The sequence below is a fragment of the Aeromonas sp. 25-248 genome, from assembly GCF_053005425.1.
In genome coordinates this window covers 164,091-221,761 of record NZ_JBRKTB010000006.1, presented here as the reverse complement: position 1 = coordinate 221,761, position 57,671 = coordinate 164,091, and the positions used below count along the sequence as shown (strand labels likewise).

Genomic DNA, 57,671 nt, shown 5'->3' with positions numbered 1-57,671 from the left:
CCTTTGATGTGAGTATTTTTAGATGGCAAAAGGTTTGTTTTCCTGGCTGGGTTTCGGCCGCAAGAAAGAAGAGGCTGAGGCCGTTCCATCGCAGGCGCCCGACGCTACCCCGGCGGTAGTCGAGTCGCAGGCCGCCGCTGTTCCCGCGCCTGTCGCCGATGTTGCCCCGGCTGATGCCCCCGCCGCCAAGCCCGAAGCGCCGCTGAGCGGCCCTGACGAAGGCCCCCTGGTTGTGGAAGAGCCGGAGGGCGAGCTTGAGCCCGTCATCGTCAATGAGGCCTTGATCGCCACCGAAGCTCAAGTCGCAGAAGAAGCCATTGTCGCCGCCGAAGCCCGCGCTTTGGAAGAGGCCCGTATAGCCGCCGAGGCTGGCGCTGCAGAAGAAGCCCGTATTGCCGCCGAGGCTCGCGCTGCAGAAGAGGCCCGTATTGCCGCCGAGGCTCGTGCTGCAGAAGAAGCCCGTGTGGCCGCCGAGGCTCGCGCTGCGGAAGAAGCCCGTGTGGCCGCCGAGGCTCGCGCTGCGGAAGAGGCCCGTATTGCCGCCGAGGCTCGCGCTGCGGAAGAAGCTCGTCTTGCCGCCGAAGCCCGCGCCGCAGAAGAAGCCCGTGTGGCCGCCGAAGCCCGCGCTGCGGAAGAGGATCGCATCGCTGCCGAAGCCCGTGCCGCAGAAGAAGCCCGTATTGCCGCCGAAGCCCGCGCCGCAGAAGAGGCCCGTGTGGCCGCCGAGGCTCGCGCTGTAGAAGAGGCTCGCATCGCTGCCGAAGCCCGTGCAGCAGAAGAAGCTCGTATTGCCGCCGAAGCTCAGGCTGCCGAGGAAGCTCGTGTCGCCAAAGAGGCCCAGCGAGCGGAAGATTTGCGTCTGGTCGCCGCGATGGAGGCTGAGGCCGCCGCTCTGGCCGCTCTGCCACTGGCCGCCAAGGTGGACGACGACACTCAGGAGAAGCCGCAGCGGGAGGGCTTCTTTGCCCGCCTCAAACGCAGCCTGGTGCGTACCAGGGAGAATATCGGTTCCGGTTTCTTCGGCCTGTTCAGCGGCAAGAAGATCGATGACGATCTGTTCGAAGAGCTGGAGACCCAGCTGCTGACCGCCGATCTTGGCGTCGACACCACCACCCGCATCATCGAGGGGCTGGTACAGCACGCGGACCGCAAGCAGCTCAAGGACGCCGAGGCGCTCTACGGTCTGCTCAAACAGGATATGGGCGAGATGCTGGCCAAGGTCGAGCAGCCCCTGGTGATCGACACCAGCAAGAAGCCTTACGTCATCCTGATGGTCGGCGTGAACGGCGTCGGCAAGACCACCACCATCGGCAAACTGGCCAAACAGTTCCAGGCCGAGGGCAAGAGCGTGATGCTGGCCGCTGGCGATACCTTCCGTGCTGCCGCCGTCGAGCAGCTGCAGGTGTGGGGTCAGCGCAACAACATTCCGGTGATTGCCCAGCACACCGGTGCCGACTCCGCCTCCGTCATCTATGACGCCATCGAGGCAGCCCGCTCCCGCGGGGCTGACGTGCTGATCGCCGATACCGCCGGCCGCCTGCAGAACAAGAGCAACCTGATGGAGGAGCTCAAGAAGGTGGTGCGGGTGATGAAGAAGCTGGACGATGCGGCGCCCCACGAGATCATGCTGACTCTGGACGCAGGCACCGGCCAGAACGCATTGAGCCAGGCCAAGCTGTTCAGCGAGGCGGTGGGCCTGACCGGCATCACCCTCACCAAGCTGGACGGTACCGCCAAGGGGGGTGTCATCTTCGCGGTGGCCGACAAGTTCCAGATCCCGATCCGCTACATCGGGGTGGGCGAGGGGATCGACGATCTGCGCCCGTTCGTCGCCAACGACTTCATCGAGGCGCTCTTCAGCCGCGAAGAATAAATCCGGCTGACATGAGTCGGCCCGGCCGTGACGAGCACGTGTTCCATACCCCGACTCCGGTCGGGGTATGTCACTATGAGGGCGCAGGCATGGCTCATCCGGGCAAGGATGACATGCAGCATGGTTGCGACCGGTGTTGTCATCCAGGTGTTGTGCCGGTACGGGGGAGTGAGCGCCCCATGCTTTATCCCGTTCGGGGTTTGTCAATCTCAGGGAACCGTTATGATTCGTTTTGACAAGGTCAGCAAGGTCTACAGTGGCGGTCATCAAGCGCTGCAAAAGGTCAGTTTTCACCTGCGCAAGGGGGAGATGGCCTTCCTGACCGGCCATTCGGGGGCGGGCAAGAGTACCCTCCTCAAGCTCATCAGCGTGATGGAACGACCGACCGACGGCCGCGTCTTCTTCCACGGCGATGACGTCAGCCACATCCAGCGCAGTCAGATCCCCTACGTGCGCCGCCAGATCGGCATGATCTTCCAGGATCACCGCCTGTTGATGGATCGTACCGTGTTCGACAACGTCGCCCTGCCCCTGGTGATCGATGGCTACAGCCATGGGGACATCAACAAGCGGGTGGCGGCGGCGCTGGACAAGGTCGGGCTGCTCGGCAAGGAGCGCTACCAGCCGCGCATGCTCTCCGGTGGTGAGCAGCAACGGGTCGGCATCGCCCGCGCCATCGTCAACAAACCCCCCCTGCTGCTGGCGGACGAGCCGACCGGCAACCTGGATCCCCAGCTTTCCATGGACATCATGCGCCTGTTCGAGGAGTTCAACCGCTTCGGCGTCTCCGTGCTGATTGCCACTCACGATCTGGGGCTGATCGCCCGGATGCGCTACCGCACCCTGACCCTCAAGGCGGGTCGCATGTATTCGTCCGGGGAGGATCGCTGATGGCTATTGTTCGTCATAAACAGCCGCCGTTGCGTCGCTTGATGATGTATGGCGTGGATCATGTGCGTCAGGCCTTTGCCAGCCTGGGTGAGCTGTGGCGCAACCCGCTCGCCTCCCTGATGACCTTGGCAGTGCTTGGCGTGAGTCTGGCGCTGCCTTCCTGTTTCCACGTATTGCTGAAGAATGCCGAAGTGGTAGAGGGGAGCTGGCAGACCAGCTCCCAGATCTCCCTCTATCTGCGCAAGGATCTGCCGGAGCAGAGCATCCTGGACATGAAGCAGCGGATCCTGCTCTATCCGGAAGTGGAGTCCGTCACTTATATGAACCGTGACGAGGCGCTCAGGGAATTTCGGGAGATCTCCGGTTTCGGTGATGCCCTGGATTATCTGGACAGCAACCCGCTGCCGCCGGTGCTGAGCGTGATCCCGGATCCGCGCTGGCAGAATCCCGAAGGGGCCGCCGAGCTGCTCGCCAAGCTGGAGAACGAGCCCGGTATCGAGCAGGGCAAGCTGGATCTGCAGTGGTTGACCCGGTTGCAGGGGATCATGAACCTGCTGCGCCACACCATTACAGGTATCGCGGTGTTGCTGCTCTCCGCTGTGTTGCTGATCGTGGGCAACACCCTGCGCCTGAACATCCTGAACCAGCGTTCCGAGATTGAAGTGCTCAAGCTGGTGGGCGCGACCGATGCCTTCATCCACCGTCCCTTCCTCTATACGGGCATCTGGTTCGGGGTCATCGGCGGCATGCTGGCCTGGTGGCTGACCGAGGTGATGGTGATCTGGAGCGAGGGGGTGGTGAAGGAGCTGGCGGGGCTCTACAACAGCAACTTCCGTCTGGTGGGGATGGGGGCGTTCGACGGCTTCAATCTCATACTGCTGGGCGCCCTGCTGGGGTTGATCGCCTCCTGGTTCTCGGTGCACAGGCACATTCGCGACATAGAACCGTCCTGATTAATTTGTCAGCATTTTAAAGCGCTGGATTTTGCGAACTGGATCAAGTAAAAGAGTGGCCCGTTTCTGGCACGGGCCACTTTCTCAGAGTAATCTGAATGGTGTCTGCGCCGAGGATCATATTTGGATCCTCTGAACCTTTTGATTTATCAATGGTCTATTGACTGCAGCAGAATGAATACGGGTATGGCCCCTATGCCTTGCTCGTCTGACTTGGCAAGCATGTGAAGGTTGCGAGCTCCGCAACAATGGACTTAGCATGCTACTTTTCAGGGGTCCTTTACTGTGACCCCTTTTTTTTGACTGTTCATTTATGATTCATGCCGTCAGCCTAAGATAGGCCGGGTTCATGCTGGGGTGATGTATGATGCAGCACGCAGAATGATACCTGGTCGGTAGACACGTCTTCTCAGGGTGTTAGACTGATTCGATTGAAAAGTAAGAGGTAGAACATGGGAACTTCATTGCAACGCACTATGGCTCTGATTCCGCAAGGTAGTCTGGAAGGCTATATCCAGGCCGTCAACTCGATCCCTGTGCTGAGCGCAGAGGAAGAGCGCGAACTGGCGATGCGTCTGCAGCAGGATGGTGATCTCGAAGCTGCACGCCAGCTCGTTATGTCGCACCTGCGTTTTGTCGTTCACGTGGCCAAGAGCTACTCCGGCTATGGCCTGCCTCAGGCCGATCTGGTGCAGGAAGGCAACATCGGCCTGATGAAAGCCGTCAAACGCTTCGACCCGAGCGTGGGTGTGCGTCTGGTCTCCTTCGCCGTGCACTGGATCAAGGCCGAAATCCACGAATATGTGTTGCGCAACTGGCGCATGGTCAAGGTGGCGACCACCAAGGCCCAGCGCAAGCTGTTCTTCAACCTGCGCAAGTCCAAGAAGCGTCTGGGCTGGCTGAACCACGAAGAGGTGCAGGCCGTGGCTGCCGACCTCGGGGTATCCGCTGCCGACGTCACCGAGATGGAAGCGCGCATGAGCAATTACGATCAGGCTTTCGATCTGGTCGGTGACGATGAAGACGAGGGTGGCTTCGCGCCGGTGCACTATCTGGAAGACAAATCTTCCGATCTCGCCGCGAACATCGAGAACGACAACTGGGACAGCCATGCCACCCGTCGTCTGAGTGCGGCCATGGCGACCCTGGACGAGCGCAGCCAGCACATCATCCGTGCCCGCTGGCTCGATGACGAGAGCAAGACCACCCTGCAGGAGCTGGCCGATACTTACGGCGTCTCCGCCGAGCGGGTGCGCCAGCTTGAGAAAAACGCGCTCAAAAAACTGAAAGATGCCATGGATGCCTGACGGCCTCCTCCGGTAAGAAGCAGGGCCTGATGGCCCTGTTTTTGTTTTGCGGGGATCTGGTCGGCCTTGCCTTGGTTACCCTTGTGTATGGTATGTTGCCGCCACTGCCACAGTAGGGAGAGCAGAAGTGAAACTGTTGAACGACTTGTTTACCAACAACCGCGAGTGGGCGGAACGGATCAAGGCCGAGGATCCCAATTTCTTCGCTACCCTGTCCGCCCAGCAGGCACCCGAGTACCTCTGGATCGGCTGTTCCGACAGCCGGGTTCCCGCCAACCAGCTGATGGGGCTCTTGCCGGGGGACGTCTTTGTCCACCGCAACGTCGCCAACCTGGTGGTGCACACCGACTTCAACTGCCTCTCGGTGCTGCAATACGCGGTGGAGGTGCTCAAGGTGAAGCACATCATCGTCTGCGGCCACTATGGCTGCGGTGGGGTCAAGGCTGCGATGCAGAACCAGGAGCTGGGTCTCATCGACAACTGGCTGCGCAACATCAAGGACGTCTACTTCAAATACGGCGAACAGCTCGAAGCCATCGAGGATGAGCACGAGCGCTTCGACTACCTGTGCGAGCTGAACGTGGCCGAGCAGGTCGCCAACGTCTGTCACACCACCATCATCCAGAATGCCTGGCGCAAGGGGCAGGAGCTGGCGGTGCACGGCTGGATCTACGGCATCAAGGATGGCCTGCTGCACGATCTCGATCTCTGCATCAGCGGCCCTGACCAGATCCCGGACGTCTATCGCGCCTGGCCGGACATGCGTCCGCCCCATCGTCGCCGCTGAGGACCAGCCGGTGGCTCCTGCGCTCTACCTTCAGATAAAGCAGCACATCCTGGACGGGATCCGCGAACGCCACTATCAGGCGGGCGACCGGATCCCGACCGAGGCCGCCCTGTGCGAGCAGTTTGCCGTGAGCCGCATGACGGTGAACAAGGCGCTGCGTGAACTGGTGGCCGAAGGCTGGCTGGTGCGCACCGCCGGATCCGGCAGTTTCGTGGCCGACAGGCGCACCGAGTCGCCGCTCCTGGCGATTCGCAATATTGCAGACGAGATCGCCGAGCGGGGCAGCGAGTACAGCGCGCGGGTGATCCGGCTGCAACGTCAGGCCGCCGACGAGAAAGTGGCGGTGCGTCTGGGCCTGCGGGTCGGGGCGCCCACCTTTCACAGCCTCATCGTCCATCAGGCCGATGGGGAGCCGCTGCAACTGGAGGAGCGCTTCGTCGATGCCGAGCGACTGCCCGGCTATGGCGAGCAGGATTTCACCCAGCAGACGCCAAACAGCTATCTGATGGAGATCTGCCCCCTCTCCGAGATGGAGCACGTGGTAGAAGCCGTGTTGCCGAGTGCTGGTGAAGCCGGACTGCTGCAAGTGAGGGTCGACACCCCCTGCCTGCTGCTGCACCGGCGAACCTGGTCAGACGGCTTTCTGGTCTCCTATGCCAGATTGTTGTCGCCGGGTTCCCGCTACAAGCTGAGCTCCAAGACGCGTCTCGCATAATTGTATATACATATTAAGCATTTAAAAGCCCACCTCTCGGTGGGCTTTTTTGTGCTTACACTCTAATAAAGCCGCTGTTATCAAGATGTGAACTTGATCCTTTCTTTCTTTTCAGAGATCGGCTATAAATTATTGTATATACATTTAGAGGTCGGTATGAACAAGGAACTGTTGAACTGCGAGCGGGTCTGGCTCAACGTGACACCCGCCACCCTGCGCCCCGATCTGGCGGACTACGGCCTGCTGGAGCCCCATGCCCTTGGCGTGCGGGATGGCAAGATCCACGCTCTGGTCCCCATGCAGGATCTCAAGGGCCCCTATGCCGCCTCCTGGCAGGACATGAAGGGGAAGCTGGTCACCCCCGGTCTTATCGATTGCCACACCCACCTCATCTTCGCCGGCAGCCGCGCCGAAGAGTTCGAGCTGCGCCAGAAGGGGGTCCCCTATGCGGAGATCGCCCGCAAGGGGGGCGGTATCATCAGCACGGTGCGCGCCACCCGGGCAGCCAGCGAGGAGCGGCTCTATGAGCTGGCGTTGCCGCGGATCAAGTCCCTGATCCGGGAAGGGGTCACCACAGTCGAAATCAAGTCCGGCTACGGCCTCACCCTGGAAGACGAGCTCAAGATGTTGCGGGTGGCCCGTCGTCTGGGAGAGACGCAGCCCATCCGGGTCAAGACCACGCTGCTGGCAGCCCATGCGGTGCCGCCGGAGTATCGCGACGATCCCGACTCCTGGGTCGAGACCATCTGCCAGGAGATCATCCCGGCGGCGGCCGAGGCAGGTCTCGCGGATGCGGTGGATGTCTTCTGCGAGCACATCGGCTTCTCCCTTGCCCAGACCGAGCAGGTCTATCTGGCGGCGGATCAGTACAACCTCGCGGTGAAAGGGCACATGGATCAGCTCTCCAACCTGGGGGGCAGCACGCTCGCCGCCCACTTCGGCGCCCTCTCGGTGGATCATCTGGAATATCTGGATCAGGACGGGATCCAGGCGCTGGCTCACCGTGGCGTGGTCGCCACCCTGCTGCCCACCGCTTTCTATTTCCTCAAGGAGACCAAGCTGCCCCCGATCGCTGCCTTGCGCAAGGCGGGGGTACCCATGGCTGTCTCTTCCGACATCAACCCGGGCACGGCTCCCATCGTTTCCCTGCGCATGGCCATGAACATGGCCTGCACCCTGTTTGGCCTGACCCCGGTGGAGGCCATGGCCGGGGTGACCCGCCACGCCGCCAGGGCGCTTGGCGAGCAGGAACGGTTGGGGCAGCTCAAGGTCGGCATGCTGGCGGATTTCCTTGTCTGGAACTGCGGCCATCCGGCCGAGCTCAGCTACCTCATCGGTGTCGATCAGCTGGTGAGCCGTGTGGTCAACGGGGAGGAGACCCTTCATGGATAAGTTCAACGGGATCGACATGTCGGTCTGGCAGGGGCGTCAGGATCCCGAAGACGGCGAGCTGGCCCTGCGCTGGCACGACAGGGTGCAACCCTGGCAGGAGAATCGCGAACCCGGCGTGGTGCTGCTCGGCTTTGCCTGTGACGAAGGGGTGCGCCGCAACAAGGGGCGGGTCGGTGCGGCCGGTGCACCGCTGGCGGTGCGCAAGCTGCTGGCCAACACGGCCTGGCATCTGGGCGCCCCCGTCTATGACGGCGGGGATCTGGCCTGTGAGGACGGCGATCTCGATGCCGCCCACGGGCGCTTGGCCGAGCGGGTCGCGAGTGCGCTGGATCAGGGGCACTTCCCCCTGGTGCTGGGAGGCGGCCACGAGGTGGCGTTTGGCAGCTGGAGCGGCCTGAACCGTCATCTTGGCGGCGAAGGGCGGGTCGGGATCATCAATTTCGACGCCCACTTCGATCTGCGCATGAAACAGGAGCAGGCGAGCTCGGGCACCCCCTTCTTCCAGATTGCCGAGCAGTGCGCTGCCCAGGGCACCCCCTTTCACTATGCCTGTCTCGGAGTGGCCGAAACCGCCAATACCGCGGCGCTCTTTGCCCGCGCCGAGGCGCTGGGAGTCTGGCACGTGCTGGACGAAGCGATGACGCCGACCGAACTGCCAGCCTTGCTAGGCGGGCTGGATGCCTTCATCGCCCGTTGCGACCACCTCTATCTCACCATCGATCTCGACGTGCTGCCGGCGGCGGTGATGCCGGGAGTCAGCGCTCCCGCCGCTCGCGGCGTAGAGCTGGCGGTCATCGAACCGCTTATCGCCCATATCCGGGCCAGCGGCAAGCTCAGGCTCGCCGATCTGGCCGAGTACAACCCGAACCTGGATCAGGACAACCGCAGTGCCCGCGTGGCCGCGCGCCTGGTTCACCAGTTGACCAAGTAGTGGCGCACCGCGCCGCCTGATTGCATCGCTAAACAAGGAGTGTCTATGTCTGTACAACACCAGGATCCCCGCCACGATCCGAGCCGCGTGATCCGTGCTCCCCACGGCACCCAGCTGACCGCCAAGAGCTGGCTCACCGAAGCGCCACTGCGGATGCTGATGAACAACCTGGATCCGGATGTTGCCGAGCATCCCCAGTCCCTGGTGGTGTACGGCGGCATCGGCCGCGCCGCCCGAAACTGGGCCTGCTATGACAAGATCGTCGAGGTACTGACCCGGCTCGAGGACGATCAGACCCTGCTGGTGCAATCCGGCAAGCCGGTCGGGGTGTTCCAGACCCACAAGGATGCGCCGCGGGTGCTCATCGCCAACTCCAACCTGGTGCCCCACTGGGCCAACTGGGAGCATTTCAACGAGCTCGATAAAAAGGGTTTGATGATGTACGGCCAGATGACCGCTGGCTCCTGGATCTACATCGGCACCCAGGGTATCGTGCAGGGCACCTACGAGACCTTCTTCGCGGTGGCCAACCAGCACTTCAATGGCGAGCCCAAAGGCCGCTGGATCCTGACCGGGGGCCTGGGTGGCATGGGCGGTGCCCAGCCCCTTGCCGCCACCATGGCCGGTTTCTCCATGATCGCCGTGGAGTGCGACGAGACCCGTATCGATTTCCGTCTGCGTACCCGCTACGTCGACAAGAAGGCCCACAGCCTGGATGAGGCGCTGGCCATGATCGAGGAGGCCAAACGCAGCGGCACCGCCGTCTCCGTCGGCCTGCTCGGCAACGCCGCCGACGTCTTCGCCGAGCTGGTGGCTCGCGGCATCACGCCGGACGTGGTGACCGACCAGACCTCCGCCCATGACCCGGTACACGGCTACCTGCCCCAGGGCTGGAGCGTGGCCCAATGGCGCGATCTGCAAAAGAGCGCACCGGACGAGGTCAACGTGGCGGCTCGCCGCTCCATGGCCCGTCAGGTCGAAGCCATGCTGACCCTGCAATCCCGCGGCGCCGCCACGCTCGATTACGGCAACAACATCCGCCAGATGGCGCTGGAAGAGGGGGTCAAGAATGCCTTCGACTTCCCGGGCTTCGTGCCGGCCTACATCCGCCCGCTGTTCTGCGAGGGCATTGGCCCGTTCCGCTGGGTGGCGCTCTCCGGCGACCCGGAAGACATCTACAAGACCGATCAGAAAGTGAAAGAGCTGATCCCGGACGATCCCCACCTGCACAACTGGCTCGACATGGCCCGCGAGCGCATCGCCTTCCAGGGCCTGCCGGCGCGGATCTGCTGGGTCGGTGTCAAGGATCGGGTGCGCCTGGGCCTGGCCTTCAACGAGATGGTGAAGAATGGCGAGCTGAAGGCTCCGGTCGTCATCGGCCGTGACCACCTGGACTCCGGCTCGGTGGCGAGCCCGAACCGCGAGACCGAATCCATGATGGATGGTTCCGACGCCGTTTCCGACTGGCCGCTGCTCAACGCCCTGCTCAACACCGCCGGCGGCGCGACCTGGGTCTCTCTGCACCACGGTGGCGGTGTGGGCATGGGCTTCTCCCAGCACTCCGGCGTGGTGATCGTCTGTGACGGCACCGACGATGCCGCCAAGCGGGTCGGCCGCGTGCTGCGCAACGACCCGGCCACCGGGGTGATGCGTCACGCCGACGCCGGCTACGAGATTGCCATCAACTGTGCCCATGAGGCGAAACTGGATCTGCCGATGATCGACGCCACCGGCAAAGGGGTGAAATAATATGTTCGAACTCAATCTGCAACCGGGCAAACTCTGCCTCGCCACCCTGCGCCGTGTCAGCCGCGAGCCGGTACACGTCAGTCTGGATCCGGCTGCCCTGGCGGGGATCCACGCCTCCGCCGCCGTGGTCACCAAGGTGATCGAGCAAAACCGGGTGGTGTACGGCATCAACACCGGCTTTGGCCTGCTGGCCAATACCCGGATCCCGGTGGAGCAGCTGGACGAGCTGCAACGCTCCATCGTGCTCTCTCATGCGGCAGGAATTGGCGAGTACATGGATGACGCCACCGTGCGGTTGATGATGGTGCTCAAGGTCAACTCGCTCGCCCGTGGCTTCTCTGGCATTCGGCTGACGGTGCTCGAGGCCCTGATGACCCTTATCAACGCCGAGGTCTACCCCGTGGTGCCGAAGAAGGGCTCCGTCGGCGCTTCCGGCGATCTGGCGCCCCTGGCCCACATGAGCTGCCTGCTGATCGGTGAAGGCAAGGCCCGTCACAAGGGTGAGCTGATCGACGCCGCCACTGCCCTGAAGATTGCAGGACTGGAGCCCATCGCCCTGGCGCCGAAAGAGGGGCTGGCCCTGCTCAACGGCACTCAGGCGAGCACCGCCTTCGCGCTGGAAGGGCTGTTCCATGCCGAGGATCTCTACGCCGGCGCCATCACCATCGGTGCCATGAGCGTTGAAGCGGCGCTGGGCAGCCGCCGGCCGTTCGATGCCCGCATCCACGAGGTGCGCGGTCAGCGCGGCCAGATTGATGCGGCCGCCTGCTACCGCCACCTGCTGGTGGACGGCAGCGAGATCGGCATGTCCCACCACAACTGCGAGAAGGTGCAGGATCCTTACTCCCTGCGCTGTCAGCCCCAGGTGATGGGTGCCTGCCTGACCCAGATCCGTCAGGCCGCCGAGGTGCTGGTGTGCGAGGCGAACGCGGTCTCCGACAACCCCCTGGTGTTTGCCGAGGATGAGGAGATCATCTCCGGTGGCAACTTCCACGCAGAACCCGTGGCCTTTGCCGCCGACAACCTGGCCCTGGCCATCGCCGAGATCGGGTCGCTGTCCGAGCGGCGCATGGCGCTGCTCATCGACTCGCGCATGTCCGGCCTGCCGGCCTTCCTGGTGAACAACGGCGGCGTGAACTCCGGCTTCATGATCGCCCAGGTCACCTCGGCGGCGCTCGCCTCAGAGAACAAGACCCTGGCCCACCCGGCCTCGGTGGACAGCCTGCCCACCTCGGCCAACCAGGAGGACCACGTCTCCATGGCCACCTTCGCCGGTCGCCGGCTGGCGGACATGGCCGAGAACACCCGCGGCATCCTGGCGGTGGAACTGCTGGCAGCGGCCCAGGGGCTCGACTTCCGCGCTCCCCTGCGCTCCACCGAGCTCATCGAGCTGGCCAAGGGCCGTCTGCGGGAAGAGGTCAGCTTCTATGACAAGGACAGGTACTTTGCACCGGACATCGAGGCGGCCGCCGCCCTGCTGGGCCGTGCCAGCTACAACGACCTGATCCCGGCCGGGACCCTGCCCAGCCTCTGAATTGGAGCTTGAGCAACCATAAAAAAGACCGCCCATGGGGCGGTCTTTTCATTTTCGTCTCCCGCGCTCCGCGTCGGGGCTATCGGAAGCGCGCTGCGCAGAGTGGCAGCAGGCAGGTGGTGGCTGCCTTATCCGTGTTCAAACATCCGGAACAGATAAACCACGAACAGCACTGGGGTGAGTGCTGGCAGCCTTATCCGTGTTCAAACATCAGGAACAGGTAAACGACAAACAGCACAAGATGGGTGGCGCCGTGCAGGGCGTGGGTGCGGCCGCTGCTGAAGGTCACTTTACAGACCATGAGGGTGGTGATGAGCAGCACCATGTCGGCAGGGGAGAGGCCCAGGCGCACTTCCTGCCCCATCAGGGAGCCGATGAAGAGCACGGAGGGTACCGTGAGGGCGATGGTGGCCAGCACGGAGCCGAAGTAGAGATTCATGGCCCGCTGCAACTGGTTGTTGAAGGCCGCCTTGATGGCGCCGACCGCTTCGGGAGCCAGCACGATACAGGCGACGATGAAACCACCCAGCGCCATCGGGGCTTCCATCACGTGTACCCCGTAGTTGATGGGGATGGCCAGGGTCTTGGCCAGCAGGATCACCACCACCAGGTAGGCGAGCAGCAAGAGGGTGTGATAGACGTTGCTCTGCAGCGGGCCGTGGTGATCCTCGAGATCCTCGTGATCGCTGTCGACGAAGAAGTGGCTGTGGCTGCGGGTCTGGATCAGCAGGAAGACACCATAGAGCAGGATGGAGATGATGATCAGCATCCATGACATGGCCTTGGAGAGGCTGCCCAGAGTGCCGCCCTGGGTGAAGTTCGGCAGGACCAGACAGAGCAGTGCCAGGGGAATGATGGCCACCAGATAGGATTTGACCCCGTCCAGATTGAAGTTCTGGGTGTGATAGCGCCAGCCGCCAAACAGCAGGGTGAAGCCCACCAGACCGTTGGTGACCAGCATCACCACCGCGAACATGGTGTCCCGGGCCATGGTGGGATTGGGATCGCCGGTCAGCATGACGGAGGAGATCATCACCACTTCCAGGGAGATGACCGAGAGGGTCAGGATCAGGGTACCGAAGGGTTCCCCGAGCTTGATGGCGAGGGCGTCAGAGTGACGCACGACGGAGAAGATGGCCCAGGTCACGATGGCAAGCAGGGCCAGCGACACCGGCAGGTAGACCGCAAGGGGGGTTGTCTCTGCCAGCAGGCCGCTCCCCAGGGTTTTGAAGAAGAGCAGGGTCAGCAGACCAGCAGGCAGAGCAATCTCTTGTCGGATAAAAGACTTCATAGGCAGTGGTTCTCATCTCGGGGCGGCCTCGGCCGACGGGGTATGGAGCGACTTGGTGCACCCAAGGTGCACAGACCCATGATAAGGGGAGATGCTCCTCATGCGGAGCATCATTTTGTTGCAAAGGGTGAGAGGCGGGGCAGATACCGCCTCAGTGCGGGTCGGAGGGGCTGGTTGTCTCGCCCTCTTGCCATGCCATCAGCCAGATCTTCAGTTTGCTCAGGGGCATGGGCTTGGCATAGACGTAGCCCTGGATCAGGTGGACTCCGTGGCGATGCAGATAATCCACCTGCTCCTGGGTTTCGACCCCTTCGGCGATCATCTCCATGCCCGATTTGAGGCCGAAGGCGATGGTGGCATCCAGCACGCTGCGCTTGAGGTCGTCCGTGCCTATGGTATCCACGAACATCTTGTCGATCTTGATCTGGCGAATGCCGAGCCGTTGCAGGTAGGCAAAGCCGCCATAGCCGGTGCCGAAGTCATCCAGCTTGAAGTGATAGCCCCTCTCCTGCAGAGCTGCGATCTCCGCCATGGCCCCCTGGATGTGCTTGATGGGATCCCGCTCGGTGAGTTCGAAGGTGAGGCGGGCCGGCGAGGGCCAGCCATGGCGCTGCAACTGGGTGCGCAGACGAGGTTGCTCGATATGGCCCGCCACCAGATTGACGCTGACCCACTGGTGCGGGGCCAGGACGGGGAGATCCGCCAGGATGCGCTCCAGCAGTTGATCCGTCATCGGCAGGATCAGCCCCTGCTCCTCCGCATAGGCGATGAAGGTGCCTGGCGACACCAGATCCCGTCCTCGCTGCCAGCGCAGCAAGGCCTCGAATCCCACCACCCTTCGGTTTCTGCTGTCTACTATGGGCTGATAGAAGGGGATAAACTCCCGCCGAGCCAGCCCTCTTTGCAGCAATCCTTTGAGGGATCGCCGGTAGTTTCTAAGGCTCCAGTAGAGGGCCGCCAGCAGCGCCCCCAGCGCCCCGGCCGACCAGAGGCCATCGCGGTGTATCTGTGAGCGGGCGTAGCGTTTCAGTGCCTCGCCAGCCCAGAGGGTCTGCTCCACCTGATGCTGGGGGTCGAAACTGAGCCGCCGCATCGGGTTTGCCTCTTCTCGAATGTGCTTGTTGCCACGGGGGAAAAAGAGCCCGGACTGGGTCGGGTGCTTGTGGTTGAACTCCAGATAGAAACAGTCGTTGCAGGGGGTGCGCAGCAGCTCATGGCTCCAGCTGCTGTCGAGCACCCAATAGGCCAGATTGCCGTTGCGTCTCGCATAGACCAGGGTTTCGCGTTCGGTATCGAACATGGGGGCCGTGCTGGATATATGAAAGTCGGGGGAGGCCGGTATGCCGGCGTCGGCAAGCTGGGGCAGGGCGGGGCCCAGGGTGGAGCAGCCGCTCCCGTTTGCAAGCTGCAGGCCGGCCAGGCGAATATGGCGGTTGTAATACTGGGGTGAGCGCAGCAGCGCCATGTCTGTGGGGCCGCAATCGAAGGCAAAGTGGGCGAGTTGAGCGGGGACATCGTGATCCAGGAGCTGGTTGCGCTCCTGCAGGTAGTCGAGCAGAGCCCTTTCCTTTGTCTGCAACAGGTGGTGAGCCAGCTTGTCGCTCAATAGGGGGGTGAGCAACAGCATCAGCAGCGGGGGCAAACAGAAGAGGCCCAGAGGAATCCATAACGGAGATCGTGCAGACATGGTGGGTCCCCTTCTTCCCTGAAATGAAACAACCCGATTGAGACTCAAGCATCATAGCATTAGCTGCATCGATTTGAGCCAAGTTGGTCACACTTGGAACAAAAACGATAATTAATTGATAAATAAAGGATATGGCTACACACCCGAACAAGATTCAATCGCTGACCTGTCATAAATGACAATTGTCCAGCTTATCTGAAGTGGCTAAAGTAGCGGTGCGGTTTGACTCACCGTGTGTTCAATACTCCTGTATCTATTTTTGTCAGTAGCACAGAGTGTTAGTTTTGATATGAGTGTTTCTTTTGGTCCCCGTTGTGGGACCATTTTTCTGTCCGCTCCTCAGCCTGTGTCCCCTAGCTCTCTCCCTTGATGCCTCTCTCTTTTGCGACCTGCACTACGGCGCCGCATGACGCATCCTCCCGCTTATTTGCAGAAGCGGGATCTTCACCCATAGGCGGCGTTTGGTCTGGGCTGATACCATGATGCCCTATGGATGCTGTCGGCTACGGAAAGGCACATGAAACTGACCACTCAACTCGTCTCTCTTATTACGCTGTGCGTGATCTCGGCCATGGCCATGGTGATGCTCGGCGGGGTCTTCAGTTTCCGCCAGATGGGAATGGAGCTGCAGCAGAACCGGGTCGACTCCCTGGTAGAGATCATCGACAAGCAACTGGGGGTGACCGATGACCAGCAAGCCCTTGCCCGCTGGCTGCCCTCCCTGTTGCGGGCCTCCCATGTGGTGGAGCTGGAGATCCGTCAGGACAAGCAGCGGGTCTACTGGTTTCGCGATGTGCAGCAGCAGACGGACGAGAGCCTGCTGATCGCCTACAGCGAGGCGATCCCCAATCAGGCCGGGATGCGGGCCGACTTCAAACTGGACAGGCCGTTCAAGGAGTTCGAGTACTCCATGAAGGCGATGTTCGGCATCTCTCTGGGTATCTTCATCGTGGTGTTCGGGCTCTGGTACTCCATCCGCTGGCTGCGTCAGCAGTTGCGCGGTGCCGAGCTGCTGGCGGAGCGTGCCCAGCTGATCCTGGATGGCAAGCTGACCAAGCTGGCCCATGATCCTGCCGAAGAGTGGCCTGTCTCGGCCAGTCAGGCCCTCACCCATCTGCTGACCGAGCTGGCCGACGCCCGCAAGGAGCGTAGCCGCTTCGACAACTTCATCCGCAGCAACGCCTTCGTCGACAAGACGACGGGCATCGGCAACCGCCTCTTCTTCGACAACCGGCTGGAGAGCGCCATCATGGAGGCAAGCGTGATCAGCGGCGGTGTGCTGCTGATCGAGTTGGCCGGTCTGGAGGAGCTGGATCCCGAGCTGAGCGGGCGCCCGAGCCAGGAACTCCTGATGGAGGCGAGCGCCACCATCGCCGCCTTCGTGCGCAAGCACAGCGGAGCCCTGCAGGCGCGCTATGCCGGTCAGGTCTTTGCCGTGCTGCTGCCGAACATGTCAGAGAGCGAGATGGTGGACGGTGCCAGCCAGTTGCTCAAGAGTCTGCAGCGGCTGCACTGGCCCGAAGCGGTCAATGCCGACACCGCCGTCTATCTCGGTGCGGTCTGCTATCAAGCACAGGATTCCCTGCTCAAGGTGCAGGAAGAGGCGGAGCTGGCGCTCAAGAGCGCGCGCCTGCAAGGACACAGCGGCTGGTTCCTGTTCGAGAAATCCCTCAACGAGGAGGCGAGCAGCAAGGGAACGGTGCGCTGGCGCACCCTGATCAGCCGTCGCATCGAGGAGCAGGGCATCGACTTCTACGTCCAGCCTGTGCAGCAGGAGCGGGATCAGGTGGTGTTGCAGCAGGAGCTGCTCATCCGCCTTCACGACGAGCAGGGCCGGGAGCTGCAGGCGGGGGTCTTCATGCCCATGGCGGAGAAGGCCGGTCTGCTGCTGCCGCTGGACAGGCTGGTGGTGGCCCGAGCCTTGCGACTGCTGCGCCAGCGACCGGCATCGAGCTGCCCCATCAGCCTCTCTCTGTGCGCCCAGAACCTGCTCACCCGCGAGTTCCAGCGCGAGCTCTTCTTCGAGCTGTTCCAGTTGCCGCGCAGTACCAACGAGGGGTTGATCCTGCAGTTGTCGGAGTCTCAGGTGACCCGCCACTACGAAGCCCTCAAGCGGCCGCTTCGGGCGATGCGCATGCTGGGGTGCAGGCTTGCCATCGATCATGCGGGCCAGGACGTGGTGAGCACCCAGTACATCAAGGAGTTCGAGATCCACTTCCTCAAGCTGCACCCCAGCCTGGTGCGGGAGATCCACCTGCGCCAGGTCAACCAGATGGCGGTACGCAGTCTGGTGGGGGGCTGTGCCAATACCCAGGCCCGGGTCATCGCGGTGGGGGTAGAGAGTGGCGACGAGTGGAAGATGCTGCGACACCTGGGCGTGCATGCCGGTCAAGGTCCCTGGTTTGCCGACCCCGAGCCCCTCAACCTGCTTGACTAGCGCCCCGGCCGGGGTGACAGGCGGCCCTGCTCCTCCAGGCCCGCCAGCCCCTGCAAGCCACCTGTGTGGATGAAGATGATCTTGCTGCCGCGCGCAATGCGGCCTGCCGCCAGTTCGCGAAACAGCCCCCACATCGCCTTGCCACTGTAGATGGGTTCCAGCGGCAAGCCGGTTTCGGCACTGAATGCCTGCACCCATTGCCAGAGTGCCGGACTGAACCTGGCATAGCCGCCATCGTGGTGATCCAGCGCAATGCGCCAGCCCGGAGTAGTGGCCGCTGCCGGATGCAACCGGCATACCTCGCCGGTGATGAAGTCGGCCCCCTTGAGCACCGCGATGGCCAGGATCTGCTCCTGCGCCTGCTTGCCCGCGATGAGCCCCGCCAGGGTGCCGCCGCTGGCGCAGGGCAGCACCCAGAGATCCGGCGAGAAGGGCACCTCGTCGACCAGCTCGGCCACCCCGGGGATGGCCAGCGGGCTGCTGCCTCCTTCCGGTACCAGCAGGGTGTCGTCATCCTCGAACCGGGCAAGCCATTCGGGATCCTGGCGCCGGCGATAGTCCTGGCGGTCGACAAAAACGAGATCCATGCCCCAGCCTTTGGCCGCTTTCAGGGTGGGATTGCTGACGGTATCCCCTTCACCGCGTATGATGCCCGTGGTGCGCAGTCCCAGTCTGAGTCCTGCTGCGGCCAGGGCGTGGATGTGATTGGAGTAGGCGCCGCCAAAGGAGAGGATGTGGCCCTTGCCCAGCATCTGTGCCTGTTGCAGATGGTATTTGAGCTTTCGCCACTTGTTGCCGGAGAGGGTCGGGTGGATCAGATCGTCCCGCTTGCACCAGAGCGTGACGTCATGGGCTGCCAGCAGAGGATGCCGGATCCGGTGCAGGGGGGAGGGGAGCTGAAGGGGAGCCATGGGATCGTCTCCCGTGGGTGCCAGCGTGGCCGTCGATGCGTCGTTTGTCATAAAGTTGGAGGCTAATAGCCTGTTTATGTTAAGGTTTAGTCCGTTTTACGCGGCCAGGTGAAGATCCAGATGAAGTCACTGTTCAGACGTTCTCCCTCCAGTCATCAGGTCGGGATCCTGCTGGCCAGCGATCGCATTCTGCTGGCCTGCGTGGACCCCGTTCCCGTGTTTGCCAGCCAGCCTGTCAACGGCCCCCACGACTGGTCCAAGGCCCTGGCCGAGCTGTTTTCCCGGCACGGTCTGGCCAAGTCTAAGGTGCGGGTGGCCCTCGCGGCCAGCCTTTATCAGCAGATCCAGATCGACAAGCCCGCCGTCCCCGATGCCGAGATGGCGGGGGCCCTGCCCTGGGCCATCAAGGATTTCGTCAACGAGCCGGTGTTGCAGCTCGCCATGGATTATGTGGACCTGCCGACGCCCCCTGCCGGGCGTCCGCGCATCAACGTTGTCTGCATGCCCAAGAGCCGGGTGCAGCAGGTGGCGGATGCGGTCAACGGCGCGGCGACCCTGGAGGCCATCGTCAGTGACGAGCTGGCCATGACGGCCCTCTACGAGGCGGACCAGATGGTACGCATGCTGCTCTGGCAACCCCGGGGGCAGGAGCTGCAACTGCTGGTCTTCCATCGGGGTGGACTCTGTTTCTCCCGCCAGTTGCGCGGATTTGCGAGCCTCACCGGCAGCCATGAGCCAGATGCCGACCAGCTCGACGCGCTGGCGCTGGAGATCCAGCGATCCATCGATTATCTGGCCGGCCATCTCAAGCTGCCCGAGCCCGGCCAGTTGCAATTGGCCATCGCCTCCTCCGCCATGGGGGTACTGGTGCGTCACCTGGAACAGACATTCGGTTTCCCGGTGTCGGCCATGGCAAACAAGGCGGTATTGGCGGGAGTCGAATACCTCAGTGCCTATGGCGCGGCCCTGGGCAGGAGCGACTGATGAAACACCATATCAACCTCTATGGCGCCGAATTCCGGCCAAGACGCCTGTGGGCCAGCCTGCCCCAGATGGCGTCGGTCTGGGGCGGCGTCCTGGTGCTGCTGCTGGGGGCCACCCTCTTCTATGGCTGGCAACAGCAGGGCCTCGATCGTGAATTGGCTGGCGTGCGGGCACAGCTCGACGTGCAGCGCGGCGAGGCCAGGCGTCTCGATGCGGAGCTGGCGCGCCATCTGGCGAATGCAGACTTGCAGCGGCAACTGGCCGACAAGCGGGAAGAGCTGGGGGCGAAACAGGCGCTGATGCAGCAGCTTGGCCACCTCTCCCTGCAAAAATCCCAGGGCTATGCGGGGGTGATGGCGGACCTTGCCCGCCTGCGGGATCCCCGTCTCTCCCTGCAACGGATCGAAATAAGCGACGGGCGCATCAACCTCGCGGGCGTGGCCGAACGCAGTCAGGACGTGCCCGCCTGGGTGAACCGCTTCAAGCAGACCCCCTCCCTGGCGGGCAAGCAGTTTGGCGAGCTCACCCTGAGTCGGGACAAGGAGGGCCAGCTTGCCTTCCAGCTCAGTGGCATAGCGCGGGAGACTCCCTGATGGACATGAAGGCACAATGGCAGGGATGGGCGCAGCAGATCGCAGCCCTCAGCCTGCGTGAGCGGATCCTCATTCTGTTGACCGGGGTCGTGCTGCTCGGGGCCATGGGCATCTATGGCTGGCTGGATGACGCCGACACCCGGCTGGGCCAGGATCGGCTGGCCCTGGCTGCGGCGCAGCGGGATCTGGAGATCCTGACCCTGGAAAACCAGGGCAAGCAGGCCAGGCTGGGGCGGGATCCCGATGCCCAGGTACGCGAGCAGCTCGCCGGCGTCGAGACTTCCCTGCGCCAGATGGATGCCGAGCTGCTGGCTCAGACGGTGGATCTGATCCCCGCCCACGAAATGCCCGCGGTGCTGGAGGCCCTGTTGTCCCGCTCCGCCAACCTGCATATGCTGGCGCTCACCTCCCTCAAACCCGAGCCGCTGATGGCCGGGGAGCAGAAGGTGAACCTGTTCAGGCACGGCATCCGGCTTCAGCTGGAGGGCGGCTATTTCGATGTCTACCAGTACCTGAAAGCGCTCGAAGCCCTGCCTCGCCACTTCTACTGGAAGGGCTTTGACTACCGGGTGGTCGAGCATCCCAAGGCGGCGGTAGCGATGGAGATCTACACCCTCAGCACCAGCAAGGAGTTCATCCGTGGTTAAGCGGCATGTCGGCGGGACGGGATCCCGCATTTTTGCCTTCCCATCCTGGCGCTGGCTGGCCCTGTGGGGGAGCCTGCTCGCGCTGCAGGCCCAGGCCGAGGTGCTGCAGGATCCCACCATGCCCCTGGCGGGATCCGGCTCGGCGGCGAGTGTCGCCAAGGAGGCCGGTCTGCCCAGGTTGCAGAGCGTCATCCTGGGGAGCGGGCCCGCCCTGGCGGTGCTCGACGGTCAAAGCTACCGGGTCGGCCAGCAGGTCAACGGATTCCGGCTGGTGGGGATCAGCGCCGACAGCGTGGTGCTGGAAAAAGCGGGCAAACGCCAGACACTGACCCTGTTTGGCAGCAAGATCCGGATGTGAAGTGGGTGTCGCACGGGATGGTGCGGGCCAGGTTTGTCGAGTTTCATAGCGAGTCAGGTGCACGAATAACATGAAAAAACACCCTTTTTGTCTGCTTCCCCTCGCGCTGGCGGTGGCGGGTTGCACTACCTATCGTCACCCCGAGCCGGTACAGGCCAAAGATGCACTCAAGCAGGCGATGAGCGAGCAGAGCCCGACCGCCCCCCTGACTTCCCTGCCGCCCTCGGTGCAGAGCGAGCTGTTGCAGCTCAATCGTCCCCAGCAGCCGATGACCATTCCCGAGAAGCGGATGCGCATCGCGGCCCATGACGTGGACGCGGTGGAGTTCTTCGGCTCCCTGTTCAAGGGCTCCCGCTACAGCGTGGCGGTCCATCCCGGTGTGGCGGGCGTCATTTCGGTAGAGCTCAAGGATGTGACCCTGCAGGAGGCGCTGGCGACCGTCGGCGACATGTACGGCTTCGATGTGCAGCGCAAGGGCAACGTGTTCCACGTCTATCCCGCCGGTCTGCGTACCGAGACCATTCCGGTCAACTACCTGATGATGGCCCGGCGCGGTCTCTCCCGTACCTCGGTGAGCACAGGCGGGGTGACGGCCAACGACAACAACAATGGCAATAACAACAACTTCGACAACGGCCTGAACAACAGCGGCAACAACAACAGCCAGGGCAACACCGCCAGCGGTGACAACAACACCAACAGCAACGGCACCCGCATCGAGACGGACAGCAACAACGACTACTGGACCGATCTGCGGGATGCCCTGCAGACCCTGATCGGCACAGGGGAAGGGCGGGCCGTCATCACCAGTCCCCAGGCGGGCCTGGTCACGGTGCGTGCCTATCCCAAGGAGCTCAAGGCGGTGCGCGAGTTCCTGGACCAGTCCGGCGAACACCTCAAGCGCCAGGTGGTGCTGGAGGCGCGGATCCTGGAAGTGTCCCTCAACGAGGGTTACGAGCAGGGGGTGGACTGGAGCGGCCTCTCCGCAAGCTGGGACGGCGGCAAGGGCATCACGGGGGGCGGCTCCCTCATGGACAGCCCCATCGCTTCGACCCCCAACCAGATCTTCCGGGCTTTGGGGGGCGGCGCCGGTTTCACCATCTCCGATGGCAACTTCAACGTCGCGGTCAGCCTGCTCAAGACCCAGGGGGACGTGAACACCCTCTCCAGCCCGCGCGTGACGGCCACCAATAACCAGAAAGCGGTGATCAAGGTGGGGACGGACGAATACTTCGTCACCAACGCCTCTACCACCACCACCACCTCGGGGACTTCGGCCCCCATCGTCACCCCGAACGTGGAGCTGACCCCCTTCTTCTCGGGGATAGCCCTGGACGTGACGCCCCAGATCGACGAGCAGGGCAAGGTATTGCTGCATATCCACCCCTCCGTCATCGACACCGAGGAGCAGAGCAAGACCATCAACGTCGGCACCGCCGATCCCCTGGTGTTGCCGCTGGCCAAGAGCTCCATCCGCGAGTCCGATACCGTGGTGCAGGCCAACAATGGGGACATCATCGTCATCGGTGGTCTGATGAAGACCGACAGGCAGGAGATTGTCAGCAAGGTGCCCCTGCTGGGTGACATCCCCTGGGTCGGCGAGGCCTTCACCAACCGCCGGGAGAGCAACCGCAAGGTGGAGCTGGTGATCCTGCTCAAGCCCACCGTGGTGGAAAAGGACACCTGGCAGAAAGAGCTGCAACGCTCCTCCGAGCTGCTCGACAAATGGTATCCCCCCAAGGGCTGATCCGGGATGACGCGCCTGTTGAGCACTCCTTCTCCCATGTGGTGGCGCCTCCCGGCTGCTGCCAGTCTGCCCTGCCCGACGGCGGTGGCGCCATGTCGCTGATCCGGGGCTGTCTGCGGCGCGCCCTGGACTCTGGCCGGGAGGGAGCATGTATCTGAGTCACTTCGGACTGCGGGAGGCCCCCTTCGGCCTGACCCCGAACACCGGTTTCTATTACGGCCTGCCCCCCCACGAGGAGGCCATGCAGGTGCTCAACTGGGCACTCTCCCAGGGGGAGGGGTTCATCAAGGTGACCGGCGAGGTCGGCACCGGCAAGACCCTGCTCTGTCGCAAACTGCTGAGCGAGCTCGGCTCCGAGGCCTGCCCGGTGCGCCTGGCCTGGCTGCCCAACCCCCATCTCACTCCGGGGGAGCTGCGCACGGCCCTGGCCCTGGAGCTGGGGTTGACGTTGGCGGGGGAGAGCGAGCTGGATCTCACGGATCGTATTCACCGCCATCTGATCTCCCTGCATCGGCAGGGGAGCAGGGTGGTGGTGCTGATCGACGAGGCGCAAGCCCTGCCGGACGAGACCCTGGAGGCGATCCGGCTGTTTGGCAACCTGGAAACCGAATCCAGCAAGCTGCTGCAAATCGTGTTGTTCGGCCAGCCCGAGCTGGATGCCAGGCTCGGGCAGCCCCGTCTTCGCCAGTTGCGCCAGCGCATCGGTTTTTCCTACCGCCTGCGGCCGCTGCGGCTCGACGAGACCCGGGCCTATCTGGAGTACCGGCTGCAGGTGTCCGGTTATCGCGGAGCCGCCCTGTTCGATGGCCGCGCCCTGCGCAGGCTGTGGCGCGCATCCCGCGGCATTCCCCGCCTCATCAACATACTGGCGCAGAAGTGCCTGATGCTGGCCTATGGCCGCGGTGTGCGGCGGATCGACAGCGCCCTGGTCCGGCTCGCCATCCGGGATACCGATGATGCCCGCCGTGGCCGTCTCACCCTCTGGTGGCCCCTGTTGTTGTTGCTGGGCACTGCCCTGGCGTATGGAGTCTGGTCATGAGCGTGATCAATCAGATGCTGAAAGATCTGGATAGGCGTCAGCAAGAGGCCGAGGGCGCCGCCGTCTATGTGGCGCCGGTGCGCCAGCAAGGCTGGTGGATGCTGGTGCTGACCCTGCTGTGTACCCTGGCCCTGGGGATCCTCGGCTGGCGCACCTGGATCTTCTGGCAGCAGAGCCAGCGAGCCTCCCTGCCAGCGGCGCAGGTCGAGGCCCCCCGCATCGCCCCTGCGGTGGCGCCATCCGCGCCCCTGGCGGTGGTGGCCACCACGCAGGCGGTCTCCTCTGCCGCGCCAGTGGCAAAGGTGCCCGCCGCCGGTGCCGAGTCGACCGCCACGAGAGTGGCTTCCTTCGCAGCCGAGCAGGTTCCGGCCGATGAGGCCGTGCTCGCCGATGAGGGCAATCTGGAGGAAGCGCTGGGGGACGAGACGATCCCGAGCGACGAGGAGCTGCAGCCGGACCTCTATGCCGAGCTGGCTGCTGAGCAGAGTGCCGAAGAGGCGCCTGCACCCGCCGCGCCGCGCAAACCCGGGATCCTGAAGATCGAGACGGTGGAACTCTCCGACGCCGAGCTGGCCACCCTGGCCGAGCGCAAGGCGACCACGGCCATGGCCAAGGGACGGATGGAGGAGGCGCAGAATGGCTACTACGAGGTGCTGGCCCACGATCCCCACAACCAGGGGGCGCGGGAACAGCTGGCGGGCCTGCTCTATGGCGCCGGACGGCTGACCGAGGCCGCCCAGGTGCTGGAAGAGGGGCTGAGGCTGGATCCCGCGCAGGCGGACCTGCGTCTGCTGCTGGCCCGTGTGGCCATCAGCGGCGGGGATCGGCAGAAGGCGCTGGACTGGCTCACCGGCTATCAGCCCGATATTGCCAGTAATCTGGATTATTACGCCACCTGGGCCGGTCTTGCCCAGGAGCTGGGGCAGCCTGTCCAGGCGTCCGAGATGTACGTCAGGCTGTTGCGCCAGCAGCCGGATCAGGGGCGCTGGTGGCTGGGACTGGGGGTGGCGGAGGATGGTCAGGGACACCGTCAGCGGGCACTGGATGCCTATCGCAATGCCCAGTTGCACGGCAATCTGGGGGAGGCCTCCACCCAATGGCTTGAACAACGAATTGGCCAACTGACCCATTGATTAAAGCGGCAGTTCGATGAGCCCATGCCATCGGACCAGGCAGCGGGCGTGAAGCAACAGAGATCGGAGCAACAATGGCACAACCCAGACTGAAAATGCGCCTAGGCGACTTGTTGGTACAGGAACAGATCATCTCGGATGATCAGCTGCAGCTCGCCTTGCAGCAGCAGCGCCAGACCGGCCGCAAGCTGGGGACCACCCTCATCGATCTCGGCTTCATCAGCGAGGTGCAACTGCTGACCTTCCTCGCCCGTCAGCTGGATGTGCCCTTCTTCGATCTCAACAACCTCACCATCGACGTCTCGGCCGTGACCCTGTTGCCCGAGGTGCAGGCGCGCCGCTACCGGGCGCTGGCCGTCAACCTGAGCGACGACAAGGTCACAGTGGTGATGTCGGATCCGGCGGATCTGAGCGCCCTCGACGCCATCGCTGCCCTGCTCAGCCCGCGGGAGCTGGTGCTGGCGGTGGCCCGTGAAGGCCAGCTGCTGGAGTATTTCGATCGCCTCTATCGCCGCACCCGTGAGATAGAGAACTTCGCGGTGCAACTGCACGAAGAGCACCAGGAGACCGGCTTCGAGCTGGGGGCCGGCAGCCTCAATGCCGCAACCGACGAGGGGGAGGCGACGGTGGCCAAGCTGCTGCGCTCCCTGTTCGAGGACGCGGTACAGGTGGGTGCCTCCGACATCCATATCGAACCGGACGAGAAGGTGCTGCGCATTCGCCAGCGTATCGACGGCGTGCTGCATGAGAACATCCTCAACGAGGTGCGCATCGCCCAGGCGCTGGTGCTGCGCCTCAAGCTGGTGGCCGGGCTTGACATCTCGGAGAAGCGTCTGCCCCAGGATGGCCGCTTCAACATGAAGGTGCGCGGCCGCGACGTGGATGTGCGGATGTCCACCATGCCGGTGCAGTACGGGGAATCCGTGGTGATGCGGCTGCTGGATCAATCCTCCGGCATCTTGTCGCTCGCCGAGACCGGGATGCCACCCGCCATCCTGACCCGCTTCCGCCGTCAGCTCAAACGCCCTCACGGCATGATCCTGGTGACGGGCCCGACCGGTAGCGGCAAGACCACGACGCTCTACGGCGCCCTCTCCGAGCTCAACCAGGCCAGCCACAAGATCATCACGGTGGAAGACCCGGTGGAGTACCGTTTGCCCCGCATCAGCCAGGTGCAGGTCAATCCCAAGATAGGGCTCACCTTCTCCCAGGTGTTGCGCTCCACCCTGCGCCAGGATCCGGACATCCTGCTGGTGGGGGAGATGCGGGACAACGAGACGGTGGAGATCGGCCTGCGCGGCGCCATCACGGGCCACCTGGTGCTGACTACCTTGCACACCAACGACGCCGTGACCAGCGCCCTGCGTCTCATCGACATGGGGGCGCCCGGCTATCTGGTGGCGAGCGCCCTGCGGGCCGTGGTGGCCCAGCGCCTGGTGCGGCGGGTGTGTGAACACTGCGCCTGCGAGACGGCGCCGGACGAGGGGCAGGCCACCTGGCTATCCGTGCTCTCCGGTGAAGCGCCGGGGCAGCATCGCTATCGCAAGGGGCGGGGTTGCCAGAGCTGCAACTTCACCGGCTACGCGGGCCGGATCGGGGTGTACGAGCTGCTGGAGCTGGATCAACCCATGATGGATGCCCTGCGCCGCAACGATGCCGAGGGGTTTGCCCGGGCGGCACGGGCGCACGAGCACTACCGTCCCCTGGCCCTGACGGCGCTCGACTATGCCCGCGAGGGGATCACCTCGGTGGACGAGGTGCTTCGGCTGGCCGAGGACCTGGGGTAACGCATGAGGCATCTGGATCGTACTGAATCACTCTGCCGGGGTCGCCCATGAACCGTTTTGCCTACAAGGGGCGTGACAGCCAGGGCCAGGCCGTCAGCGGCGTGGTGGAAGCGGTCAGCGAGCTGGCCGCCGCCGAGCAGCTGATGCGCCGCGGGGTGATGCCCACCGAGCTGAAGGCCGGCAAGGTCAGGTCTGCCAGCATCGACTGGTCGCTGCTGCTGGAAGGGAGCGTCAAGCTGGAGGAGCTGGTGGTCTTCAGCCGCCAGATGTATGCCCTGACCCGGGCAGGCATCCCTATTCTGCGCGCCATCGCGGGGCTGGAGGAGAGCGCCCACAGCAAGCCCCTCAAGCGGGCGCTTCACGCCCTGGGGGAGGATCTGGCCAACGGCCGGCCGCTGTCGAGCGCGATGCAGTCGCACCCGAAGGTGTTCAGCAGCCTCTTCGTGGCCATCATCCACGTGGGGGAGAACACGGGTCAGCTGGAGGAGGCCTTCCTGCAGCTCGCCAACTATTTCGATCTGGAGCTGGAGACCCGCAAGCGGATCAAGACCGCCATGCGCTACCCCACCTTCGTGCTGATTGCCATCGCCGTCGCCATGGTGATCCTCAACATCATGGTGATCCCCGTCTTTGCCGGGATGTTTGCCAAGTTCGGGGTGGAGCTGCCGCTGGCGACCCGGATCCTGCTGGCCACCTCCCACTTCTTCGTTCACTACTGGTGGCTGCTGCTCGCCATCCTGATGGGCGCCGTCGTCGGCTGGCGACGCTGGGTCGCCACCACCAAAGGCAGGCTGGCCTGGCACAGATGGCAGCTGCGGCTGCCCATCGTCGGCTCCATCATAGAGCGCTCCCTGCTTGCCCGTTTTGCCCGCAGCTTCTCCATGATGCTCAAGGCCGGCGTGCCGCTCAACACGGCGCTGACCCTGGTGGCCGATGCGGTGGACAACGCCTGGATGGCGGGGCAGATCCGCGACATGCGGGGCGGCATCGAGCGGGGGGAGAGCCTGCTGCGCACCGCCGGGGCCAGCGGCCTCTTCACCCCTCTGGTGATGCAGATGATCGCGGTGGGGGAGGAGACCGGCCAGGTGGACGAGCTGCTGCACGAGGCGGCCGAATACTACGAGCGGGAGGTGGATTACGACCTCAAGAGCCTCACCGCCCGCATCGAACCCATCCTCATCGGCATAGTGGCGGTCATGGTACTGGTGCTGGCGCTGGGTATCTTCACTCCCATGTGGGACATGATGCGGGCAGTGAGGGGTCAGCCGTGAGTTATCTGTGCAACCAGCATCTTCACTCTCCCAATGGCGGGGAGATGATGCGGGCCGTGCGGGGCAAGTGATGCGATGAGCAGACAGTCCGAGCAGGATGAGCGCTGGCTGGGAGGCTACAGGCGGTTGATCGCCTGCATCCTGCTGCTGGTCATCCTTGCCACCCTGGCCCTGAGCTATCGCAGCCACAGGGAAGCGGCGCTGGCGGTCAGCCTGACCCTGCTGGGGGAGCAGTTTGCCGAGCGAGTCCAGGGGCTGCACGGGCGCTGGCTCGATGAGCGGCGCCCCGCCGTGTTGTATGCAGAGGGGCGGGCCTGGCAGTTTGATGGACGGGGCTGGCCGCTGGCGGTGTTGCCGCTACAGTCACCGTCCGAGAACTGCCGCGGGCTCTGGTCGGCCTTGCTCGGCCAGGAGGCGCTGTCGATGCCCACCCTGCAGGTGCTGGCTAGCCCGGATGGGGAGGGATGCGAATTTGGTTGGGAGGCTAACTGGTTGATCTATCGCTTCGCCGACGGCAGTTTGCTGAACAAATCTTGAACAGTATCGTTCTAGCGTCTCGGCGACATGATTTTTTTCTATCTGCATGAAATAATGCGGAACATTACGGAGGCAGCATGGCAACAAAGAGAGTGATACCCGGCCAGGGGCCCGGTCAGATGGCCGGTTTTTCCCTGATTGAGCTGGTGATCGTCATCGTGATCCTGGGGATCCTGGCCGTCACCGCCTTGCCCCGTTTTCTCGATGTGACCGACGAGGCGAAGAAGGCGAGCGTGGAAGGGGTGTCCGGCGGTTTCGCCACCGGGGTCTCCCTGGTGCGGGCCCAGTGGGAGGCCGAGGGGCGTGCCAGGCAGGATGGACTCAACACAGTGCTCTATGACGGCTCGCGTTTCTATCTGACCACGCCGACCGACAGCCAGGTCAGCAATGGCCAGCTCTCTCCCGGGTATCCCATGGACACGGCAGCAAGCGGCACGCCCGATGTGGATCCGGCCAGCCTGACGGCGGCCCGCTGCCTCAATATTTGGGAGGGGTTGTTGCAGAATCCTCCCAAGGCTACTGCCCGTTTTGACGAGGTGCGCGGTAGCGGCAATGACCTGAAGTTCTATGCCACGGTGAGCAACAATGGACTGGATTCGGTCTGCCGTTACTATCTGGTCAACAGCCTGAGCAAGGGAAGTGATGGACGTTATCAGGACCCGCAAGGGAGCACGGATGCGTTCATGAGTTTCAGTTATCGCCCGGCCTCCGGCCAGGTGACCACCAATATCAATTGATAAACCGAGGAAAACGTAATGAAAAAGCAATCGGGCTTTACCCTGATCGAACTGGTCATCGTGATCATCATCCTGGGCATTCTGGCGGTCACCGCCGCGCCCAAGTTCCTGAATCTGCAGGATGATGCCAAGAAGTCTGCCGCGCAGGGCGTGCAGGCAGCGTTGTCCAGCGCTGCCAATCTGGTCTATAGCAAGGCAGCTCTGAATGGGCAGGAAAAGGCATCTGCGGCAGGTGGTACTGACTTGAATGGAATGACCGGTGTCAAGGTTATCTATGGCTACCCGACCGCTGATACCATTTCCGCTGCTGTAACCCTGGACGGCTGGGTTGCAGCTTCTGGCGCAACTGCTCTCGAGTCAACTTTTGCCCCTGCTAATACCAGTGGCAATACTTGTACCGTAAAATACACAGCCGCAACCAGTGATACTGTTCCTTTCAAAACCGAGTTGCAAAACTGTAAGTAATACGTGTTGACAAGCGAGGCTTCGGCCTCGCTTTTTCATTATTCAATGAGCAAGCAAATGCCGAGAAACAAGGGCTTCACCCTGATAGAACTGGTTATCGTAATCCTGTTGCTCGGGATTCTGGCCGCCTTTGCCGTGCCTAAATGGCTGGGCAAAGGCGGCTTTGAAACCCATACCCTGCGTGACGAGCTGGTGGCCCGGCTGCGGCTGGTGCAGACCATGAACATGCAGGAAGGGGACGCGCGCTGCACCCAGCTGGTGGTGGAGCCGAGCCGCTTCGGTCATCTGACCCTGCTTGGCAGCTGTACCCCCAAGCCCATCTCCGGCTGGAGTGCGGACGAGCAGAGCCGGGGGCGAGTCATCACCGCCTCAGGCGGCCTCTCCCTGCCTCAAGGGAGCTTTTCTTTCGACAAGCGCAGCGGCCGTCCGCTTTCACCCTCAACCTGCGTCAATGGCTGCAATCTGGCGGTGAGCAGCGGGCAGGAGAGCGCCCGGCTGCGCATCGAGCCGGAAGGTTATATCCATGCCCTCCCTTAAGGCCCGGTGCGGCTTCACCCTGATCGAGTTCGTGGTCGGTATTGTGCTGCTGGCCATCGCCCTGACCGGCGTCCTGGGGCTTCTCATCAATCAGGCACCCCAGGCGGTGGATCCGGTGCAGCAGGTACGCGCCGCCCAGCTCGCCCAGCGCATTCTCGGCGAGATGCTGGAGAAGTCTTTCGACGAGCATTCCGATCACAACGGCGGCCGTTTTCGCTGTGGCGAGACGGCCGGTGTGCCCGCCTTTACCTATCCCCCCTGCACGGCGAGCGCCGACTATGGCCCCGATGGTGGCGAGACCCGCCCCTACGGGTTCAACGACGTGGACGATTTCGACACGGCAGGCCGCTGGGTGGACGCCAACTACTTTACTCAGGCCTCGGCCGCGAGCAGCGAGGAGGAGTATCGACGCTACCAGGTGAAGATCGCGGTGGTGCCGGATACCCTCTTTGGCAGCGCGGGGGAGGGGGCTGAGTCCATCGGCAAGCGCATCACCCTGACCGTGCGCCTGCCGGACGGGAGCGAGCTGGTCTTCGGCCTCTATCGGGGGAACTACTGATGGGCAAGCCACATTCCCGTGAGGCCGCGTGGGAATACCCATGTGCCAGACTCTCCCGTGACCGCGTCCGACCTGGGCGTGAGGGGGGCTTCACCCTGGTGGAGCTGGTGATGGTGATCCTGCTGCTCGGGGTGATGGCGACATTTTCCAGCCAGTTTATCGGCATCGGTACCCAGATCTACGGAGATGCCAGCCGCCGTGAGCAACTGATGAGCGATGCCCGTTTCGCCCTGGAGCGGCTCAATCGCGAGGTGCGTGACGCCGTCCCCGGTTCGGTGCGGGTCGAGGACGAAGGGGGCGGTGCCCAGGAGCAGGGGGCCTGTCTGCGGTTCTGGCCCATCGCCACCGCTGGCCGCTACCTGGAGACGGCGAGCAGCACCGTGCTTCGCATCGTCGAGCCAGTCACCATGCCGGCAAAGGAAGATACGGCCATCATCTATCCGCTGCCTGACACGACCTCTGGCAGTACCATCACGCTGGACAAGGGGTGTGTGCAGGGGCGTTGCACTGCCAGAGTGACCGAGGTAGGAACTCCCGTCTCCGGGGCCGTGCCGCTGACCCTGGCTGGTGCGCTCGCCAAGGACTCGCCGGGCCAGCGCATCTATTTTGCGAACCAGCAGGTGCTCTATTGCGTGAGAGGGGGCAACCTCTGGCGCATGGCCAAGTCCCTCGACGACACCCTGAGCAGCAGCGAGACCACCCGGTTGATGGGGGAGCATATTCGTCCCGCCGCCTATTACTTCTATCGGGAACCCGCCGCCTTCAACCAGAGCGAGGTGGGGCTGCGGCTGGAGTTCGAGCAGCGCGACGAGCGCGTCGTCTTCCATCACAAGCTGGAGACCCTCAATGTGCCCTGACACTCCCACCATGGTGAGGTCCCAGCGGGGCAGCGCCATCCTGATCGCCCTCTTTGTCATCGTCATCATGGCCCTGCTGGCGGCGGCCATGGGGCGTTTCCTGGTGGACAGCAGCGAGAAGCACACGGTGGAGGTGCGCGGCGTGCGTGCCCTGATGGCGGCCCAGAGCGGGCTCGAAGTTGCACTGTACCGGCTCTATCCCAATGGGGAGTGGCAGGGGCAGGCCAGCCGGTGCGTCCCCATAGCGCTCGACTTCACCGAGCCCGGGCTTGCCGGGTGTCAGGCCAGCATCACCTGCAACAGGGTGACGGTGAGTGCGGCCGGAGGGACCCAAACTGGATACCGATTCAGCAGCGAAGGGCGCTGTGGCCAGCCCGATGCCGGCAGCGGCCCGAACCCCGATTTTGCCGTCAGCCGCACCCTGGTGGCGGAAGCCTTTGATGGAGCGACGCCATGAGCCCCCTGCCAAGGAGCCAGACCCCATGAAGTCCAGCCAGCCTCTTCGCGGCGCCCTGTTGTGGATCTTGCTGGGATCCACCTCGGTGCAGGCCGCCAGCCAGTGTACAGAAGCCTTCCTTTTCCCGGTGCAGAGCCACGCCTCCCCCGGCGTGCTGAGCATGAACAATGAAAGCAAGATCATCAGCACCACAGTGGGGGCCAGTTACCCCTTCCTGACCCAAAAAATCCAGCCCAACGCCAACTGCAACAACGGTGGCTTCTGGAACAACGGCACCTGGGTCTCCAATTGCAACGTCAGCGGCGCCCTTGCCAGTCCGCTCAAGGATGTGACCTTCATCAGCGACCCCGACGCATTTCCGGCCAACCCGGGGGGCTTCCCCTCCTACAGCGGGAAAAAGGATCTCGCTTGCGACGGGGCCATCTCCCCTGCTGCCGGTGACTACAAGAGCGCCTCGTGGGGGGGCAGCAGCTGCGTGGCGACCCTGAAATCGGGCCAGACCTATCGCTTCGATACCTTGTCTATCAGCCAAGGGGCGATGCTCAACCTCAACGGGGCGACCGTCTATGCCCAGAAGATGACCATCAAGAATGAATACAACAGTGGCGTCACCGGGTCGGGAGACCTTCATGTGAACGATCTGACCGTGACGAGTCAGGGCAAGCTCAATGACGCCAGGGTCACCGTCTACAGCACCCTTGAGGTCTCGGGCAATGGCAATACCGGGACCGCCGTCTTCCAGCCGCACTACCTGGACAAGGTCACCATGGAGGTCTCAGCCAGTGGCCAGAGCGTGCTCATGGGGGCAGGGGACTGGTTCATCAAAAGCCTGGGGATGAAGAGCAACAGTGCCATGACCTTCCAGGGGCAGAGCTCCCTGGCCGTCTATGAACTCAAGATGGAAAGCGAGAGCCGGATCTCCGCTGCGGGGAGTCGCAGCGATCTGACGCTTCTGCTTCACCAGACCCTGGAGGTGAGCGGCAACGGCACTCTCAACGGGTATCTGCAGGCCAGCTACCTCAAGACGTTCAAACACCAGAGCACCTCCAACATCAATTTCTACTTCCGTGGCGGCAACCACTGGATAGACAAGATGGAGCTCGGCCAGAACGACAGGCTGATCTTTGACAGCGGCAGTGCCGCGAGGTTGTACATCAAAAGCGATCTGGCCCTGAGCGACCAGATGGAGGTTAATGCCGGGGGCAAGGCCAACGACCTGATGATGTATCACTTCGGCAAGGTCACCATGAGCGGCAATACCAAACTCAACGCCATTCTCTATGTGAATGCGGGCGATCTGGTCATGAGCGGACAGGCCCAGCTGACGGGGGCCGTGTCGGCGGTGAACGTCTCCATGACCAACAACAGCAAGGTGATCCACGAGCCCTTCAACGGCGACTGGCCGGGCATGTGTGAAGACCCACTGACCTGTTTCAGCGACGACTTCTCCGCCAGCACCCTTGGCAGCGACTGGGTGGTGGCCCGCAGCAGCGGCGACTTTACCCCCGCCATCGTCAATGGCCGACTCGGCATGACCCAGGCCAGCCCCAAGCAATCCACCTCTGCGACTTACCAGCGGCTCTTCCCCGCCGCCAACAACCTGGTCACCATCGAATTCGACCAGTATGCCCACAGCGGCAACGGGGCGGACGGCATGGCGGTGGTGCTCTCTGACGCCAGAGTGACCCCCCAACCGGGCGCCTTCGGCGGGCCCCTCGGGTATGGTTTCAAGCCAGGGGTCAACGGCTTTGCCGGTGGCTGGCTCGGGGTGGGCATAGATGAGTACGGCAACTTCTCGGGTGAAGGCGGGGCGACCAACAAGGGGCGACGCAAGCAGTCCGTGGTGGTGCGCGGCTCGGGCTCCGGTACCAGCGGCTACAACTATCTCAAGGGCACCTGCAACAACGGCGCCGACAACGCCAGCGGCAACTGTCTGTCGCCGACCGTGGACAGCGGCTCGGACAGCAATCGCCCCCACCGTTATCGACTGACCATAGACTCGCGCATCAGCGGTCAGTCCCTGGTCAAGGTGGAGCGCAACACGGGGAGCGGTTACAGCACCCTGATCGACAGCTTCAATGCTGCGGGTCAGAGTGGCCAGGCGGCCATTCCCGAGAATCTGTTGTTGTCCCTGACTGGCTCGACCGGGGATGCGACCAACGCCCACCAGATCGACAACGTCCGTATCTGCGCCCTCAAATCCAATCCGGTGGGCACCCAGATCGATCACTTCGAGTTCGATCACTCCGGTCAGGCCCTGACCTGCAACCCCGAGACTCTGACCATTCGGGCCTGCGCCAACGCCAATTGCAGCCAGCTGTTCACGGACCCGGTGAGCGCCATCCTGACCCCCCTCAAGAATGGCAGCAACGGCTGGATAGCCGACAGCCAGGTGAGCTACAACGGCAACACCGCTACCGTGACCTTCAGCAACGGCACCGCCAAATTGCAGTTGCGCAACAATCTGGCGAGCGCCATGAAGGTGGGGGTGAGTGGTTCTATTCCCTCCACCAAGCCGCTTAGCGAGACGCTTTGCCGGGCGGGCAGCGGCGCCCTGAGCACCGCCGCCTGTACCTTGAGCTTTGCTGACAGCGGCTTCCTGTTCAATGTGCCGGATACCCTGGCCAACAGGCCCCAAGATGTAGTGATCAGTGCCGTCAAAAAGGACAATGCGACCCAGCAGTGTGTCCCCGGTTTTACCGGTGAGCGTTCGGTCGGCTTCTGGGGAACGTATGTCACCCCGAATGACAATTCTGCCGGGAGTCAGATGGCGATAGATGGCAAGACGATTTCGACTTATGCCGCCAATGTAGTCTCGCCAGCGGCGACAACCCTCAATTTGACCTTCGATGGTCAAGGCAAGGCGACGTTGAAGAGTGTTCGCTATCCGGATGCAGGCCAGATGCGGCTTAATGCCCGCCACGATGGCAGCGGTGATACCGCAGGGCTGGTGATGACGGGGTCGGATCTGTTCGTCAGCCGCCCGGCCGGGCTCTGCATCACGCCTACCGAGGGGACCTGCGCGGCAGGGGATGCCAGTTGTCCGGTGTTCAAGAAGACCGGTGAGGCGTTCCAGCTGAATATCAAAGGGGTGGCTTGGCAAGCGGATGATGACAAGGACCTGTGCAGCGGCAACCTGGCGACCCCCAACTTCGCGCTGGCCAATATTGCGCTCGGCAGCGAGCTGGTGGCGCCCAAACCAGGGGAAGGGGCGGTGGTCGGCACGTCCAGCTACGACCACTCCAACCAGAAGGACAGCAACCTCAACTCCGTCGGCCAGTCGGTCAACGAAGTCGGGGTGTTCCGGATGACGGCGACGCCACCGACCTTGGGTTACTTTGGCTACACCATACCCGCCGCCAGCAGCGTGCCTGTGGGGCGTTTCATCCCGGTGGACTTCAATCTGGTGAGTGGCAACATAGTCCCCGCCTGCGAGGCGTTTTCCTATATGGGGCAACCCTTCCTGGCGGAGTTGCAGATCCAGGCCCGCAATCAGTTTGGCGAGACCACCCTGAACTACAGGGAGGCGTTTGCCAAGGGGGATGCCTACCTGAGCGCGGCCAACAACAAGGACGGGGTGTCGCTCTCCGCCCGGTTACGCAGCCTGGGACCGCTGCCCTGGGTGGCAGGGGAGGCCGACTTCAACGGGCCGACCGAGTTTGCTCGCCGCTCCGATGGCAAGCCAGATGGCCCCTACCGGGCCCTGTCGTTTGGCCTTTATATGAAGGACAACGATGGTGAGCAGACCCTGATCGCCAATCCCGACTTCAACGACGGGCAGCCGGGGTCATGCAGTGGCGCTGGCTGCAATGCCAGGCTGATCGATGACGTGCCCATGGAGGCGTACTTCGGCCGGGTGCAGGCAGGTACCCGCCAAGGGGTGGCAACGGCCGGGCTGGCGGTGCCGCTGCAACTGCAATATCACGAGGCGGGCGCCTGGCATGCCATGGGAGCTGATCAATGTACCCGCCTTTCCCTGCAAGATGGGGGCATCGAGTTCACCGATGGCAGCCAGCGTTTCGATCAGGGAAGTGGCGATCTGATATTGGATGACAACACCCGGATCCGGCTCGGTCTTGGCCCGGTTGCCCCTGGCGCCATGGTGGCGAGCGCGAAGGATGGTGTCATCTCCATACAGTTCGCTGCCCCGGACAGGGCGGTGCGCATTCCGTTCAAGATCGATCTGGGCAAGCAACCGGAGTCAGAGCAGCAACCTGGACGGCGTCCGCTCTGGTTGTCTGACCCAGACAGTCTGGAGGGCATGGCCATTTTTGGCCGGGATCGGGGTAATGACAGAATTATTTATCGCCGCGAAGTGATGCCCTGACACCCGGGCCGACACGGGGAGATAGACGCATTGCTGTACAGTGGCGTCTTATCTCCTTGTTTCGTAGTGTTTGTCGGCCTGAGCGGGTGAGTGATGACTCGCATTTTTGTCGCGCCTGATTGATTGGCGACAGTTTGAGCGCTTGCCCATTGGGGTGGGCATTGGTAAAGTTAGCCGGTTTTCTGCACCTCCAAATTCTTAGGATTTCCCGTAGCCATGTTCAAAAAGCTCAGAGGCGTCTTTTCCAACGATCTGTCGATCGACTTGGGAACTGCCAACACCCTGATCTATGTAAAAGATCAAGGGATCGTCCTTAACGAACCCTCAGTTGTCGCCATTCGCCAAGAGCGCGGGAACGCCAAATCGGTCGCTGCTGTCGGTCATGCCGCCAAGCAGATGCTGGGTCGTACCCCGGGTAACATCTCCGCCATTCGCCCGATGAAAGACGGCGTGATCGCCGATTTCTACGTGACCGAGAAGATGCTGCAGCACTTCATCAAACAGGTTCACGACAACAACTATTTCCGCCCCAGCCCGCGCGTGCTGGTGTGCGTGCCCTGCGGCTCCACCCAGGTGGAACGTCGCGCCATCAAGGAATCCGCTCTGGGCGCCGGCGCCCGCGAGGTTTACCTGATCGATGAACCCATGGCTGCCGCCATCGGTGCCGGCCTGCCGGTCTCCGAAGCGACCGGTTCCATGGTGGTGGACATCGGTGGCGGTACCACCGAAGTGGCCATCATCTCCCTGAACGGCGTGGTCTACTCCCAGTCCGTCCGTATCGGTGGCGACAAGTTCGACGAAGCCATCATCAGCTACGTCCGTCGCAACTACGGCAGCCTGATCGGGGAAGCCACCGCCGAGCGCATCAAGCACGAGATCGGCTCCGCCTATCCGGGCGAAGAGGTGCGCGAGATCGAAGTGCGCGGTCGCAACCTGGCCGAGGGTGTGCCCCGCAGCTTCACCCTGAACTCCAACGAGATCCTGGAAGCGCTGCAAGAGCCGCTCTCCGGCATCGTCTCCGCCGTCATGGTGGCCCTGGAGCAATCCCCGCCCGAGCTGGCGTCCGACATCTCCGAGCGCGGCATGGTGCTGACCGGTGGTGGTGCCCTGCTCAAGGACATCGACCGTCTGCTGATGGAAGAGACCGGCATCCCGGTCGTCGTGGCTGAAGATCCCCTCACTTGTGTCGCCCGTGGCGGTGGCAAGGCGCTGGAGCTGATCGATATGCACGGTGGCGATCTGTTCCACTACGAATAAGACCCAAAGCCGGCCGAGCGCCGGCTCTTTTTTGACGACTCATGAAACCCATCTTCGGTAGAGGCCCTTCGCTTCAGTTACGGTTGTTTCTCGCCGTCATCATCTCCGTCGCTGCCATCGTCGCGGATTCCCGCTTCGGTGTGTTCAGCCATGTCCGCGTTTATCTGAGCTCCCTGGTGAGCCCGCTGCAATACATCGCCAACGCCCCCGGCACCCTGCTCGACACCATGTCGACCCAGGTGCAGACCCGCGCCGATCTCATCGAGCAGACCAAGCAGCAGGAGCAGCAACTGTTCACCCTGCGCTCGCGCCTGCTCAAGATGGATCAGCTGGAGCACGAGAACCAGCGTCTGCGCGAGCTGCTGGGGTCGCCGGTACACAAGGAGTCCCGCAAGATGGTGGCCGAGCTGCTGTCGGTGGATTCCGACCCCTTCAGCCATCAGGTGCTGATCAACAAGGGGGCGCTGGATGGCGTCTACAACGGCCAGCCGGTGATCAACGATCAGGGGGTGGTCGGTCAGGTGCTCCACGTGGGCTCCACCACCAGTCGCGTGTTGCTCATCACCGACTCCAGCCACGGCATCCCGGTGCGGGTGCTGCGCAACGACTTGCGCGCCATCGCCTCCGGCAGCGGCGAGCTGGACAAGCTGGAGCTGCGCAACCTGCCCCGCAACACCGACGTCCAGGTCGGCGATCTGCTGGTCACCTCGGGCCTGGGCGGCCGCTTCCCGGAAGGTTATCCGGTGGCGACCGTGACCCGCTCCGACTACGTGGAGGGCAAGCCCTTCGCCCAGATCGAGGCCAAGCCGCTGGTGGCGCTGGACCGTCTGCGCTACCTGCTGCTGCTGTGGACCGACAAGAAACCGGAAGTACACGACAAGGATGCCCTTGAGCCTGCGGCGAGCGCCTCGGCGGCCACGGCAACCTCGGCGGCGGGGGCGACGCGCTGATGCTGCAACCCGCCAGCGGCAGGATCTGGATCTGGTGTTCGATCCTGCTGGCCCTGTGCCTCTCCATCCTGCCGCTTCCCTTTCAATTCGAACCCTTCCGTCCGGACTGGCTCGCCATGGTGCTCATCTACTGGGCGCTGGCGCTGCCGCACCGGACCAACGTCGGCACCGCCTGGGTGGCGGGCCTGCTGCTGGACGTGCTGCTCGGCAGCACCCTCGGCGTGCGGGCCATGGCCATGGCCATCACCACCTACCTGGCGGCCTTCCAGTTCCAGAAGATCCGCAACTTCTCCCTCTGGCAGCAGGCGCTGATCATCGGTCTGCTCTCCCTGGTGGGGAAGATCACCGTGTTCTGGGCGGAGCATCTGTTCAGCCGGGCCAGCCTCAACTTCGCCTACTTTTGGTCGACGTTGACGACGATGTTAATATGGCCCTGGATTTTTATGGTCTTGCGCAAGGTGCGGCGTCGCTTCAATATCAAGTGAATGTGAATAAAAACAACGCATTGTAACTGCGCATCGTCTCATTGAGTGAAGTATGAACAAGCACAACGAACTGCAACTCTATCTCGCCTCGGGCTCCCCCCGCCGGCACGAGCTTCTGACCCGCCTGGGCTACCGTTTCGAGGTCCTCAAGCTGGATGTGCCGGAGCTGCGCAACGACGGTGAGAAGCCCCAGGATTACGTCTGCCGGCTGGCCCGCGACAAGGCGATGGCCGGTGTGGCCGCGGCGCCCACGGCGCTGCCTGTGCTGGGGGCCGACACCATAGTGGTGCTGGGGGAGCGGGTGCTGGAGAAACCCTCCGACCTGCTGGACGCCAAGGACATGCTGGAAGCCCTCTCCGGGCGGGTACACCAGGTGATGACGGCGGTGGCCCTGGCCACCCCGGAGCGGTGCGATGTGCGGCTGGTCACCACCAACGTGGCGTTTCGCAAGCTGGACGAGGCCGAGATCGAAGCCTACTGGCGCACCGGCGAGCCGTGCGACAAGGCGGGCGCCTATGCTATCCAGGGCATTGCCGGCAAATTCGTCAGTCGCCTCGAGGGGAGCTACAGTGCCGTGGTCGGCCTGCCCCTGCTGGAGACGGACCTGTTGATCAAGCAGCACCTCGAGCAGACCCGGTAATCCTCTCGTCAGCAGTGCGCTGCTGAGTTACCCGTTGTTCGTCGTGCCAGAATTCAAAACTAGAAAGGCAAGGTAACTTATGTCGGTAGAACTGCTGGTAAACGTCACCCCCTCCGAAACCCGGGTCGCCCTGGTCGAGAACGGTCTGCTGCAGGAAGTGCATGTGGAGCGTCAGGCCAAGCGCGGCATCGTGGGCAACATCTACAAGGGCAAGATCAGCCGCGTGCTACCCGGCATGCAGGCCGCCTTCGTCGACATCGGCATGGACAAGGCCGCCTTCCTGCACGCCTCCGACATCGTCCCCCATACCGAGTGCGTGGCGATCAAGGAGAAGGAGCAGTTCCAGGCCGGCAACATCGCCGAACTGGTGCGCCAGGGGCAGGACATCATGGTACAGGTGGTCAAAGACCCGCTCGGTACCAAGGGGGCCCGCCTAACCACCGACATCACCCTGCCATCCCGTTATCTGGTCTTCATGCCGGGCAGTGCCCACGTGGGGGTCTCCCAGCGCATCGAATCCGAGGCGGAGCGCGAGCGCCTCAAGCGCACCGTGGCCGGCTATGTGGACGAACTGGGCGGCTACATCATCCGCACCGCCGCCGAAGGGGTGGGGGAGCAGGAGCTGGAGCAGGACGCCGCCTTCTTGAAGCGCCTGTGGCGCAAGATCCTCGAGCGCAAGCAGAAGTATCCCCCCTGCAAGATCCTCTACGAGGATCCCAGCCTGGCATTCAGGGTGGTGCGTGACTTCGTCGGTGCCGAGCTCGACAAGATCCGGGTCGACTCGCGCCAGAGCTTCGATCAGCTCAAGCGCTTCACCGAGGAGTACGTGCCCGAGCTGGCCAACAAGCTGGAGTACTACACCGGCGAGTCGCCGATCTTCGATCTCTACGACGTGGAGAACGAGATCCAGCGGGCCCTGGAGCGCAAGGTGGAGCTGAAATCCGGCGGCTACCTCATCATCGACCAGACCGAAGCCATGACCACGGTGGACATCAACACCGGGGCCTTCGTCGGCCATCGCAATCTGGAAGAGACCATCTTCAACACCAACGTCGAGGCCACCGCCGCCATCGCCCGTCACCTGCGCCTGCGCAACCTCGGCGGCATCATCATCATCGACTTCATCGACATGCAGTCCGAGGATCACCGTCGCCGGGTGCTGCACAGCCTGGAGCTGGCGCTGGCCAAGGACAGGGCCAAGACCAACGTCAACGGTTTCTCCCAGCTCGGGCTGGTGGAGATGACCCGCAAGCGCACCCGGGAGAGCCTGGAGCACGTGCTCTGCGCCGAGTGCCCCGAGTGCAAGGGGCGCGGCCGGGTCAAGACGGTGGAGTCGGTCTGCTTCGAGATCCTGCGGGAGATCATCCGGGTCAACCGCGCCTACGACGCGGATCAGTTCACCGTCTATGCGGCCCCCTCGGTGGCCGATTACCTGCGGGGGGAGGAGTCCCACAGTCTGGCTGAGCTGGAAGTCTTCATCGGCAAGCAGGTCAGGGTGGTCTCCGAGCCGCTCTGTGGGCAGGAACAGTTCGATGTGGTGATGATGTAATTGGTCTATCGCTGGCTGAGTCGGGGCTGGTTGGCCCTCGGAGTCTTCTTCGTGCTGCTGGCCGTTCTGGTCAGCGTGGTACGACTGGGCGGCCCTTTGCTCAACCAGCACCGGGCGGCCGTGATAGGGACCCTGCTCGGGGAGAGCCAGCTCGAGGTGAGCGTGGATCACGTCGGGCTGGACTGGACTCCCCGCGGCCCGGCCATCGGGCTGGAAGGACTGGCCATCGCCCCCGATTCGGGGCGTTTCTCCCTGCGCCTTGGCAAGGTGTGGGCCCACCTCGACTTCTGGCGCTCCCTCAACGAACTCAGACCGGTGTTTGGCCAGTTGATCCTGAGCGACGGCAACATCGCGCTGGACATGACCCAGCCCGCCACCCCCGTCAGCGGGAAGAGCGCGAACCAGCAGGAGGCCCTGCTGCGCTTCCTGCTGACCCAGCTCTCCACCTTCGACATTCACGACACTCGCCTGAGCCTCACCACTGCACTGGGGGAGGTGCGCGCCCTCGACATCGCCCAGTTGCGCTGGCAGAACCGCGGCAAGCGGCATCAGGGGGTCGGCAAGGCCTATCTCATCAACGGGGTGGGGGAGAGCACCCTGGACCTCATCATCGATGTGGATGCCCCCGAGGTGCGGCTCGACCGCCTCAAGGGCCAGCTCTATCTGGGGGCCCGGGAGCTGGACATCAGCCCCATGCTGGCCCGGATCCACGCTGGCGAGCCGCCGGTGAGCGGCCAGCTCGACTTCCAGCTTTGGAGCGAGTTCGAGAAGGGCAGGCTCGGCAACTCCCTGCTGGCCTTTGGCAACAACCACCTGATCTGGAAGGACGAGATCAAGGGGAAGCCGCATCGCCTCGACCTGCAGGGAGGCAAGATCCAGCTGCGCCGGGACGGCGAGGCGTGGCAGCTCGCCAGCCACGACGTCACCTTCAAGCTCGATGGCGCCACCTGGCTGCACAGCCGCCTGCAGCTCGAGCGCATCGGCTCGCGCATCCAGGGCTATGTACCCGCCATCGATCTCGACCAGATTGCCAACCTGAGCCAGCTGGTCTCCGGCCTCTATCCCGAGCTGACCGAGACCCTCAAACGCACCCGGCCAAGGGGCCAGTTGCAGGAGCTGGTCCTGCAAGCCGACGAGGACTGGCAGGGGCTCTCTTTGCAGGGGCAACTGCGCGGCTTCGGGACCCGGGCCTGGCACGATGTCCCCGGTCTGCAAAAGCTGGACGGTGACTTCTGGCTGACCCCGAACGGGGGGCGTGCCCGCCTGACCCTGGGCAAGGGCAAGGTGGATCCGGCCCGCCACTTCAAGGAACCCATCCCGGTGGACAGCCTGAGTGCGGCCCTCGACTGGTGGCGGGCGCCCCAAGGCTGGGTGCTCTATGGCCAGGACATTGCCCTGGACAACCCGGATCTGCGCCTCGCCAGCCGGTTTCGCCTCGAGCTGTTCGAGCACCCCTTCCTCGCCCTGACCGGGCGCATCGACGTCAAGAACGCGGCCCATGCGGATCGCTACTACCCCCTGGCGGTGATGGATGAGGGGCTGGTGAGCTACCTGAGCGGCGCCATCAAGGGGGGCAAGGCCAAGGGGGCAGACCTGCTCTGGTACGGCGAATTCCGTGACTTCCCCTACGACAACGGCAAGGGCGTCTTCCAGGTGGCGGTGCCGCTGCAACAGGCCACCTACGAGTTTTTCCCGGGCTGGCAGCCGCTGACCGACCTGCAGATCGATCTGCTGTTCCAGAACGCCAGCCTCGACATGAACAGCCGCGCCACCCAGCTCGGCAAGGCCAGCTCCGACTCGGTGCATGCCTGGATCCCGGACCTCTATCCGGGGGCTCACCTCTACGTGGATGCCAAGGTTGAGGGCGAGGGCAAGGCCATCAGCGACTATTTGCAGGACTCGCCGCTGGGGGGATCCGTCGGTCAGGCGCTGCGGGAGGTGGAGATCCGCGGCCCCATGAAGGGCACGGTGAAGCTCGACATACCGCTGGATGGCGAGGGGGAGGTCAAGGCCAGCGGGGAAGCCAGCTTCAAGGACAACAAGGTGAGGATCGCCTCCCTGGATCTGCCCCTCGACGGGGTCGCAGGAACGCTCGAGTATGACAACGAGCAGACCCGCATTCACAACCTCAAGGCCAGCCTGTGGAACCAGCCGCTGACCCTGGATTATCAGGGGCGGCAACTGCCCCACGGCTATCAGGCCGACCTCAAGTTCCAGGGGCAGTGGGACAGCCGCCGCCAGCGCCGGGACATACCGGCCCTCGAGATGCTACAGGGGCGCAGCAACTGGTCGGGTACCCTGGGGCTGACCCTGCCCGAGAACAAGGCGTTCAGCTTCCAGCTGGCGCTGGACTCCAACCTGCAGGGCATGGGGCTGGATCTGCCCGTGCCCCTGACCAAGGCGGCGGGTACCCGGCTGCCCCTCAAGGTGACGGCCCGTGGGCGGGATGGCAGCGCCGACATCCGCGCCGTGCTGGGGGCGGACATCGACATGCAGAGCCGCCTGGTGTACGGCGACGGCGTGCCCTATCTCAGCCGGGTGCGGGTCAACATCGGCCAGCCTGGGGCGCGGGTGATGCAGGACAAGCCCATGCTGCTCGCCATCAACCAGCAGCAGGCGGACGTGGCCGGCTGGCTGGCCCGTCTCAAGCAGTGGCTGCCGGCCAAGGCGCAGGCGACGCAGGGCAATGCGGTGGTGGGCCCCGCGTTCTTGCCCCAGGAGTGGTGGGTAGATGGCCAGCTGGCCCGTGCCGACATCGGCAGCGCCAGCCTCAAGGCGGTGCACTTCACCCTGGGGCCGGTGAACCAGGCCACCGAGGTGATGATCGACAGCCCCGACGTGATGGGGGTGGTGCGGGTGCCGGTGGCCGACGGACGCCCTATCGATGCCAAGTTTGCCCGCATCTACTGGTCCGGCAAGGGGACCGATCTCAGCCCGGATCCCGATGAGCGCCAGGACAGGGCCATCATGGACGCCATTCCCTGGCTCACCTTCAGTTGCGTGGATTGCCGCTTCGGCGAGCTGCCCCTGGGTGAGGTGAAGGGGGAACTGCTGCCCGGGGCCAACCGGCTGGATCTCAAGGGGCTGGAGATGCGCCTGGCGGGCAGCACCCTGCGCGGCAGCGCCGAGTGGCTGGCCCGTGGCAGCCAGATGCAGACCCGTGCCAGGGTGAACCTCGAGACCCGCAACAGCGAGCTGCTGCTCAAGCGGCTTGGCTACACCTCGCCCATCGGGGATGCCCCGGGCAAGCTGGCGCTGGATCTGAACTGGCGTGACGTGCCCTACCGCCTGAGCCTGCCGACCCTGGCGGGCAGCGCCGACTACCAGCTGGAGGGGGGGACCCTGCGAGAGGTCAACGACAAGGGGGCCCGACTGCTCTCTCTGCTGAGCCTCGATTCCCTGATGCGCAAGCTGCGCCTCGATTTTCGCGACGTCTTCGACAAGGGCTTCTATTTCGAGTCCATGTCCGCCTCCGCCAAGGTCAATCAGGGGGTGGTGGAGAACAACGACTTCTACATGAAAGGGGCGGCGGGCAACCTGCGGGGCAAGGGCATCGCGGATCTGGTGCGCTGGCGGCTCGACTTTGATCTGAGCTTCTCCCCGAACCTGGGGGGCACCCTGCCCGTGGTGGCGGCCTTCTCCCTGACTCCCATCACCGGGCTCTATGTGCTGGCCCTCTCCAAGCTGCTGGAGCCCGTGGTGGACGTGGTGACCCGTATCGATTTTCGGGTCTCCGGCCCGCTGGACGCCCCCAGGCTGGTGGAGGCGGGGCGGGATCGCGCCCGCATCAAGCTCAACCAGCAGCAGAAGGATGCGGTGGATGCGGTGGCGCCCGGCCTGCCCGCCAAGGAGGTCACCCCCTTCCTGCTCAATCCCAAGCATCAGGGCTCGGGTCAGCGCTGAGGGCCAGCGCCGGACTGGGGGACTTTCCCCCGGCCGCCAAACCCCTCATAGTGCAGATATTGCCCCGCGAGCCGAGAAGGCCTTCTGTCACCGGTCACCGGCTCGCCCAACAGAAGAGTGCGGATATTGCCCCGCGAGCCGAGGAGGCCTTGTGTCACCGGTCACCGGTTCGCCCAACAGATGAGTGCGGATATTGCCCTGCGAGCCGAGGAGGCCTTGTGCCACCGGCTCGCCCAACAGAAGGAGCGCGTCATGTGGCTAGCCGCCATGCAGTTGATTTCGGGTCGTACCTGGCAGGATAACCGGAAGCGGATCGCCGCCGAGCTGGCGAGTCTGCCCGGGGAGCGCCCCTTGCTGGTGCTGCTGCCGGAAAACTTCGCCCTCTTTGGCGAGCGGCAGGGGTATCTGGACGGGGCAGAGCCATTGGGCAATGGCCCAATCCAGCAGCAACTCTCTGATTGGGCCAAATCCCACGGCATCTGGCTGGTGGCCGGGGCCATGCCCACCGCCATCGCCGGTGCCGAGCACATCCACACCAGCACCCTGGTGTTCGATCCCGACGGCGAGCTCAAGGGGCACTACCACAAGATCCACCTGTTCGACGTGGACGTGGCGGACAATCACGGCCGCTACCGGGAGTCGGAGACCTTCAGCCCGGGTGATCAGCCTGTGCTGGTGGACTCCCCCTTTGGTCCCCTCGGCCTCTCTATCTGTTATGATCTGCGCTTTCCCGAGCTGTACCGCCAGTTGGCCCTGGCCGGTGCCCGGGTGCTGCTGGTGCCTGCCGCCTTTACCGCCGTCACCGGCGAGGCGCACTGGGAGCCCCTGCTGCGGGCCCGTGCCATCGAGAACCAGTGCTACGTGGTGGCCGCCAACCAGGGGGGCACCCACGAGACGGGGCGCCAGACCTGGGGCCACAGCATGGTGATCGACCCCTGGGGCCGGGTGCTGGCCTGCCGGGCGTCGGGGCAGGGCACAGTGCTGGCGCCGCTGGATGGGGCCCTGATCGATGAATTGAAACGCACCATGCCGGTGCTGCAACACGCCCGCCTGCTGTGAGCCCGCGGCCGTGGATTTAACCGTTACGACATCTCGCATGAGAGTGGAGAGAAAGATTTGAGTCTATTGAGCCAGGTTAGTGCCTCCCTGTTGGCCCCGAACGATCTCGACGAAGGGCGGCTGCAACAGCTGCTCGGCAGCCTGATGAGCCATCAGGTGGAGTTCGGCGACCTCTATTTCCAGCGCAGCTGGCACGAGTCCTGGATGCTGGAGGACGGCATCGTCAAGGATGGCAGCTACAACATCGATCAGGGGGTGGGGGTGCGCGCCGTCAGCGGCGAGAAGACCGGTTTCGCCTACTCGGACGAGCTGAGCCTGCTGGCGCTGCAACAGTCGGTGACTGCCGCTCGCGGCATCGCCGCCGCCGGTGCGCAGGGCAAGGTAAAAGCATGGGCTCGCACCGAAGCAAACCTGCTCTACCCGGCGCTGGATCCCCTGCAGACCCTCGACAAGCAGCAGAAAATTGCCCTGCTGGAGCAGATGGACAAGTTCGCCAGAAGTCTGGATCCCGCCATCAATCAGGTGATGGCCTCCATCAGCGGGGTCTATGAAGAGATCCTGGTGGCCGCCACCGATGGCACCCTGGCCGCCGACGTGCGCCCCCTGGTGCGCCTCTCGGTGACCGTCATCGCCGAGAAGGGGGATCGCCGTGAGCGCGGCAGCGCGGGGGGCGGTGGCCGCTTCGGTTACGACCATTTCCTCGAGCTGGACGGGCTCGAGAGCCGGGCGTTTGGCTATGTGCGCGAAGCGGTACGCCAGGCGCTGGTCAACCTGGAGGCCATCGACGCCCCGGCCGGCACCATGCCGGTGGTGCTCGGTGCCGGCTGGCCCGGTGTGCTGCTGCACGAGGCGGTGGGTCACGGTCTGGAGGGGGACTTCAACCGCAAGGGCTCCTCCGCCTTTGCCGGGCGCATCGGCGAGCAGGTGGCTTCCAAACACTGCACCATCGTCGATGACGGCACCCTGCCGGGTCGGCGCGGCTCCGTCTCCATCGACGACGAGGGGACGCCGGGCGGTTACAACGTGCTGATCGAGAACGGCATCCTCAAGGGTTACCTGCAGGACAAGCAGAATGCCCGCCTGATGGGGGTGCCGCTCACCGGCAACGGCCGCCGCGAATCCTACGCCGCCCTGCCGATGCCGCGCATGACCAACACCTATATGCTGGCGGGTCAGTACGATCCGGCCGAAATCATCGCTTCGGTGAAGAAGGGGATCTATGCCCCCAACTTCGGCGGCGGCCAGGTGGACATCACCTCCGGCAAGTTCGTCTTCTCCGCCTCCGAGGCCTACCTGATCGAGGATGGCAGGATCACCGCGCCCATCAAGGGGGCGACCCTGATCGGCAACGGCCCCGAGGCGATGAGCCAGGTTTCCATGGTGGGCCGTGATCTCGCGCTGGATCGCGGGGTCGGGGTCTGCGGCAAGGAGGGGCAGAGCGTGCCGGTCGGCGTCGGCCAGCCCACCCTCAAGCTGGATCAGCTCACCGTGGGCGGTACCCAGTAAGGTCATACACCTTTGTAAACCCCGGCCCGGCGCCGGGGCTGGGAAAGGGGTCGGGTCAGTTGACCGAAATGGCGCGGGCGTCGATGAAGAAGCGGGCGTGGCCGTGGTCATCCACCCTTATCTGGGCGAGCAGGCGATCCTTTCGCTTGAACTCCCATCCTGTCTTGATCCGGGTCAGCGCGGGGCTGGCGGCACCGACCACGTTCAGATACTCATGAAACAGGCTGTAGCTTCCAATCTCGGTCAGCATCTTTTCCATTTGCATATCTCCTCAAGTGATGGGCTCAGCACATGCCACGCTAGCGGCAACCTTCTGAACCCTGCCTGTACAAAAACCAGACTACCCCATCAAGATGAAGGCAATATGATCAGGCGCAAGATCAGGAGGGATTTGCACGAAAAATGACACCGTTTTCAATCAGGGCTGGCGCGGCACGGCGAGATGATCGAGGGTGGTGGATCCGGCATGGGACGGCAAGGCGGCAGCGGGTTGTTCCATCACCTGGCCATGGAAGACGGGATCCTGCGCCACCTCCTTGACGCCGTTGATGCAGAACTGCATACCCATGCACACCAGCAGAAAACCCATGATGCGGGTCATGGCGTCGATGCCGGTGGCCCCCAGGATCTTGCACACGGGATCTGCCAGCTTGAGCACACCCCAGCTGATCAGGCTCATCAGGGCGAAGGCGGTGACCATGGCGGCATAGATGACGACGCGATCGGTCTCGGCCGGCAGCTCGGCGATCTGGGCCGCGCCGCTGATCACCAGCGCCATGGTGCCGGGTCCGCACATGCTGGGCATGGTGAGGGGCACGAAGGCGATATTCTGGTTGGCCTCGATCCCCGCAGACTGGTTCGGCGAGGGGAACAGCATGCGAAAGCCGATGAAGGCGATGATGAGGCCACCGGCCAGGCGCAGGCCGGGAATGGAGATCCCGAACAGATCCAGGATGGAGGATCCGATGAAGAAGCTGACGCACAGGGTGGCGAACAGATAGAAGGCGGCCATGTTGATCTGGCGGCGGATGTGCTCGCGGGACATGCCCTTGCTCAATCCCAGCAGCAGGGTGGCCGTGGTGGGCGGGTTGACCATGGGCAGCAGGGCCAGCAAGGCGAGAAAGACGACCTGGAAGAACATAGTGGACCTCGGGCAGATGGACGGATTGGGGTGAGCTGGCAGGTCCGCAGCGGACCGCCACCCGGTCGATGATATCCGCAAAGAACAAGCCCCGACAGTGCGGGGCTTGCTTGGGAAGGATCAGGCGGCCTGCGGGGTGGCCTGGCGTTGGCCGCGCTGGCGCAGCCAGAGCCAGATGCCGAGCACGAAACCGAGGGCGGCCAGGCTGACCACATAGTGGGAGGGGGCCAGCACGTCCTCCTTCATCCAGAGGGTGACCAGCATGGGGGTGAGGCCGCCGAAGATGGCGTAGGCCACGTTGTAGGAGAACGACAGCCCGGAGAAGCGCACCACCGGCGGGAAGGCATTGACCATGACGTAGGGCACGGCGCCGACGATCCCCACCGCAAAGCCCGCCAGCATGTAGAGGGGCACCAGCTGATCCGTGCCGGCTGCCAGGCTGTGGTAGAAGGTATAAGTGGCGCCGGCCAGCAGCAGGGAGCCCAGGATGAAGGTAGGGCCGCTGCCGATGGCATCGATCAGGCGGCCATAGACGATGCAGCCCAGGGTGAGGGCGACGATGGCCAGGGAGTTGGCGGTCAGGGCATCGGCCGGACTGATGCCGTGGACCTTCTGCAGATAGGTCGGGGTCATCAGGATCACCACTACTATGCCGGCGGAGAGCAGCCAGGTCAGCAGCATGGAGACGACGACGCTGCCCTTGTGTTCACGCAGCACCGTCTTGAGGGGCAGCTCCTCGGCCAGGGACTTGTTGGCCTGCATCTCGGCGAAGACCGGGGTCTCGTGCAGCCAGCGGCGCAGGTACATGGCGACGATGCCGAACACGCCGCCGAGCACGAAGGCCAGACGCCAGCCCCAGTCGCTCACATCGCCCGGGCTCATGCCACGGTTGATGGCGGTCGCCACCAGGGAGCCGAGCAGGATGCCGGCGGTCAGCCCTGCGGTGAGGGTGCCGCAGGCGACACCGACCCGGCGGGCGGGCACGTGCTCGGCCACGAAGACCCAGGCACCGGGGACTTCCCCGCCGATGGCGGCCCCTTGCAGGATCCGCAGCAGCAGCAACAGCAGGGGGGCGGCGATGCCGAGCACGGCGTAGGTGGGCAGCAGGCCGATCAGCAAGGTCGGCAAGGCCATCAGGATGATGCTGAGGGTGAACATCCGCTTGCGGCCGATGAGATCGCCAAAGTGGGCCATGATGATGCCCCCCAGGGGGCGGGCCAGGTAGCCGGCGGCGAAGATGCCGAAGGTCTGGAACTGGCGCAGCCACTCGGGAATGTCGGCCGGGAAGAAGAGCTCGCCGATGACCACGGCGAAGAAGACGAAGATGATGAAGTCGTAGAATTCGAGGGCGCCGCCCAGCGCCGCCAGGCTCAGGGTCTTGTAATCCTGTCGATTGAGGGGGCGACCGTGGTCGTGCGATGTGCTGACTTTACTCATATCCTTATGTTTCCCATCGTTTTTTTAGTTATTCTCCCCGGTGTGCTGCGGGGATACGCTCACCCACGAGGGTATGCTTTTGTGTCCCGCAATGTAAATCGCACAATTCGCAACACTGTCTTGCAGCACGGTGCGGCAAGAAGCTGGAGAGATCATGACGAAGAAAAAGGTACTGCTCTCCTGGAGCAGCGGAAAAGACAGCGCCTGGGCCTTGCATCGCCTGCGCCAAGATCCGGCCATCGAGGTGGTGGGGCTGTGCACCACCCTCAACCAGGCGTTCGAGCGGGTGGCCATGCACGGGGTGCGCAAGCAGTTGTTGTTGGCACAGGCTGAGTGCGTGGGCTTGCCGCTGACCACCATCGACCTGCCCTGGCCCTGCAGCAACGAGGAGTATGGGCGCATCATGACGGGCTTCATCGCCGATGTGCAGGCCAAGGACATTCACCACATGGCGTTCGGGGATCTCTTTCTTGAGGATGTGCGTGCCTATCGGGAGCGACAACTGGCGGGGACCGGCATCACGCCGCTCTTCCCGCTCTGGGGCAGCGACACGACCGAGCTGGCGCAGGCGATGATCGACGCCGGGCTCAAGGCCAGGGTCTGCACCCTGGATCCGGGCAAGCTGGACGCCGGGTTAGGTGGTCATGAATTTGGCCCGGCCTTCCTGGCTGCCCTGCCCGCCGGGGTGGATCCCTGCGGCGAGAACGGGGAGTTTCACACCCTGGCCTGGGACGGCCCCATGTTCCTGCATCCCCTGCCCATCCGGGTGGGGGAAACGGTGCTGCGAGACGGCTTCGTCTTCACCGATCTGCTAGCGGAGGATCCCGAATGAGGGAAGACCCCCTCGGGTGAGAAAGGAAAGGGGCCGGCTCCGTGAGGAATCGGCCCCTTTGCGTTTGCCCCCTTCAGCGGGCGGCGAAGGTGTCGCAACTGGCGGGCTTGCCGCTGTCAAAACCGCGTTTGAACCAGGTGAGGCGCTGGGCCGAGGTACCGTGGGTGAAGCTGTCGGGAACGACCCGGCCCTGACCTTGCTGCTGCAACCTGTCGTCGCCGATGGCCTGGGCGGCGTTGAGCGCCTCTTCCAGATCGCCGCGCTCCAGCACCTGCTCTTTTTCCATATAGTGGCCCCAGACCCCGGCGAAGCAGTCCGCCTGCAGTTCAAGCTTGACCGACAACCGGTTCTGGGCGACCTGGCTCAGCCCCTGTTGCTGCTGGCGCACCTTGGTGGAGATACCGAGCAGGTTCTGCACGTGGTGGCCCACCTCGTGGGCGATCACATAGCCCTGGGCGAAGTCGCCGTCGGCCCCCAGCTTGTCGCGCATGTCCTGATAGAAGGAGAGATCGATGTAGACGGTGCTGTCGGCCGGACAGTAGAAGGGCCCCATCACCGACTGCCCCTGGCCGCAGCCGGTGCGGGTCGCACCGCGATAGAGCACCAGTCTGGGGGCCTGATAGTGGTTGCCGCTTTGCTGGAACATCTCGCCCCAGGCGTCCTCCGTGGAGGCGAGCATCACCGAGGTGAAGCGGGCGAGGGGATCGTTTGCAGCCTGGGACGAGTTCTGACGCTGGGGCTGGCTCTGCGGGGCCGGATCCTGCAGCAGGGGGCCGAGGTCCACGCCGTAGTACCCCGCCACCATGACCACCACCAGCAGGATCAGGCGCCCCTTGCCGCCGATGGGCAGGCCGCGACCCCCGTTGCCGCCGCCTTGCTGGCGCCGGTCTTCCACATTGTTGCTCTCACGGCGATCTTGCCAGCGCATATCCCCATACTCCCGTCATTGGTGGTGGCAGTAATGATAATGGCTGGCGCCGGGGCTTGCCTAATCGGCCCGGGTCATTCGGCCCAGGGCATCTCGGGCAGGCTGTCGAGAAACTCGCCGTAACGGACGAGGTTGAAGGGGCCCTGTTCGGCTTCCATGGCCATGAGTTCGGCGCCCAGGGCGCAGGCGATGTATTGCAGCGCCTCTTCCCGCGGGGTGCCCTTCATCACCAGGCGCATCAGGGTGGCTTTCACCTGGAGGGGGTGGCCGTCGGCGAGCTGGTTCTCCACCATCTCCAGCAGTGTCTCTTCATCAAAAAATTCGGGGGTATCGGTCATGGCCGTTCTCCTGCCTGTTCCATGGGGTGGGCAGTATAGCGGTGACGCGGCTCCCGGGGGCGAAAATATCGTCCGGGTCTTGCCAAGGAAGCGGGGCGGGAGCAGTCTTGGACACTCTCTCTGCCGAACGAGCCCATGTCATGATCCTCTCCGAGCGCCTGGAACTGCGCGAACTGACCATTGTCGATGCCCCCTTCATTCTCGAACTGCTCAACGATGGTGATTTTCACCGCTACATCGGCGATCGCGGGGTGCGTACCCTGGCGGATGCCGAAAACTATATCCAGCAGGGGCCTGCGGTCAGTTATGCCCGCCACGGTCACGGACTCTATCTGGTGGTGCGGCGGGAAGACGGGGCCAGGCTCGGCATCTGCGGTCTGATCAAGCGCGATACCCTGCCCTGTGAAGACATCGGCTATGCCTTCCTGCCCGCCTGGCGCGGCCAGGGCTATGCCATCGAGGCCGCGCGGGCGGCCATGGCAGATGGCCGCGAACGGCTCGGCATCGAGCGGGTGGTCGCCATCGTCACCCCGGGCAATGAGCGCTCGGTCCGGCTACTCGCCAAGCTGGGGCTGAGTCAGGGCAAACGGGTCAGGCTGGGAGCCGGCGAGGAGGAGTGCCTGCTGCTGGAGGCGCCGGACAAGGAGACTTGCGGAGTCTAGCCACCGCTCTGGGAGCGGGGTCATGCAGACTATGACGTCAGGCAAGGAGGCCGCCGTGAGTTGCGGCCTGTCTGCATCGGGCGCTGCCTGGGCAGGCAAAGTCAGTTGAGCTCTTCGATGGAGAACTCGCCGGCGATGCCATCACAGGAGATGGCGAAGCCGCCGCTGAAGCGGGTGCTGAACTGGATCAGGAACGCATCGTCGTCGTGCTCTTGCACGGGCAGGTTGATGGGTTTGCTGCGACGCAGGGGTTTGCGGATCTGTACGTGTTTCATCATGGTATTTCTCTATATAAATTAAGTGTTTGCTCCTTGTATTGGCAAATGTCAGGTCAATGGGCGCGGTCAGCACGATGGCGGACGAGCGCGCAGGAATACCCAGCCCGGTTCAGGGGCGTCTGCACTTTCAAGGAAGGCGCCAAGGACCATGCGGATGCATGATGCTACTTGGGAGTGGGCAGATCGGGTCTGCACCGTGAGAGCCGGGCAACGCAGGCAGACAGCCTGAACGGTTCTCAAGGCGAGTAAATCAGAAGAAGGTTATGCGGGTACTGGCAGGATTCATCGTGAGGTGAAGCATTGCGAACATAATCAGGGCTGATTAACTAGCCGGCGCGCATTCTCTCCTCGAAATGTGTAAAAAGCAAACACTAATTGTGCGTTCACCCAGTCATTCCCTGTTTTTCACGGCCACGGGGACGGCAAAAGGGCTCCCGAGGGAGCCCTTTTCATTGCCGGTCAGGGACGGGCTCAGGCGTCGCCGCAGGCCTTCTTGGCGGCGGTGATCATGGGGGTAATGGTCATGCCCTGTACCACGATGGAGAACATCACCACCGAGTAGGTCATCACCAGGATCACCTGGCGCAGATCGACGTTGTGCTCCGGGATCATCATGACACCGGATGGCAGTGCCAGGGCCATGGCCATGGCCAGACCGCCACGCAGGCCGCCCCAGGTGAGGATGCGCACCGAGAAGGTGTTGTAGCTGCGGAACTTGCGGAACGTCACATAGGGCAGGGAGACGCTGATGAAGCGGGCAGCCAGGCAGAGCGGCACCGCGATGACCAGCAGGATCCAGTCGCGCCAGTCGAGGTCCAGCAGCACCAGTGCCAGACCGATCAGCAGGAACAGCAGGGCGTTGAGGAACTGATCCATCAACTCCCAGAAGTGATCCAGGTGGTGCTGGCTCTGCTCGGAGAAGCCGGAATGACGGGTCCAGTTGCCGATCATGATGCCGGTCACCACCATGGCCAGGGCGCCGGAGACGCCGATCATGTTGGCGAAGGCGAAGCCCGCGGTCGGGATGCAGAGGGTCAGCAGCAGCTCCAGGGAGCCGTCGTCGGTGGCGCTGATCATCACGTGGGCGATGAGACCCAGCACGGCCCCGAACAGGATGCCGCCGAGAGCCTCATGCAGGAAAAGACCGGCCACGCTGCCGAAGGTGGGTTCCACGCCGCCAAAGGCCACGGCAAACACGGTGGCGAAGATGACCAGACCGACACCGTCGTTGAACAGGGATTCCCCCTCGATCTGGATGGCGATCTGGGGTGGCGCCTTCATCTTCTTGACGATGGCCAGTACGGCAATGGGGTCGGTGGGGGAGATCAGGGCACCGAACAACATGCAGTAGACCAGCGGCACATCCCAGCCCAGCAGCTTGGCGATGAACCAGAAGCCGTAGCCGATGAGGAAGGTGGAGAGCAGGGTGGCGGCTATGGCCAGAATGGTGATTTCCCACTTCTGGCTACGCAACGCCTTGAGGTTGATGCCAAGGCCGCCGGCGAACAGCAGGAAGCCCAGGATCCCCTTCAACAGGAAGTTCTGGAAGTCGATGCTCTCCATGGTCTTGATGGCGAGAGGCTCCAGATTGAACCAACCCAGTTTGCCAAACAGCACCAGCAGTGCGGAGATCAGCATGGAGCCCGCAGTGATGGCGATGGTGGTCTGGATCTTCACAACATACTGGTTGGCAAAGGCGATGAAGATCGCCAACGCTGCCAGGAAGCAGAGTGTGTAGTAGACGCTCATAGTTATTTTTCTCTTTGGTAAACAGCAAGCACGTATCCCTCTTGAGGACGGGCATAGGGTACTCCCGGGTTAGATCATGCTCATTACCTATTTATGGTTATATTTAATCGTCACCACGGACAGATAGACGGCTAGATTTCCATTTAATTTGATTGCTGCTAGGATGGGCATCACGCAGTTGCATGGATGTAAGGGGTACGAGCGGTGTCGAGCAGAGAGTCGAACAAGAAAGCGGATGTCACAACCAGGCTGGAAGCCTGTCTCAAGGAGCGGATCCTGATCATCGACGGGGCCATGGGCACCATGATCCAGGGTTACAAACTCGGTGAGGCGGACTATCGGGGGGAGCGGTTTGCCGACTGGCATACCGACATCAAGGGCAACAACGACCTGCTGGTGTTGAGCCGTCCCGCCGTCATTCGCGAGATCCACGACCAGTATTGTGCCGCCGGGGCCGACATCCTCGAGACCAACACCTTCAACGCCACCCGCATCGCCATGGCGGACTACGAGATGGAAGCGCTCTCGGCCGAGATAAACCGGGAGGCAGCCCGCCTGGCCCGCGCCGTGGCGGACGAGTGGACGGCCAAAGACCCAGCCAAGCCGCGCTTTGTGGCAGGGGTTCTGGGTCCCACCAACCGTACCGCCTCCATCTCGCCGGACGTGAACGACCCGGGCAAGCGCAACGTCACCTATGACGAGCTGGTGGCCGCCTACACCGAATCGACCCACGCCCTCATCGAGGGCGGTGCCGACATCATCCTGATCGAGACCATCTTCGACACCCTCAACGCCAAGGCGGCCGCCTTCGCGGTGGACCTGGTGTTCGAGGAGCTGGGTTACAGCCTGCCGGTGATGATCTCCGGCACCATCACGGACGCCTCCGGTCGTACCCTCTCGGGCCAGACCACCGAGGCCTTCTACCACTCCCTTCGCCACGTCAAACCGGTCTCCTTCGGCCTCAACTGTGCGCTGGGGCCGGACGAGCTGCGCCAGTACGTGGAGGAGCTCTCCCGCATCAGCGAGACCCATGTCAGCGCCCACCCCAACGCCGGTCTGCCCAATGCGTTTGGCGAGTACGATCTGGACGCGGTCGAGATGGCGGAGCATATCCGCGAGTGGGCTTCGAGCGGCTTTCTCAACCTGGTGGGCGGCTGCTGCGGCACCACCCCGACCCACATCCGCGCCATGGCGGACGCCGTGGCGGGCATCAAGCCCCGCGCCCTGCCGGATCTGCCGGTAGCCTGCCGGTTGTCGGGCCTGGAGCCTCTCATCATCACGGCGGACTCCATGTTCGTGAACGTGGGTGAGCGGACCAACGTCACCGGCTCGGCCAAGTTCAAGCGCTTGATAAAAGAAGGGCTCTACGACGAGGCGCTGGATGTGGCCAAGCAGCAGGTGGAAAACGGCGCCCAGATCATCGACATCAACATGGATGAGGGGATGCTGGACGCCAAGGCGGCCATGGTGCGCTTCCTGAACCTCATCGCCGGGGAACCGGACATCGCCCGGGTGCCGGTGATGATCGACTCCTCCAAGTGGGAGGTGCTGGAGGCGGGCCTCAAGTGCGTGCAGGGCAAGCCGGTGGTCAACTCCATCTCCATGAAGGAGGGGGAGGACAAATTCATCGAGCAGGCGAAACTGCTGCGCCGCTACGGCGCCGCCGTCATCGTCATGGCGTTCGACGAGGTGGGCCAGGCCGATACCCGGGCCCGCAAGTTCGAGATCTGCCAGCGCGCCTACCGCATTCTGGTGGACCGCGTCGGCTTCCCGCCGGAAGACATCATCTTCGACCCCAACATCTTCGCGGTGGCGACCGGCATCGACGAGCACAACAACTACGCGGTGGACTTCATCGAAGCGGTGAAGGACATCAAAACACACCTGCCCCACGCCATGATCTCCGGCGGTGTCTCCAACGTCTCCTTCTCCTTCCGTGGCAACGAGCCGGTGCGCGAAGCCATCCACGCTGTCTTCCTCTACCACGCCATCAGGAACGGCATGGACATGGGGATCGTCAACGCGGGCCAGCTTGCCATCTACGAAGACATCCCGGCCGAGCTCAAAGAGAAGGTCGAGGCGGTGGTGCTGAACCTCAACGACAACGCCACCGAGGCGCTGCTGGCCATCGCAGAGAAGTATCGCGGCGCGGGTGCCCAGGCTGAGGATCCGCGGGATCAGGAGTGGCGCAGCTGGCCGGTGGGCAAGCGGCTCGAACACGCCCTGGTCAAGGGGATCACCGACTTTATCGAGGAGGACACCGAGGAGGCGCGCGCCCAGGCCGAGAAGCCGCTGCACGTCATCGAGGGGCCGCTGATGGATGGCATGAACGTGGTGGGCGATCTGTTCGGCGCCGGCAAGATGTTCCTGCCCCAGGTGGTGAAGTCGGCCCGGGTGATGAAGCGGGCGGTGGCCTACCTGCAACCCTACATCGAGGCGGAGAAGTCCGGCGGTTCCAGCAACG

The 57,671-nt window shown here is 63.5% G+C and carries 50 protein-coding genes (1 of these 50 only partly in view); 40 read left to right on the top strand and 10 right to left on the bottom strand.

Going from position 1 to position 57,671, the window contains the following annotated elements:
- Positions 1–22 precede the first annotated feature (22 nt).
- The 10 genes from ftsY to hutH all read left to right on the top strand — a co-directional run bounded on the left by ftsY (position 23) and on the right by hutH (position 12,132).
- On the top strand, positions 23–1,873 hold the full coding sequence (ftsY, locus tag ACVDHI_RS11510) for a signal recognition particle-docking protein FtsY (RefSeq protein WP_447212109.1): 1,851 nt from the start codon (positions 23–25) through the stop codon (positions 1,871–1,873).
- 222 nt (positions 1,874–2,095) lie between these two features.
- Complete coding sequence (gene ftsE / locus ACVDHI_RS11505; RefSeq protein WP_010672603.1) at positions 2,096–2,764, top strand: cell division ATP-binding protein FtsE; 669 nt, start codon at positions 2,096–2,098, stop codon at positions 2,762–2,764.
- Positions 2,764–3,717, top strand: coding sequence for a permease-like cell division protein FtsX (gene ftsX / locus ACVDHI_RS11500; protein ID WP_029313524.1), 954 nt, complete (start codon positions 2,764–2,766; stop codon positions 3,715–3,717). Before ftsE ends, ftsX begins: the two co-directional genes overlap by 1 nt.
- Before the next feature lie 452 nt (positions 3,718–4,169).
- The gene (rpoH, locus tag ACVDHI_RS11495) at positions 4,170–5,024 is read left to right on the top strand and encodes an RNA polymerase sigma factor RpoH (RefSeq protein ID WP_029313526.1); all 855 of its coding nucleotides are present in this window, start codon (positions 4,170–4,172) and stop codon (positions 5,022–5,024) included.
- Between the two features lie 127 nt (positions 5,025–5,151).
- Positions 5,152–5,811 (top strand): carbonate dehydratase, encoded by a 660-nt coding sequence (can, locus tag ACVDHI_RS11490; RefSeq protein ID WP_010672606.1) that lies wholly within the window; start codon positions 5,152–5,154, stop codon positions 5,809–5,811.
- A 10-nt stretch (positions 5,812–5,821) separates the two neighbouring features.
- On the top strand, positions 5,822–6,526 hold the full coding sequence (hutC, locus tag ACVDHI_RS11485) for a histidine utilization repressor (protein ID WP_010672607.1): 705 nt from the start codon (positions 5,822–5,824) through the stop codon (positions 6,524–6,526).
- A gap of 156 nt (positions 6,527–6,682) precedes the next feature.
- Positions 6,683–7,918, top strand: coding sequence for an imidazolonepropionase (gene hutI / locus ACVDHI_RS11480; protein ID WP_010672608.1), 1,236 nt, complete (start codon positions 6,683–6,685; stop codon positions 7,916–7,918).
- On the top strand, positions 7,911–8,849 hold the full coding sequence (hutG, locus tag ACVDHI_RS11475) for a formimidoylglutamase (RefSeq protein WP_213319717.1): 939 nt from the start codon (positions 7,911–7,913) through the stop codon (positions 8,847–8,849). Before hutI ends, hutG begins: the two co-directional genes overlap by 8 nt.
- Positions 8,850–8,894: 45 nt before the next feature.
- On the top strand, positions 8,895–10,598 hold the full coding sequence (hutU, locus tag ACVDHI_RS11470) for a urocanate hydratase (protein WP_042015303.1): 1,704 nt from the start codon (positions 8,895–8,897) through the stop codon (positions 10,596–10,598).
- A 1-nt stretch (position 10,599) separates the two neighbouring features.
- Positions 10,600–12,132: a histidine ammonia-lyase gene (gene hutH, locus ACVDHI_RS11465; RefSeq protein WP_010672611.1), complete on the top strand. Its 1,533-nt coding sequence runs from the start codon at positions 10,600–10,602 to the stop codon at positions 12,130–12,132.
- A 193-nt stretch (positions 12,133–12,325) separates the two neighbouring features.
- Here hutH and ACVDHI_RS11460 read toward each other — a convergent pair whose 3' ends face one another.
- Positions 12,326–13,423, bottom strand: coding sequence for a calcium:proton antiporter (locus ACVDHI_RS11460; protein ID WP_447212108.1), 1,098 nt, complete (start codon positions 13,421–13,423; stop codon positions 12,326–12,328).
- A gap of 151 nt (positions 13,424–13,574) precedes the next feature.
- Complete coding sequence (locus ACVDHI_RS11455; protein WP_447212107.1) at positions 13,575–15,110, bottom strand: EAL domain-containing protein; 1,536 nt, start codon at positions 15,108–15,110, stop codon at positions 13,575–13,577.
- A gap of 517 nt (positions 15,111–15,627) precedes the next feature.
- On the opposite strand from ACVDHI_RS11455, the gene ACVDHI_RS11450 reads away from it, so the two are divergent.
- Positions 15,628–17,547, top strand: coding sequence for an EAL domain-containing protein (locus tag ACVDHI_RS11450; RefSeq protein ID WP_324018479.1), 1,920 nt, complete (start codon positions 15,628–15,630; stop codon positions 17,545–17,547).
- On the opposite strand, the gene ACVDHI_RS11445 is transcribed toward ACVDHI_RS11450, so the two are convergent.
- The gene (locus ACVDHI_RS11445) at positions 17,544–18,458 is read right to left on the bottom strand and encodes a 1-aminocyclopropane-1-carboxylate deaminase/D-cysteine desulfhydrase (protein ID WP_319882090.1); all 915 of its coding nucleotides are present in this window, start codon (positions 18,456–18,458) and stop codon (positions 17,544–17,546) included. The two genes, ACVDHI_RS11450 and ACVDHI_RS11445, sit on opposite strands and share 4 nt — an antisense overlap.
- Before the next feature lie 120 nt (positions 18,459–18,578).
- Between ACVDHI_RS11445 and ACVDHI_RS11440 the strand changes: the two genes are divergently transcribed.
- The 26 genes from ACVDHI_RS11440 to tldD all read left to right on the top strand — a co-directional run bounded on the left by ACVDHI_RS11440 (position 18,579) and on the right by tldD (position 47,842).
- On the top strand, positions 18,579–19,442 hold the full coding sequence (locus ACVDHI_RS11440) for a hypothetical protein (protein WP_041214302.1): 864 nt from the start codon (positions 18,579–18,581) through the stop codon (positions 19,440–19,442).
- A complete protein-coding gene (locus ACVDHI_RS11435) occupies positions 19,442–20,035 on the top strand; it encodes a PilN domain-containing protein (protein WP_048208876.1) in 594 nt (197 codons plus the stop codon). Before ACVDHI_RS11440 ends, ACVDHI_RS11435 begins: the two co-directional genes overlap by 1 nt.
- The gene (locus ACVDHI_RS11430) at positions 20,035–20,682 is read left to right on the top strand and encodes an MSHA biogenesis protein MshJ (RefSeq protein WP_048208878.1); all 648 of its coding nucleotides are present in this window, start codon (positions 20,035–20,037) and stop codon (positions 20,680–20,682) included. Before ACVDHI_RS11435 ends, ACVDHI_RS11430 begins: the two co-directional genes overlap by 1 nt.
- Positions 20,683–20,710: 28 nt before the next feature.
- Positions 20,711–21,040, top strand: a complete 330-nt coding sequence (locus tag ACVDHI_RS11425; RefSeq protein WP_048209253.1) for a SctD/MshK family protein — start codon at positions 20,711–20,713, stop codon at positions 21,038–21,040.
- A gap of 70 nt (positions 21,041–21,110) precedes the next feature.
- Positions 21,111–22,787, top strand: coding sequence for a pilus (MSHA type) biogenesis protein MshL (mshL, locus tag ACVDHI_RS11420; protein WP_010672620.1), 1,677 nt, complete (start codon positions 21,111–21,113; stop codon positions 22,785–22,787).
- Complete coding sequence (locus ACVDHI_RS11415) at positions 22,766–22,945, top strand: hypothetical protein (protein WP_447212106.1); 180 nt, start codon at positions 22,766–22,768, stop codon at positions 22,943–22,945. The genes mshL and ACVDHI_RS11415 overlap by 22 nt, the downstream gene beginning before the upstream one ends.
- Positions 22,936–23,826 carry an ExeA family protein gene (locus tag ACVDHI_RS11410; RefSeq protein WP_010672622.1) on the top strand — a complete coding sequence of 297 codons (891 nt, stop codon included), beginning with the start codon at positions 22,936–22,938 and terminating at the stop codon, positions 23,824–23,826. Before ACVDHI_RS11415 ends, ACVDHI_RS11410 begins: the two co-directional genes overlap by 10 nt.
- Entirely contained in the window at positions 23,823–24,959 is a 1,137-nt protein-coding gene (locus tag ACVDHI_RS11405; RefSeq protein ID WP_447212105.1) for a tetratricopeptide repeat protein, read from the top strand. The genes ACVDHI_RS11410 and ACVDHI_RS11405 overlap by 4 nt, the downstream gene beginning before the upstream one ends.
- A gap of 74 nt (positions 24,960–25,033) precedes the next feature.
- Entirely contained in the window at positions 25,034–26,746 is a 1,713-nt protein-coding gene (mshE, locus tag ACVDHI_RS11400; protein ID WP_447212104.1) for an MSHA fimbrial ATPase MshE, read from the top strand.
- Between the two features lie 47 nt (positions 26,747–26,793).
- Positions 26,794–28,017 (top strand): type II secretion system F family protein, encoded by a 1,224-nt coding sequence (locus ACVDHI_RS11395; RefSeq protein ID WP_447212103.1) that lies wholly within the window; start codon positions 26,794–26,796, stop codon positions 28,015–28,017.
- Positions 28,018–28,092: 75 nt separating this feature from the next.
- Complete coding sequence (locus ACVDHI_RS11390; protein ID WP_301480514.1) at positions 28,093–28,554, top strand: hypothetical protein; 462 nt, start codon at positions 28,093–28,095, stop codon at positions 28,552–28,554.
- 77 nt (positions 28,555–28,631) lie between these two features.
- Positions 28,632–29,291, top strand: a complete 660-nt coding sequence (locus ACVDHI_RS11385; RefSeq protein WP_324049218.1) for a type II secretion system protein — start codon at positions 28,632–28,634, stop codon at positions 29,289–29,291.
- Between the two features lie 18 nt (positions 29,292–29,309).
- On the top strand, positions 29,310–29,756 hold the full coding sequence (locus ACVDHI_RS11380; protein WP_042881691.1) for a prepilin-type N-terminal cleavage/methylation domain-containing protein: 447 nt from the start codon (positions 29,310–29,312) through the stop codon (positions 29,754–29,756).
- Between the two features lie 57 nt (positions 29,757–29,813).
- Positions 29,814–30,293 (top strand): prepilin-type N-terminal cleavage/methylation domain-containing protein, encoded by a 480-nt coding sequence (locus ACVDHI_RS11375; protein ID WP_069785491.1) that lies wholly within the window; start codon positions 29,814–29,816, stop codon positions 30,291–30,293.
- On the top strand, positions 30,280–30,852 hold the full coding sequence (locus tag ACVDHI_RS11370) for a prepilin-type N-terminal cleavage/methylation domain-containing protein (protein ID WP_201890429.1): 573 nt from the start codon (positions 30,280–30,282) through the stop codon (positions 30,850–30,852). The genes ACVDHI_RS11375 and ACVDHI_RS11370 overlap by 14 nt, the downstream gene beginning before the upstream one ends.
- A complete protein-coding gene (locus ACVDHI_RS11365; RefSeq protein ID WP_324044944.1) occupies positions 30,852–31,709 on the top strand; it encodes a PilW family protein in 858 nt (285 codons plus the stop codon). Before ACVDHI_RS11370 ends, ACVDHI_RS11365 begins: the two co-directional genes overlap by 1 nt.
- A complete protein-coding gene (locus ACVDHI_RS11360) occupies positions 31,699–32,166 on the top strand; it encodes an MSHA biogenesis protein MshP (protein ID WP_039040430.1) in 468 nt (155 codons plus the stop codon). The genes ACVDHI_RS11365 and ACVDHI_RS11360 overlap by 11 nt, the downstream gene beginning before the upstream one ends.
- Positions 32,167–32,191: 25 nt before the next feature.
- Positions 32,192–36,493 (top strand): DUF6701 domain-containing protein, encoded by a 4,302-nt coding sequence (locus ACVDHI_RS11355; protein WP_447212102.1) that lies wholly within the window; start codon positions 32,192–32,194, stop codon positions 36,491–36,493.
- Between the two features lie 216 nt (positions 36,494–36,709).
- On the top strand, positions 36,710–37,750 hold the full coding sequence (locus ACVDHI_RS11350) for a rod shape-determining protein (RefSeq protein ID WP_005308111.1): 1,041 nt from the start codon (positions 36,710–36,712) through the stop codon (positions 37,748–37,750).
- A 41-nt stretch (positions 37,751–37,791) separates the two neighbouring features.
- On the top strand, positions 37,792–38,700 hold the full coding sequence (gene mreC / locus ACVDHI_RS11345) for a rod shape-determining protein MreC (RefSeq protein WP_029313545.1): 909 nt from the start codon (positions 37,792–37,794) through the stop codon (positions 38,698–38,700).
- Positions 38,700–39,185 (top strand): rod shape-determining protein MreD, encoded by a 486-nt coding sequence (gene mreD / locus ACVDHI_RS11340; RefSeq protein WP_010672635.1) that lies wholly within the window; start codon positions 38,700–38,702, stop codon positions 39,183–39,185. The genes mreC and mreD overlap by 1 nt, the downstream gene beginning before the upstream one ends.
- A 52-nt stretch (positions 39,186–39,237) precedes the next feature.
- The gene (locus ACVDHI_RS11335) at positions 39,238–39,825 is read left to right on the top strand and encodes a Maf family protein (RefSeq protein ID WP_010672636.1); all 588 of its coding nucleotides are present in this window, start codon (positions 39,238–39,240) and stop codon (positions 39,823–39,825) included.
- Positions 39,826–39,904: 79 nt separating this feature from the next.
- A complete protein-coding gene (gene rng / locus ACVDHI_RS11330) occupies positions 39,905–41,374 on the top strand; it encodes a ribonuclease G (RefSeq protein WP_010672637.1) in 1,470 nt (489 codons plus the stop codon).
- Complete coding sequence (locus ACVDHI_RS11325; protein ID WP_447212101.1) at positions 41,375–45,277, top strand: YhdP family protein; 3,903 nt, start codon at positions 41,375–41,377, stop codon at positions 45,275–45,277.
- 252 nt (positions 45,278–45,529) lie between these two features.
- Positions 45,530–46,336, top strand: a complete 807-nt coding sequence (locus ACVDHI_RS11320; RefSeq protein ID WP_447212100.1) for a carbon-nitrogen hydrolase family protein — start codon at positions 45,530–45,532, stop codon at positions 46,334–46,336.
- A gap of 57 nt (positions 46,337–46,393) precedes the next feature.
- A complete protein-coding gene (gene tldD, locus ACVDHI_RS11315) occupies positions 46,394–47,842 on the top strand; it encodes a metalloprotease TldD (RefSeq protein WP_041212218.1) in 1,449 nt (482 codons plus the stop codon).
- Between the two features lie 55 nt (positions 47,843–47,897).
- On the opposite strand, the gene ACVDHI_RS11310 is transcribed toward tldD, so the two are convergent.
- The 3 genes from ACVDHI_RS11310 to ACVDHI_RS11300 all read right to left on the bottom strand — a co-directional run bounded on the left by ACVDHI_RS11310 (position 47,898) and on the right by ACVDHI_RS11300 (position 50,420).
- The gene (locus ACVDHI_RS11310) at positions 47,898–48,101 is read right to left on the bottom strand and encodes a hypothetical protein (RefSeq protein ID WP_041212219.1); all 204 of its coding nucleotides are present in this window, start codon (positions 48,099–48,101) and stop codon (positions 47,898–47,900) included.
- Between the two features lie 159 nt (positions 48,102–48,260).
- Positions 48,261–48,983, bottom strand: a complete 723-nt coding sequence (locus tag ACVDHI_RS11305) for a MarC family NAAT transporter (RefSeq protein WP_447212099.1) — start codon at positions 48,981–48,983, stop codon at positions 48,261–48,263.
- Positions 48,984–49,103: 120 nt separating this feature from the next.
- Positions 49,104–50,420 carry an MFS transporter gene (locus tag ACVDHI_RS11300; protein ID WP_039040437.1) on the bottom strand — a complete coding sequence of 439 codons (1,317 nt, stop codon included), beginning with the start codon at positions 50,418–50,420 and terminating at the stop codon, positions 49,104–49,106.
- 154 nt (positions 50,421–50,574) lie between these two features.
- On the opposite strand from ACVDHI_RS11300, the gene ACVDHI_RS11295 reads away from it, so the two are divergent.
- Positions 50,575–51,252: a Dph6-related ATP pyrophosphatase gene (locus tag ACVDHI_RS11295; protein WP_447212098.1), complete on the top strand. Its 678-nt coding sequence runs from the start codon at positions 50,575–50,577 to the stop codon at positions 51,250–51,252.
- A 73-nt stretch (positions 51,253–51,325) separates the two neighbouring features.
- Here ACVDHI_RS11295 and ypfJ read toward each other — a convergent pair whose 3' ends face one another.
- Positions 51,326–52,180, bottom strand: coding sequence for a KPN_02809 family neutral zinc metallopeptidase (gene ypfJ / locus ACVDHI_RS11290; protein WP_042864556.1), 855 nt, complete (start codon positions 52,178–52,180; stop codon positions 51,326–51,328).
- A gap of 74 nt (positions 52,181–52,254) precedes the next feature.
- Positions 52,255–52,518: a hypothetical protein gene (locus ACVDHI_RS11285; RefSeq protein WP_039040440.1), complete on the bottom strand. Its 264-nt coding sequence runs from the start codon at positions 52,516–52,518 to the stop codon at positions 52,255–52,257.
- 140 nt (positions 52,519–52,658) lie between these two features.
- Here ACVDHI_RS11285 and ACVDHI_RS11280 point away from each other — a divergent pair, with 140 nt between their 5' ends.
- The gene (locus ACVDHI_RS11280) at positions 52,659–53,180 is read left to right on the top strand and encodes a GNAT family N-acetyltransferase (RefSeq protein WP_010672652.1); all 522 of its coding nucleotides are present in this window, start codon (positions 52,659–52,661) and stop codon (positions 53,178–53,180) included.
- A gap of 101 nt (positions 53,181–53,281) precedes the next feature.
- Here the strand turns inward: ACVDHI_RS11280 and ACVDHI_RS11275 are convergent, their stop codons facing one another.
- On the bottom strand, positions 53,282–53,458 hold the full coding sequence (locus ACVDHI_RS11275; protein ID WP_010672653.1) for a hypothetical protein: 177 nt from the start codon (positions 53,456–53,458) through the stop codon (positions 53,282–53,284).
- A 471-nt stretch (positions 53,459–53,929) separates the two neighbouring features.
- On the bottom strand, positions 53,930–55,207 hold the full coding sequence (locus tag ACVDHI_RS11270; RefSeq protein WP_041214319.1) for a cation:proton antiporter: 1,278 nt from the start codon (positions 55,205–55,207) through the stop codon (positions 53,930–53,932).
- A 204-nt stretch (positions 55,208–55,411) separates the two neighbouring features.
- Between ACVDHI_RS11270 and metH the strand changes: the two genes are divergently transcribed.
- Positions 55,412–57,671, top strand: partial view of a methionine synthase gene (gene metH / locus ACVDHI_RS11265; protein WP_447212097.1) — the 5' portion only. It continues 1,436 nt past the right edge of the window; 2,260 of the gene's 3,696 nt are visible here — the first part of the coding sequence; its start codon is at positions 55,412–55,414; its stop codon lies off the right edge, out of view.

Bases quoted from the DNA above. Each gene is read 5' to 3' on its own strand.
- ACVDHI_RS11390 (WP_301480514.1), top strand. From the start codon at position 28,093: ATGAGCAGACAGTCCGAGCAGGATGAGCGCTGGCTGGGAGGCTACAGG.
- mreD (WP_010672635.1), top strand. From the start codon at position 38,700: ATGCTGCAACCCGCCAGCGGCAGGATCTGGATCTGGTGTTCGATCCTG.
- mshL (WP_010672620.1), top strand. From the start codon at position 21,111: ATGAAAAAACACCCTTTTTGTCTGCTTCCCCTCGCGCTGGCGGTGGCG.
- ACVDHI_RS11460 (WP_447212108.1), bottom strand. From the start codon at position 13,423: ATGAAGTCTTTTATCCGACAAGAGATTGCTCTGCCTGCTGGTCTGCTG.
- ACVDHI_RS11355 (WP_447212102.1), top strand. From the start codon at position 32,192: ATGAAGTCCAGCCAGCCTCTTCGCGGCGCCCTGTTGTGGATCTTGCTG.
- ACVDHI_RS11275 (WP_010672653.1), bottom strand. From the start codon at position 53,458: ATGATGAAACACGTACAGATCCGCAAACCCCTGCGTCGCAGCAAACCC.
- rng (WP_010672637.1), top strand. From the start codon at position 39,905: ATGTCGGTAGAACTGCTGGTAAACGTCACCCCCTCCGAAACCCGGGTC.
- ACVDHI_RS11300 (WP_039040437.1), bottom strand. From the start codon at position 50,420: ATGAGTAAAGTCAGCACATCGCACGACCACGGTCGCCCCCTCAATCGA.
- ACVDHI_RS11375 (WP_069785491.1), top strand. From the start codon at position 29,814: ATGCCGAGAAACAAGGGCTTCACCCTGATAGAACTGGTTATCGTAATC.
- ACVDHI_RS11440 (WP_041214302.1), top strand. From the start codon at position 18,579: ATGAAGTCACTGTTCAGACGTTCTCCCTCCAGTCATCAGGTCGGGATC.
- ACVDHI_RS11385 (WP_324049218.1), top strand. From the start codon at position 28,632: ATGGCAACAAAGAGAGTGATACCCGGCCAGGGGCCCGGTCAGATGGCC.
- ACVDHI_RS11295 (WP_447212098.1), top strand. From the start codon at position 50,575: ATGACGAAGAAAAAGGTACTGCTCTCCTGGAGCAGCGGAAAAGACAGC.
- ACVDHI_RS11320 (WP_447212100.1), top strand. From the start codon at position 45,530: ATGTGGCTAGCCGCCATGCAGTTGATTTCGGGTCGTACCTGGCAGGAT.
- hutU (WP_042015303.1), top strand. From the start codon at position 8,895: ATGTCTGTACAACACCAGGATCCCCGCCACGATCCGAGCCGCGTGATC.
- ACVDHI_RS11280 (WP_010672652.1), top strand. From the start codon at position 52,659: ATGATCCTCTCCGAGCGCCTGGAACTGCGCGAACTGACCATTGTCGAT.
- ftsX (WP_029313524.1), top strand. From the start codon at position 2,764: ATGGCTATTGTTCGTCATAAACAGCCGCCGTTGCGTCGCTTGATGATG.
- ACVDHI_RS11380 (WP_042881691.1), top strand. From the start codon at position 29,310: ATGAAAAAGCAATCGGGCTTTACCCTGATCGAACTGGTCATCGTGATC.
- ACVDHI_RS11365 (WP_324044944.1), top strand. From the start codon at position 30,852: ATGGGCAAGCCACATTCCCGTGAGGCCGCGTGGGAATACCCATGTGCC.
- ACVDHI_RS11435 (WP_048208876.1), top strand. From the start codon at position 19,442: ATGAAACACCATATCAACCTCTATGGCGCCGAATTCCGGCCAAGACGC.
- ACVDHI_RS11310 (WP_041212219.1), bottom strand. From the start codon at position 48,101: ATGGAAAAGATGCTGACCGAGATTGGAAGCTACAGCCTGTTTCATGAG.
- ACVDHI_RS11370 (WP_201890429.1), top strand. From the start codon at position 30,280: ATGCCCTCCCTTAAGGCCCGGTGCGGCTTCACCCTGATCGAGTTCGTG.
- ACVDHI_RS11415 (WP_447212106.1), top strand. From the start codon at position 22,766: ATGGTATCCCCCCAAGGGCTGATCCGGGATGACGCGCCTGTTGAGCAC.
- ACVDHI_RS11405 (WP_447212105.1), top strand. From the start codon at position 23,823: ATGAGCGTGATCAATCAGATGCTGAAAGATCTGGATAGGCGTCAGCAA.
- ftsE (WP_010672603.1), top strand. From the start codon at position 2,096: ATGATTCGTTTTGACAAGGTCAGCAAGGTCTACAGTGGCGGTCATCAA.
- ftsY (WP_447212109.1), top strand. From the start codon at position 23: ATGGCAAAAGGTTTGTTTTCCTGGCTGGGTTTCGGCCGCAAGAAAGAA.
- ACVDHI_RS11450 (WP_324018479.1), top strand. From the start codon at position 15,628: ATGAAACTGACCACTCAACTCGTCTCTCTTATTACGCTGTGCGTGATC.
- ACVDHI_RS11335 (WP_010672636.1), top strand. From the start codon at position 39,238: ATGAACAAGCACAACGAACTGCAACTCTATCTCGCCTCGGGCTCCCCC.
- ACVDHI_RS11360 (WP_039040430.1), top strand. From the start codon at position 31,699: ATGTGCCCTGACACTCCCACCATGGTGAGGTCCCAGCGGGGCAGCGCC.
- ACVDHI_RS11430 (WP_048208878.1), top strand. From the start codon at position 20,035: ATGGACATGAAGGCACAATGGCAGGGATGGGCGCAGCAGATCGCAGCC.
- hutG (WP_213319717.1), top strand. From the start codon at position 7,911: ATGGATAAGTTCAACGGGATCGACATGTCGGTCTGGCAGGGGCGTCAG.
- mshE (WP_447212104.1), top strand. From the start codon at position 25,034: ATGGCACAACCCAGACTGAAAATGCGCCTAGGCGACTTGTTGGTACAG.
- mreC (WP_029313545.1), top strand. From the start codon at position 37,792: ATGAAACCCATCTTCGGTAGAGGCCCTTCGCTTCAGTTACGGTTGTTT.
- hutH (WP_010672611.1), top strand. From the start codon at position 10,600: ATGTTCGAACTCAATCTGCAACCGGGCAAACTCTGCCTCGCCACCCTG.
- ACVDHI_RS11285 (WP_039040440.1), bottom strand. From the start codon at position 52,518: ATGACCGATACCCCCGAATTTTTTGATGAAGAGACACTGCTGGAGATG.
- ypfJ (WP_042864556.1), bottom strand. From the start codon at position 52,180: ATGCGCTGGCAAGATCGCCGTGAGAGCAACAATGTGGAAGACCGGCGC.
- ACVDHI_RS11305 (WP_447212099.1), bottom strand. From the start codon at position 48,983: ATGTTCTTCCAGGTCGTCTTTCTCGCCTTGCTGGCCCTGCTGCCCATG.
- ACVDHI_RS11270 (WP_041214319.1), bottom strand. From the start codon at position 55,207: ATGAGCGTCTACTACACACTCTGCTTCCTGGCAGCGTTGGCGATCTTC.
- hutI (WP_010672608.1), top strand. From the start codon at position 6,683: ATGAACAAGGAACTGTTGAACTGCGAGCGGGTCTGGCTCAACGTGACA.
- ACVDHI_RS11410 (WP_010672622.1), top strand. From the start codon at position 22,936: ATGTATCTGAGTCACTTCGGACTGCGGGAGGCCCCCTTCGGCCTGACC.
- rpoH (WP_029313526.1), top strand. From the start codon at position 4,170: ATGGGAACTTCATTGCAACGCACTATGGCTCTGATTCCGCAAGGTAGT.
- ACVDHI_RS11395 (WP_447212103.1), top strand. From the start codon at position 26,794: ATGAACCGTTTTGCCTACAAGGGGCGTGACAGCCAGGGCCAGGCCGTC.
- ACVDHI_RS11445 (WP_319882090.1), bottom strand. From the start codon at position 18,458: ATGGCTCCCCTTCAGCTCCCCTCCCCCCTGCACCGGATCCGGCATCCT.
- ACVDHI_RS11350 (WP_005308111.1), top strand. From the start codon at position 36,710: ATGTTCAAAAAGCTCAGAGGCGTCTTTTCCAACGATCTGTCGATCGAC.
- ACVDHI_RS11455 (WP_447212107.1), bottom strand. From the start codon at position 15,110: ATGTCTGCACGATCTCCGTTATGGATTCCTCTGGGCCTCTTCTGTTTG.